Origin of the sequence: Proteus sp. G2669, from assembly GCF_009915245.1 — a bacterium.
In the GTDB taxonomy this organism is placed as follows: domain Bacteria; phylum Pseudomonadota; class Gammaproteobacteria; order Enterobacterales; family Enterobacteriaceae; genus Proteus.
This window is the reverse complement of sequence record NZ_JAABLX010000017.1, coordinates 1-57671: the sequence shown is the minus strand read 5'-3', so window position 1 is coordinate 57671 and position 57671 is coordinate 1. Positions and strand designations below refer to the sequence as shown.

Here is a 57671-nt window from a genome sequence, read left to right as displayed (position 1 = left end):
TGAAATACTGTTTTGTTCCTAAATCCAACACCACTACAGCAATTGCTAACCACAACCAGCGTAAACCTGTAGAGCAAAGTGTTTTCTTCATTAATTAAGCAAACTTACGTTCTTCACCGTTACCGGCTACGTTAGTAACACAGCGTCCGCATAATTCAGCGTGTTCCGCTACTTGACCGATATCTGTCGCATAATGCCAGCAACGAGGACATTTTTCGCCATCTGCTTTATTAAAGGCGATTTTTAAACCCGCCATATCAGAGGCTAATGCTGTTTCTGGTGCTTCATTAATATCTGCAACTGTCGCTTGAGATGTTAATAAAACAAAACGCAGTTCATTACCTAATGCATTTAATTTATTGGCTAAAGCGTTATCTGCATACAGTGTGACTGATGCTTCTAAAGAGCCACGTAATTGTTTATCTGTACGTGCTTGCTCTAACACCTTATTGACTTCACCACGAACAGCCAGTAATTCAGCCCAGTAATCATCATTTAAGGTTTCTGATGCATCTAAACCAAATAAATCGGTATACCACTCTTCAGTTAAGACATATTTTGCACGCTCACCTGGCAGTTCATTCCAGATCTCATCAGCAGTGAATGACATAACTGGCGCCATCCAACGAACTAATGCTTCACTGATGTGGAATAAGGCTGTTTGGCAACTACGGCGAGCAACACTATCACTTTTCGCGGTATATTGTCTGTCCTTGATGATATCTAGGTAGAAAGAACCCATTTCCACTGAACAGAACTGCATTAAGCGCTGAATAACATTATGGAAATCGTAGTTTTCATAGTGTTTTAGGATATCCGCTTGTGCTGCTTTCGCACGGCCTACTGCCCAGCGATCAAGTGTCACCATCTCTTCTGGCTTAACTTGATGTTTTGCAGGATCAAAACCGTTCAAGTTTGCTAAGAAGAAGCGCGCAGTATTACGAATACGACGATAAGTGTCCGCAGAACGTTTTAAGATCTCATCAGATACAGCGATTTCACCTGTATAATCGGTTGAAGCAACCCATAAACGTAAGATATCAGCACCCAGTTTATCCATCACATCTTGTGGACTCACTGTATTACCAATAGATTTAGACATTTTACGGCCTTGTCCATCTACGGTAAAACCATGTGTTAATACTTGACGGTAAGGTGCTTTACCTTTGATTGCCGTTGAGATCATCAACGAAGACATAAACCAACCACGATGTTGGTCAGAGCCTTCTAAATACATATCAGCTGAATTGCCATGGTATTCTGGGCGAGCATCAACGACTGTTGAGTGTGTTGATCCTGAATCAAACCATACGTCCAGTGTATCAGGCGTTTTCATGTAATCGTCAGCTTCATCACCCAATACTTCACGAATATCTAAATCCCACCATGCTTGGATGCCGCTAACTTCAACACGTTTTGCAACTTCTTCCATCAACTCTAAAGTGCGTGGATGTGGCTCTTGTGTCTCTTTATGAACAAACAGAGACATTGGAGTACCCCAAGTACGTTGACGAGAAATACACCAGTCAGGGCGGTTTTCAACCATTGACTCAATTCGTGCTTGACCCCAATCAGGGATCCATTTAACACCTTTGATCTCTTTTAATGATTGTTGACGCAACCCGTTTTTATCCATGCCAATAAACCATTGTGGTGTTGCGCGGAAAATAACAGGTGTTTTATGTCTCCAACAGCAAGGATAACTGTGCTGCAACGCTTCGTGATGTAACAGAGCGCCTTTTTCTTTTAGCAATTCAACGATGACATCGTTCGCTTTAAAAACAAAAACGCCATCTAATGTTGGATAAGTGCCAGGTAAATAACAGCCATTTGGCCCAACTGGGTTTGCAACTTCTAAACCGTATTTTTGGCCAACCACAAAGTCATCAGGACCATGGCCTGGTGCAGTATGTACCGCACCTGTACCCGCATCTAAAGTAACGTGATCACCTAAAATAGCAGGAACATCAAAACCCATAAATGGATGATTAAAGCGTAGCAACTCTAGATCTGTACCTTTACATTCACCTAAAACAGCCCAGCCAGTTACGCCAATACGTTGCATCACGTACTCAACAAGATCTGCCGCTAAAATCACACACTCATCATTAAATGAGACTAAGGCATAATTAAATTCTGCATTTAAGGCGATCGCACGGTTAGCAGGTAATGTCCAAGGCGTTGTTGTCCAGATAACCAAAGAAATTGGTTTATCTGTTGCTGAACCAAATTTAGCAGCAACAGCTTTTGAATCTACGGCAGTGAAACGCACATCGATAGAAGGAGATGTTTTATCGTAGTATTCAACTTCAGCTTCTGCCAGTGATGAACCACACGCAGTACACCAGTGAACAGGCTTAGCCCCTTTTAACAGGTGACCATTTGCGATAATACGCGCTAATGCACGGATAGTATTCGCTTCTGTTTTATAGTCCATTGTAAGATAAGGTTTTTCCCAATCTCCTAGAACACCTAAACGAATAAAATCTTTTTTCTGTGCTTCGATTTGCTCGTAAGCGTATTTACGACATTCCTCGCGGAATTGCGCTGCTGATATTTTCTCTCCTGGTTTACCTACGATTTGTTCAACTTTTAGTTCGATAGGTAATCCGTGACAATCCCATCCTGGAATGTACGGAGAGTCAAAGCCTGACAGCCCTTTGGATTTAATAATAATATCTTTGAGAATTTTGTTTACTGAGTGACCAATATGAATATTGCCGTTGGCGTATGGAGGGCCATCATGCAAAATAAATGTTTTTTTACCACTTTTAGCCTGACGAATAGCTTGATACAAACCTTCTTTGTACCAACGTGATAACATCTCTGGCTCGCGCTTTGCTAAATCCCCGCGCATAGGGAACCCTGTTTCTGGTAAGTTCAGGGTATTTTTATAGTCACTCATTCGATTCTCAGTTCCAATTTTCCGCTAGTTTATGACTCCGACCGCTGCGATAAAAAATCCCTAGCAGTAGCCACATCATCTGCGATTTGCTGCTTCAATGCATCCAATGATGCAAATCGCTGTTCATTACGTAATTTCTTTCGTAACACAACATCAATACGACGTCCATATAAATCCATATTAACGTCGATTAAATGAACTTCTAATTGTACGCCCTTTCCTTGTACGGTAGGACGACTTCCGATATTTGCCACACCGGGTAAAGGTGATTGATTATCTGACAAATAGACATCAACGGCATAAACGCCTTTAACGGGTGCAACTAAGCGCTTCATTGGAATATTGGCTGTCGGAAAACCAATAGTTCTACCCAATTCATTACCATGAACAACTCGTCCACAAACACTGTAAGGGTGTCCAAGGAGTGATTCAGCAAGAACTAAATCATCATTGAGTAACGCTTCTCGTACTGCGGTGCTACTGATACGTAATCCTTTATCGCAATAACTTTCTGTATTTGCGACATCAAATCCATATCGAACACCTGCTTGTTGTAAAAAGTGGAAATCACCTTCACGATTTTTGCCAAAGCGAAAATCATCACCAATAGCAAGAAATTTCACCCCTAATTTATCGACCAGTAAGGATGAAACAAACTCTTCAGGTGTTTGTGCTGCAAATTGTTTATCAAATTTGACACACAAAAGGTAGTCAATACCGCATTCAGCCAAATACTTTATCTTATCTCGTAAACGAGTCAGACGTGCTGGTGCTTTTTCTGGTAAAAAAAACTCAAGCGGCTGAGGCTCAAATGTCATCACAACCGTGGGTAACCCTCGCTGTGAGGCTTCTTGCTTCAAGTGTTTCAATAATGCCTGATGGCCTCGATGGACACCATCAAAATTCCCAATTGTCAGAACGCAACCATGATGTAGCGCTCTAATATTCTGTATACCGCGAATTAGCTCCATAACTGGCTCAATACCGTGGAAATTATTGGATTATACCTTGTCAAAGGCTTGAGAGTAACCCAATATATCAATGTTTATTGATGAGTAATATCTCGACAAGTCGATTCACTATTATTCTTAAATGTGACTACTCACATTAAACAAAAATGGACTATCACTCACTTCTTGGTTATAAAATCGCATAAAATCAACCGTAGATCCTATTAGAATCTATTATTTATTACTCATATACACGATTTTGATGATTTTTTCACTCAAAAGACTGTATTCTACCCGTCTTAACTGATAAAATCTTGCGCCATCACAACGAAACAAGTGTCGCGTACAACGACGCTAATTTTGTATAAATCCATTGACAAACTTAGGTTGAAAAGGCATATTCCTTCACCTTTGTATTTGTCCTCGCTAGAATATATTTGGGAGTTGGAACTTGGCTAATATCAAATCAGCTAAGAAACGTGCGGTTCAGTCTGAAAAGCGTCGTCAGCACAACGCAAGCCGTCGTTCTATGATGCGTACTTACATTAAAAAAGTATACGCAGCAGTTGCTTCAGGTGATAAAGAAGCAGCACAAAAAGCATTTAATGACATGCAACCAATTGTTGACCGTCAGGCAACTAAAGGCTTAATTCACAAGAATAAAGCTGCACGTCATAAAGCTAATCTGCAAGCACAAATCAAAGCAATGTAATATTGCTTTCTTGTGTTATAAAAAACCGGCTTATGCCGGTTTTTTTGTTTTCTACTTTTTAACCATAACTCACTTATGGATTTACAACACTCTTCTTATTCCCATTAAAAAGCTCTGAAAAATCAGTATTACAAACGCGCTGAACTGCTGGATGTTGGATCATTCGCTCTGCAAAAATCGCGTAATACTCTTCTTTTACAGTATCAAGCATCCCTATTTCTTCGATATTACTATGAGCAAAAGTTTCATCGGTATACAGTGAAGGTGCTACAAAAATGGCATTATAATTTAATCCAAATGCTTTCATTAATGCAGCATCATCAAACTCTCCCAAAATTTCCACTTGCAGATTTTTATTACGTATCCACGTTAACAAATGGCGACCTAACATATATCGACGACCAGGAATGAGTAATTTCCGTTCTTCTAAACATTCAGGGAACGGTTTTTCAGGAAGTGGATGGCTGCAAAAGAAACTCATATTACATTCACCGAGTTTTACAGAAAATAGGCCTTCTTGTTGTGAAGAATCCACAGGGCAATCCGATAAAATCATATCCAGCTTATGCTGACTTAATTGTTCTAATAATAATTCATGTGTTGATTCAAAACAGCGCAGATGAATTTGCTCATGATCAATCACCGCCGTTTCTAATACGCGACTGACTAATTGTTTAGATAATGCATCCGCAACACCGACATCAAACAACAAGTTCGATTCACGACTATAGTTGACGATATCCAGCATCTCTTGGCTTAGCATAAACATTTTATCGGCATAACGAAAAATAAGTTGCCCCAACTCTGAAGGAACTAACCCCCTTCCTTGGCGTTTAAACAACTTACCACCCAATCTTTCTTCTAATGCCTTAATTTGCCCTGTAATCGTCTGAGGTGTCAGATACAGAGCTTCTGCTGCACCTACAACAGAGCCTTCTTTACACACATGCCAAAAATAATAAAGATGGTTAAAATTGAGATGTGACACCCGCATAGTTATCTTCCTTTCAACTTCTGTGCCTTAAACACAGATTATGTAATAACGCATTAGTTTGCGATTGGCTTTCCTTGCATCCAATCCTCATAAAAACACCTACGGCACAATACACTGTATTGCACCGTAGATTTAAATATATAGCTCGGTATTTATTGTGTTGAGAAACTCAAATCCGTAATAAATTTCCTTATATTGACTTCGTTTTTGACTTCGGTAAAACAGAACGAAGCAACAAATATCCCACAACTGCAGCTACCGTTGAACCTACTAAAATACCCAGCTTAGAGTAGGTATCATAAGCTTCACTTGCACCATCAAATGCTAATCCTGCGATAAAGATAGACATAGTAAAACCGATACCACAGAGCACAGATACTGCAAATATTTGCTTAAGATTAATCGCATCTGGTAATTTTGCAATGCCTAGTTTTACCGAAACCCAACTAAAGAGGAAAATTCCAATCGGCTTACCCAAAAATAGTCCCAATGCGATACCTAATGGTAATGCGGATAACATGCCATCTAATGTCACGCCATTTAAGGAAACGCCCGCATTACTAAATGCAAATAGTGGCAAAATTAAATAGGCAACCCAAGGATGTAACACATGCTCTAATTCTTCAGAAGGCGAATCACCCTCTTTATTTCTTAATGGGATAATGAATCCGACAATAACACCCGCAATAGTGGCATGAATGCCCGATTTTAAAATACACACCCACAAAACGAACCCAAGAACTAAGTAAGCTGCAGTATTACCAACTTTACGCCAGTTCATTATGCCCAGAGCAATAACAATCAACCCAGCCAAAGCCAATGGCATCAGTGCAATACTCTTTGAATAAAAGAGTGCAATAATCACAATAACGCCTAAGTCATCGATAATTGCCAAGGCCAATAAGAAAACCTTTAATTCAACAGGGACACGTTTACCTAATAACGCCATCACCCCCAATGCAAATGCAATATCTGTTGCCGCAGGAATTGCCCAACCTTGTTGCCCTACAGCATCGATATGATTGAACATAAGATAAACCAATGCAGGCGCTAACATTCCGCCTACAGCGGCAATTGCAGGGAAAATGGCTCTATCACGTTGAGCTAAAGAACCTTCTTTTAATTCACGCTTAACTTCTAATCCGACCACCAAAAAGAAAATAGCCATTAAGGCATCATTTACCCAAAGCAGTAATGGCTTATCAAGTTCGAATGCACCAAACTTGAGCATAATAGGAATAGATAAAAACTCATTATACAAAGCACTTAGAGGTGTATTCGCCATAATTAATGCGATAATAGCAGCAATAATCAGAAGAATACCGCCTGATGCCTCTAATCTCAAAAATTGTCTAATAATTGCCGTCATAATATTAACCTCAAAATTACTAATCTTGTTAATAATATGCTAACCATGGATTCGTAAAAAACAGTTTATTCATGGACAATAGATCGTATTTTTCGAACTGATAGAGAAATATTAAGGAAAACAAGATAGATGTCCATAATTAATCAACATTATTTCTTAATGGAAAAATATAACAATAATTGGAAAAGAAGATCACAACATATTGATAAGAATATAATTTTTTTACTTATTGCTAAAAATAAGCATCTAGCTCAATAAATAATACCAATCGATAAAATAGATCAAATATATTAATTTTTAATTATCAAAAAATAATATTATTTTTGTCTTTTCCATTTATAGCATCCTTAGATTATGAGAGAAAAGAAAATGTTATATATTTCACTATTTATCCATTGTGTTATGGTTTTATAAAAATAATTTTCGCTTTAGTACAAAGGCCTCTATCAATATGTCGATTACCGTTTTTATTGCCGTGCTATTTGCCGCTGTCTTCCATGCATGTTGGAATGCATTAGTCAAAGTAGGCAGTGATCGATTTCTTGGGATCTCGTTACTTACTTTTTTTTCAGGTATTGTGACAATCCCTGCTCTATTTTGGGTTGGACTACCCGATATAGGAGCATGGAAATGGCTTATTCTTTCCGTCCTATTTCATATTGGCTACACTCTTTCTTTAAGCCGATGTTATACCTTGGCAGACTTTAATCAGGTCTATCCGATTTCTCGCGGTAGTGCGCCATTAATGACTGCTGTCCTTGGCTTTTTTCTTTTTCATGAAACACTTCCTGTTAATGGCTTGATCGGCATTTTATTGATTATTTTGGGTATTATCCTTATTTCACGTAGCCGAAAAATAGCGACGTTTAATTTACGTAAAGATGCACTCTTTTTTGCGCTTCTTACCGCATTATTTACCGCAAGTTATACCCTATCTGATGGTAATGGCTCCCGAGTAGGAGAAACACCTTTTGCTTATATTTTATGGCTCTTCTTTTTAAATGGTATCGTAATGTATTTGCTGGCATGGCTCCGTTATCGCCAGCACTTAAAAGCCAAAATAAAAGATTATTGGAAGCCCGCATTTTTAGGCGGTGTCATGCAATTAATCAGTTATGGCATAGTGATATGGGCGATGAGTCATGCTTCTATTGTGCTGGTAGCGGCATTAAGAGAAACCAGCGTACTATTTGCTATGGTCTTATCTGTTTATTTGCTAAAAGAACAATTTAACCGCAAACAATTATTAGCGTGTTTAGTCATTTTAGCGGGTATTGTCGCCATCAAGATGGGATAATCTTGCGCCATATTCAAATAAAAAGGCCCGATGATAAATACTATCATCAGGCCTTTTTGAAAGAGGGAGTAAAAATTATTTCGTTAAATCATCAAAGAATTTTTTCACACCATCAAGGAAGCTTTTAGAGCGCGGTGTATTTTTCTCACCACTTTTACCACCAAATGATTCACCAAGTTGTTCCATTAACTCTTTTTGTTTCTCATTGAGTTTAACTGGTGTTTCAACAACAACACGGCACATCAAATCACCGATAGTGCTACTACGTACAGACTTGACGCCTTTACCTTTCATACGGAACATTTTGCCCGTTTGAGTTTCTGCTGGGATTTTAAGTTTTACACGGCCATCCAGTGTAGGAACTTCAATTTCGCCCCCCAAAGCAGCAATCGCAAAGTTAATCGGAACTTCACAATAAAGGTTATTACCATCACGCTCAAATATATGATGTTGACGAACATGAACCTGCACATATAAATCACCTGCTGGTGCACCATTCTCGCCGGCTTCACCTTCACCACTTAAGCGGATCCGATCACCCGTATCAACGCCAGCTGGGATTTTAACAGACAGTGTTTTATAACGCTCAACACGACCATCACCATGACATTTAGAGCAAGGCTCTTTAATCACTTTACCGCGACCATGACACGTTGGACATGCTTGTTGTACAGTGAAGAAACCTTGACGTAAATGAACCTGACCCGCACCATGACAGGTAGAGCATGTTTCTGCCGAAGTACCTTCTTTAGCACCACTACCGTGGCATTTATCACAAGTTTCTAATGTCGGTATACGAATTTCTTTGGTCACACCACGAACCGCTTCTTCAAGCGTTAATTCCATGTTGTATTGTAAGTCAGAACCTCGTGATGCGCGTTGTTGACGGCGACCACCACCAAAAATATCACCAAAGACATCACCGAAAATATCACCAAAGTCAGCGCCACCACCGAAACCGCCACCGCCTTGGCCACCAAATCCGCCTTGCTCAAAAGCAGCATGACCATATTGATCGTAAGCTGCACGCTTTTGTGCATCACTTAAAATTTCGTAGGCTTCTTTAATTTCTTTAAATTTTGATTCTGACTCTTTATCACCCTGATTACGGTCTGGATGATATTTCATTGCTAAACGCTTATATGCACGCTTAATTTCTTTTTCATCGGCGTTTTTGCTTAAACCGAGAACTTCGTAAAAATCTCTTTTTGCCATTCTAGATTACCCTTGACATAAGCACACGGGCGTAGAGTTTCCTCGACGCCCGTGTTCGGTATCAGTAACTATTCACAGTGAGTTACCGTGGCCCGTTAAGGGCATTATTTCTTGTCTTTGCCGTCAACTTCTTCAAATTCTGCATCGACAACATCATCATCTTTCTTCGCACTTGCATCTGCGCCAGCAGCATTACCTGCAGCACCCGCTTGTGCTTGTTGTTGTGCGATTTCTAACAGTTTCTCAGAAGCTTCAACTAATGCTTTAATTTTTGCTTCAATAGTGTCTTTATCTTCGCCTTTAGAAGCAATTTCTAACTCACTTACCGCTTTTTCGATAGCTTCTTTATCGTTCGCCGGTAATTTATCACCAGCTTCTTCAATTTGTTTACGAGTACCGTGAACTAATTGGTCTGCTTGGTTACGAGTTTGCACTAATTCTTCAAATTTACGGTCTGATTCTGCGTTGGCTTCTGCATCACGTACCATTTTTTGGATTTCTTCTTCATTTAAACCAGAAGAAGCTTTAATTGTGATGTTTTGCTCACGACCACTGTTTTTATCTTTAGCTGATACATGCAAAATACCATCAGCATCGATATCAAAAGTAACTTCGATTTGTGGCATACCGCGTGGCGCAGCCTGAATACCATCTAAGTTAAATTGACCCAGTGATTTGTTATCACTAGCACGTTTACGTTCGCCTTGTAATACGTGAATAGTTACAGCAGATTGGTTATCTTCTGCGGTAGAGAACACTTGGCTATGTTTAGTTGGAATTGTGGTATTTTTTCCGATCAGGGAAGTCATTACACCACCCATTGTTTCGATACCTAAAGACAGTGGTGTTACGTCAAGTAACAGAACGTCTTTAACATCACCCGCTAATACACCGCCTTGAACAGCTGCACCCATTGCAACAGCTTCATCTGGGTTAACGTCTTTACGTGGTTCTTTACCAAAGAAATCAGCAACAGTTTTCTGAACCATTGGCATACGAGTTTGACCACCAACCAGAATAACGTCGTTAACTTCACTTACTTTCAGGCCAGCATCTTCTAATGCAACACGTACTGGTTCCATTGAACGCTTAACTAAATCTTCAACTAAAGATTCTAATTTTGCACGAGTTACTTTGATATTTAAGTGTTTAGGACCTGTTGCATCGGCAGTAACGTATGGCAAGTTAACATCTGTTTGTTGTGCTGAAGATAATTCAATTTTCGCTTTTTCAGCAGCTTCTTTCAGACGTTGCATTGCTAATGGATCGTTACGTAGATCAATGCCTTGTTCTTTTTTAAACTCATCAACTAAGTAGTTAATTAAACGGCTATCGAAGTCTTCACCACCTAAGTGAGTATCACCATTGGTTGACAGAACTTCATAGGTTTTTTCGCCATCTACTTCATCGATTTCGATGATAGAGATATCGAATGTACCACCACCTAAGTCATAAACTGCGATAGTACGGTTACCGACTTCACGATCTAAACCGTAAGCCAGAGCAGCCGCTGTTGGTTCGTTAATAATACGTTTAACTTCAAGACCTGCGATACGGCCCGCATCTTTAGTTGCTTGACGTTGCGCATCATTAAAGTAAGCAGGAACGGTAATCACAGCCTCAGTAACTGCTTCACCTAAATAGTCTTCTGCTGTTTTCTTCATTTTTTTCAGGACTTCAGCAGATACTTGTGGTGGAGCCATTTTATCGTTACGAGCTTCAATCCAAGCATCACCATTATCAGCCTTAACAATTTTGTAAGGCATGATAGCAACGTCACGTTGAACTTCTTCATCTTCAAAACGACGGCCAATTAAACGTTTGATGGCAAATAAAGTATTTTGTGGGTTAGTCACAGCCTGACGTTTTGCTGGCTGACCAACTAAGATTTCACCATCTTGTGCATATGCAACGATTGAAGGAGTAGTACGATCGCCCTCACTGTTTTCAATAACCCGGGCAGTTTTGCCATCCATTACAGCAACACAAGAGTTAGTTGTACCCAGGTCAATACCAATAATTTTACCCATTTAAACGCCTCCAAAGAGAATTCTTTATCAATTTGACTACCAATCTATATGAGGATGAATATTCATTTTTCAAGTCAAAAATTAATAGACTTAACAACATCATCTCAAAGCGGATATAAAATCAACGCAACTCAATAGTGGTAATTGCAGTTGAAAAGAAGATGGGGTCATAAATACATTCATCAAGGGGAATCATAAAAAAAAATGCAAAAAATGCGAAAAAATTGATCCAGCCAAGTCCAGATAAATTAAAAATCATTATTTATCAACATATTACACCAAGCGCCAATAACATCACGGTGAATTAACATACAAACTTTAAGACTTAACTTAAAATGCGAGTATAACAAGTTGAAAATAAAGGTTTTTTAATAAATCACAAAGAAAAAAAGAGATTAAATAGAATGAGGTTATTTTTGTACTACTTGAATACAGTATGAATTCCAAGCATTCATACAAACAAACAGTTTAAATAACCTCTTAAATTATTTATGCAGAGGTAGAACGACGGGCTGATTTTGGTCTAAATGCTTTCACAATATCTTCATTTGTTTCAACGTAAGGGCCATCTAACAACTGGATACAATAAGGTACACTCGCAAAAATACCACTAACAATCACTTTGCCTTCGCTATCTTTTAACCCTTCTAACGTTTCTGCAATCGCTTTGGGCTGTCCGGGTAAGTTTAAAATTAATGCTTGGTTACGAATAACACCAACTTGTCGGGATAAAATTGCAGTGGGTACAAATTTCAGGCTAATTTGGCGCATTTGTTCACCAAAACCAGGCATTTCTCTATCTGCAATGGCCAATGTTGCATCTGGAGTAACATCACGGCGTGCAGGCCCTGTTCCTCCCGTTGTTAGCACTAAATGGCAACCTGATTCATCAACAAGTTCACAAAGTGTTTGCTCAATCATCAATTGTTCATCTGGGATCAAACGAGATTCGATATGAAAAGGCGTTGTTAACGCAGTTTTTAGCCAAGCCTCTAAAGCGGGTAAGCCTTTATCTTCATAAACCCCACTTGATGCGCGATCAGAAACAGAAACTAACCCTATGCGTAATTCATTCATATCAACCTCAATTAATCAATGACCATCTAACTTGCGCGCAGATATTACCATGAGAACACAAGAGAATTAAAAATAATCTCATTATATTAATGATGTTTAATATTTGATTATTGAGAACGGATAATAAAAATTGATAACTCTCTATTTTTATTTATCGTTAACTAAAATAGAAAAAGGGAGCGTAAGCTCCCCCTCTTTAATCCTAAATAATATTAATTAATATTATTCATCAATATATTTAGCTATATAAGACGCTGCTAAACTTTTAGCTTCTGCTAATTGTGCTGCATTTAATGCACGAGCAGTACGTTTTAGCATTGCTTCATCACCATCACCATTTTCAACAGCAACAGTAAACCATGCATAGGCTTCTTTCAGATCACGTTTAACGCCTTTACCGTAGTAATAGTTTAACGCAAGATTGTTTTGTGCAAGACCATTACCTTGAATCGCTGATTTTCTGTACCATTCAACGGCTTTACGTGCATCTTTAGCCACACCATCACCTTCATCGTACATCACACCTAAGTTATTTTGTGCGTCACGATTACCTTGGTTTGCAGCCTTCGTATACCAGAAAACAGCTTTAGCACCGTTACGCTCTACACCTTCACCGTCATCATAAGAGACAGCAAGATTATATTGTGCATCAGAGTGGCCTTGTTCTGCTGCTTTTGTATACCAGACAACTGCTTTTTCATGATCTTGTGCTACACCAATACCTTCATCATAAGAGATACCGAGATTGTATTGCGCATCACTATCACCTTGCTCACCAGCTTTAGTATACCAATACACGGCTTTCTCATGATCTTGCTTTACACCATCACCATCGTCATAAGAAACAGCAAGGTTGTATTGTGCTAAAGAAACGCCTTGAACCGCAGCTTTGTTATACCAATAAACTGCTTTTTCTGCATCGCGATCAATATCATCGCTCATGTCATACATAAGTGCTAAGTTTAACTGCGCTTCAGCATGACCTTGCTCTGCAGCTTTGGTATACCATTCCAGCGCTTTTTGCGCATCTTGTTCGACACCTTCGCCATTCTCATATTTTACGCCCAATTGATATTGAGACGCTGAATTTCCACCTTCAGCACTTTTTTCAATTGCAGGTAAAGAGAAAGCGGTTTTGCTCTCTGCCATTGCAGCGCCACCGAAAAATAACGATGCAAGTACCGTTGCCAAGACAATCTTTTTCATAATTCACCAATAATAAATAGAGTATTCTAATAATATATTTTTATAATTATTACTGGATAAATAATATATTCCAATCAATTTAATCTTAAAATTTTCTTAAATGTTATTTTGAGAAGAAAAAAATGAAAATACCCACCTGTAAAAGATGGGTATTTAAGATTTTTATAAGAATTTAACGACGAATTATAATAAATCCGCAATCATTTTCTCTAATTTTTCCTGATCGACAGCAAATTTACGAATACCGTCAGATAATTTATCTACTGCCATTGGGTCTGCATTATGCTCCCAATAGAATTGTGCTTCAGTGATAGCTTCTGGACGTGCTTTCACTTCACCTTTATAAGATAACTTATGTTCAACTTCACCTTCAGCTTCTGATAATTCTTTTAACAGAGCTGGTGCGATAGTTAAGCGGTCACAACCGGCTAATTCTAAAATCTCACCCATATTACGGAAGCTTGCGCCCATAACAACAGTGTTATAACCATGTTGTTTGTAATAGTTGTAGATTTCAGTCACAGAAATAACACCTGGATCTTCAGCAGGTGCAAATTCTTTTTTATCTGTATTGGCTTTATACCAATCCATGATACGACCAACAAATGGAGAAATCAGGTAAACACCCGCTTCAGCACATGCACGAGCTTGAGCAAAAGAGAACAGTAAAGTCAGGTTACAGTTGATACCTTCTTTTTCTAATTGCTCTGCGGCACGAATACCCTGCCAAGTAGATGCCAATTTGATAAGAATACGGTCGTTACTAATACCTGCATCGTTATAAAGCTTCATTAAGTGGCGTGCTTTTTCGATACATGCTTGAGTATCATAAGACAGACGAGCATCCACTTCTGTTGAAATGCGGCCTGGGATCAGTTTTAAAATTTCTAAACCAATATTTACTGCCAGCTTGTCACAAGCATCAACGATTTGTTGTTCACGAGAATCGCTTTGTGAGCGTGCCCATTCAATCGCTTCATCAATTAATTTACGATATTCAGGAATTTGAGCTGCATTTAAAATTAAAGATGGGTTGGTAGTTGCGTCTTGAGGCTGATACAGTTTCATTGCTGCAATGTCGCCAGTGTCAGCAACAACTGTTGTCAGTTTACGCAAAGAAGTCAATTTGTTGGTCATTTTGTTTATCTCATCTACTAGGTAAATCTGTTTGCAGTCACCTGCGGATATCTATTGATAATAACATGGACTGCTCACACTACAAGACGCTTAGATTCATACAAAGCAATTATTTGAATGCCAAACGTTTTCGCGAAACAAAAGCGGAAAAAAACAGAAGAAGATCGCAGGCTGAATCGTTTTAATTGTCGATTTTTACCCCAAATAAGAGAAACCATTGTTTTTTCCTATTACTATAATTTAGCCTATTATCGAAAGAATTTGTTATATTTGATGAACATTAAAATAGCCAATTGAGGGAATTATGCTAATTACTATTTCACCAGCTAAAACACTGGACTTCGAATCGCCTTTAGCAACAACGCATTTCACCCAACCTGAATTGCTAAAATATTCCCAACAACTTATCGAAGAGTGTCGAAAGTTATCTTCAAGTGATATTGCAAGCTTAATGAAGATAAGCGATAAACTCGCAGGATTAAATGCTGCTCGTTTTGGTGAGTGGCAACCTAATTTCACACCAGAAAATGCGCGCCAAGCTATTTTGGCATTTAAAGGTGATGTTTATACAGGCATGCAAGCTGAACTCTTTTCTGAAGATGATTTTCAATTTGCTCAACAACATTTACGCATGCTTTCAGGTTTATATGGTGTATTACGCCCTCTGGATTTAATGCAACCTTATCGTCTTGAAATGGGAATAAAGCTAAAAAATAACAAGGGCAGTGATTTATACCAATTTTGGGGAAACACCATTACAGAAGCATTAAATAAAGCGATTGAAGCACAAGGTGATAACGTTTTAGTTAATTTAGCCTCTGATGAATATTTTAAATCCGTTAACCCGAAAAAACTCCAAGCTGAAATTATTAAACCTGTTTTTCTAGATGAGAAGAATGGGAAATACAAAGTCATTAGCTTTTACGCTAAAAAGGCGCGCGGATTAATGAGCCGTTTTATTATTCAAGAAAAACTCACTGACAAAACACAACTTAAAGAATTTGATTTAGAGGGTTATCAATTTAACGCTGCTGAATCTGAAGGTAATACCTTAGTATTTAAACGTGCTGAATCACTGGTCAAATAAAAATATTGATCACGCATTATCTTACAAATAAAAACAGCACTAACATAAGTGCTGTTTTTTTATATTGAAGATCACAAATGTTTTGTCACTAATGGTAAAGGTGACCATATAGGTGATGGAATAAATTCACTACCTTGCATTATTGCCAATTGTTGCTCGTTAAATTGAGCCATTTCTTGAATAATTAAAGCAAGAGATGGTATAGAAAGCGTGCTTTGCTTTTCAATAACAGTAACTGAAGAATTAATCTCATCTTCTTTTACCCTTAAGGTTAAAGTAAATTGGTTATCTTGTGTTTTATACTGCCTTTCATCACCAATTTGAGAATAAATTAACCTATCATGCTCAGATAACCCAGAAATAAAAATATGGCTGTTTTTACCTTCATCATAAACAATAACTTCACCACAGCGTTTTTTTACAATATAAACATTACTGCCAGTTCCCCCACTTAAATAATCAAGGCCTGATCCCGAGATCAAAAGGTCATTTCCACTCCCTGCATTTAGGCTATCATTACCCTCTCCAGCAATTAAAATATGATGCCCATGATTAACCACAATACTATCGTCTCCTGCACCAGCATCTATCACAGAGCTATTTTTATTGTGATTAACAACAATATCATCCCCATCCATAAGGTAGAGAACTGACAATAGATCGGTTGCTTGGTTTTGTTGCTCTTGCAAGGAGGTAGAGATCGATATTAATTCAGAGTGAAAAGGATAAAGGGAATATGCAAGCAATGCCTCTTTATTTAAGCTCAGTGAGCCAGGGATCATAAGTACATCATCTTCTGAGCTGAGAGCTAAATTTAAATCATCGGTAGGTATAAGCAATTGTTGCTTATTCTCTTGTGTGGGAAGAGTAAAGACGACATTGTCTTTATCAATTAGGCGAATTTTCATACCAGAGTCAACAATAGATTGAAGATGTGATAATTCAAATACAAGTTTCAGGTGAGCATTCGGATGATAGCGGTGAGATAAAACACCATTATGAAACTTTAAATCAAACCCACTGATATCAGATAAAATAAAATTACTAATACAATCAGGAGTTAATTTATTTGAATTGTTAGAAAGAGAGACAGTGATTGTTTCATGTTTATTTTGCGCTAAAAATGTTTTGACTTGATAGCTATCATGACCTGAACTGAGTTTAATTAACGAATTAGGAGTAATACCAAGATAATAATTATCACAATCATTGCCATCAATAGTAAATCGTATGTTCTCATCGACAGAAAATCCACTGTAATGTAATTGGGGTAATAAGTTAATTATTATCATTTCATTAGGATATGAAATACTTAAAGAGTGATTATTATTATCTATATGAAAATGCTGAACATTCTTATTGTTACTACTGTATTGTTGTAAATAACTAAACTGATAAAATATATTATCTTTACTACTTGTACATTCTTTAGCTGTTAGCATAAATCCGTCATTCATAACTAAAGTATATCGATGAGATAATGCTTGTCCTTCTTTATCTTTATAAACATTTTTTAATTTTATTGAATGATAAATTAAATCATTATTTTTATTTCCATCATTCACTTTCATATCAAATAAAATATCTTTTCCATAACGACGGATCGCAGAAATCTCATCAAAACGATAATTCAATTTTACAATACTGGCATTATCTTGAGAATCTTCATTAATAATTGTTTCAAACTGAATATTATAACTTTGTTCTAACGATGCTCTTAAAATAATATAACTATCATTCCCTTCACCACCTTCAGCATATCCTTCCTGTAATACTAAAGTATCATTTCCCCCTAATCCATATAATAAATCTGCCCCGCCACCACCATCTAAGTAATTATCCTCTTGATTGCCATAAATAATATCATTGCCTGTTTCACTCCCTATAACATTTTCAATACTGTCTAAATAAGCAATGACACTTTGATTTTGTAATACGATATTAGGCATAGAATCAATCAATTGCCTCGAGTAAAAGCCATCCTTATCTTGATAAAGAAAAAGTTTCGAGTGGAAATTTTGGCTATTTGTTTCTTCTTCTGACCCTTTGAACTTAACGTAATTATCTAATAAATTAACTTCATAACCCGTATATTTATTTTTTGTCTTAATAATACGGAGTGTGTCACATCCTCCACGCCCATAAAAACGACTAGCATAAAGAGGTGATTTCGAAGTAAATAAATTAAATGTATCATCTTTATTTCCTCCACTTATCCTTTTAGTTCCATTATAAATATCAAAGGTGTTTTTAGTATTTGAAGGAGCGACAATAATATCATCACCGTTATGAGTATTAAAATAAAAAACCTCATTTTCATTACAACCCAAATTATAATATCTTTCATATTTATTAGCTTTTATTAAATCATTAGTTACTTTTTTTTCACCAAATAGATGAATGCTATTTTCTCGTGTTGTTTTTATTCTTCTGAAAAAATCATCATCAACAACCTCAGAGAATATAGGTGAATTATCATCTGAAATAATATCTATAGAGTAACGTTTCAATTCATTAATATAAAAATCCATATCAAAAATAAGTATTTCATTTGTGGCTATAGCTTCTTTAGGTAGATAATACTTATATTCTGTTTTTTCCGAACGTAAATGATAAGAGAGTGCTGCTATTTTTTCTGCTTCTTTTTGACTCATATTTAACGATATTCGCTGAGCAACATACTCACCAAAAGGATTTAAAATTGAATCTAATTTCTTACCCATTAGGTTTGGCACTATCTTATAATAATAACATTCTTGATATATTTGTTTCTCATTAGTATAGAAATAACGAGCAAAATTAAATTGCTTTCTTATTTCTTCAAGATAATTAGCTGCATTTTTATCTATCAATGATTCTAATTGCATTTTGGTTTCCAAATAGATAATTTCATTTTTTTTATCTGGTATAAGATCCCCCATCAAAAATGCATAAAAGCCATTATTCAGCTCTTCTAGTGGTGTAAAATGTACTTTTGTTTTTGCTTCCTCAATAAGCCTTGCTGCTGTATAAATTGAAGTTGCTAAAGCAATAACGGCACCTGCAACAATACCTATAGGGCCAGCAATAGTTGAACCTGCAAGCATCGCAATAGAAACCCCCAAAGTTACCAATCCAGACACTACAGCCAAAGATCCATTAACAATATAATCAATACGTTGCTTTTCACTATTTTCATCTGAAATTCGACTAAAATTATCGTAAGCATTATAAATATCGAAGCCAATAGAAAGTATATTCAGCCCAACACCTATTTTTGTGCTTATTTTATTAATATATTCCAATGGATTATGCCGATATTTTAGCAATCCTTTAGCTAATGAAATTTCAATTACTTCAGACAAACCATTGTAGACCATTTCAGACCACATTATAGCAAGGTTATTAATGATCTCTTGGCGTTCTTTTGATGTCAACAATGGATTACTAAGTTGTTCAGCCAGCATAAACGTAGAATTAACTGACTGCCACATACTATAAGTAATATTAGCATAACCAATCTTACTTATTATTTTCATATGTCGTGGAATTATTGATGACAGTTTCCTTAATACATCCCAATCATTATTACTATATTCTTTATTTTCTAAATCAATAATTTTAGCTAATCTTTCATAAGCAACAATATAATCAATTCTATTAGTATCATTAGAAAGTAGATATTTAATTTTATCTTCTTTACTATTTAGTAAATAAGAAAATAGAGAAATTATCTGTTTGTCTTTTTCATTGCCAGAAATAGATAAAAAATAATCATTAAAATGATGAGGGTCGAAGGTGAGTTTTGACTCCCATTTATCTATTTTACTAAGATCAATTAAATCGATACTTTTTCCATTAATTATCGCTCCTACATTGACCAATAATTGCTTATCAAAAAAATATTCATTTATTTTTAATTTTTCTTTATTAATTAATGGTTGGTTATTCATCTCCAATATATTTAATTGATTAAAGTTACTTGCTTTTTCTAAAGCCTTAGAGGGCGATGATGAATTTAGTATCTCTTTATGATGGATCATTGTGATAATATTTTGAAGTGAACTTATTATCCTTTTATAGTTTCCAAAATTAGAGATGTTATCTAATAACACTCTGTATAAATTACCTTTTTTATTTCTATCAAAAAATGAATCAAGTAAATTTTTTGAAAACAAACTTAATTTATTTATCAATATTGGATTATCATAAATTGCATGAATCACCTCAATTGTTTTATTTGTTTTTTCAATTAATGTCAGCGATCCTTCTGATAAGGAAATCAATGATTGCCATTGTTGATATGTTATTCCCCCCATTAAATATTGATTAAATTTTTTATTAATCAGCGGATCATGTATCATTTGTGTTAACTTATTTTTTATTTTTATTTTACTTGAAACGTTAAAAAAAGCAGATAACTCATACTGATATTTTTCACATGCAGTATTTATGGAAATATCATTATTAATAAGCTTATCACTGAGCTCCTTTAATTTTTCCCTATGCTGTTTGATATTAACATTATCAATTTTATTGATGATAGAACCGAGTTGATAAAGATTAAGCCCATAATGATTAAGTTTAATGTAATTAAAGATATCTAATACTGTGATTTTATCTGAATAGTCATAAATAACAGTTTTAATATCTTTTTCATAGCCTAGTTTAAATTCTTTATTATCACGATAATTAGGATGTATTTTAGAAACAAATTGGTATAACCCTTCAGTTAATTTTTGATTTTCTTTTTTTATTTTTTCATTAAGTGAGATGGGTTCTATATTATTAGATTCTATCTCAGGAATGATGACATGAGATAGTAGAACATTTGCAAGTAAAGGTTTATCTATATGTTGTCGTTTGACTAAAGGTTTAACAATTACGTTATCCTTTGATAGAGATAACCTATTATCAATTATTTGATAAATAGGCATATTTAGTCGTTGAGCAATTCCTTCAATAAAAAAATCACCATATTGGTGACTTAACAATTTATCCTTTTTTGCAAAAACAATTGTTTTTTCATTAAAAAATTGATTTTCTAAAATAATATTATATAGTTTTTCGACTTCATCCTTTTGTCTAATTAATTCTTGATTAAAAAGACTTCTTTCACTATTTCCTGTTACTATTATTCTTATTCTATTTTTTAGACAATAATCCAAAAGATGACTTACTTCTGGCTTATCTTTTAGGTATGAGGTTAACTCTTCATTTTTAATACCATTATAGAAGTAATTTATAATATCTTCTTGATAATACATTTCTATATTATCAAGAATAATATTATCTATGATTTTATCAGTAAAGATAATATTTTCAGAAAATAAAAAATTTAAATTTTCTTTACTATCATCAAATAATAAATAACTACAATCTATTTTATTTTTATTTTGATTAAGTGATTTTTCTAAAAGAACACGAGGATCATCTTCATTAATAAAGAAATTATTTTGATAGTATCCATAATTTTTTTCACGGTAATTATTAAGAAAATAGTTTTCCAATTGAACCATTTCATGAATAATCATTTTATTGGTGAATTGCTGATTTATAAAAAAATCAAAATACAAATCTTGATAAGAGCTTAATTTATTACCTTTTTTTAAATCTATTTCATTTTCAATAAAGCCAATTAATTTACTTACATAATTATGATTTTTATATTCTAATAATTTTTTATAGTTATCTTTTAAATGTAATCTATTTTTTTCTTCTAATAGAAGAGTATTTTTTAATTCTGGAATATCAATTCCTTTAATTACTTCATCTATATATTGATAATTCTCTTTAAATTCAATAGTATAATCATATCCATAAACTCCCATACTTCTATTTTCATCTAGTGACAAATAAGGACTTTCAATAATATTATTGTAAATGAAATTACTAACACCTTTATTAACTTCATTAATTTCATTAACCATTAATTGATAAAATTTTGCAGCAACTAAACTATTTTTTTTAGATAAGGCGATTAACTTATCTTTCCCATAAATTAACTTATCATAAAATAACTTACTTTCTATTTTTTCCTTTACTTTATTTAATATATTAAAAAGAGATATACCTTTATTATTATAATTAAAATATTCTATTTTGTTAATAAGAGATAAACTTGCTGACAACTTATCAAAATATATATTTCCTTCTAAGATATCAATTAAAGAAACTATTTCATTTAATAAAGTAGATTTGCTTCCTTTTAATAAATAACTATTAATCTTAATCAGATCACGATAGTATACATCACTAAATTCAATATAATTTTTGTTTATTATTATTTTTTGAAAATTATCAAACTCAGTTTCTTGAATATTTATATCACCATTATCATTTTTATTTAAAGTAATTTTACTGGCTTTTTCATTCTTTACGATCTGAGAAAAATGATTTTTTATTAAATAAATCCCTTCATCAAAATTAGAATTCTTTACAACAACTTCTATTATTTTATTGTTTCTTTTTAGCTCAACTATAAGATCACGATGTTCATTATAATGAAGAACACGCCCTGTAATATTTTCGTCAAAGGGTAATGCAAAACCTATTTTCTTTATATTCTCAGCAAGACCTTTATTTATCTCTACATCATTATAATCCCATACATTTCGGTAATTTGATTCTTTATTATTTATATACTCATCAAAAATAATATATTTTTCATTATCAATATCATGTGAGCCATAAAAATCCATTTTACTCGCTAAAATTTTATTTATAGATCCAACACTAGAATATTCTAATAATTCACTATTAGAATCAAACAAGGAAAATTTATAATAATTTTCAGAGTATTTTTTATATGAAATAGCAATAGCATGATCTTTAAATCCAATAATAGCATAATAATTATCATTATTTTTTATGATGTACTCTAAGTATTCATTAATTTTGTTTTTATCATATGCTATTTTTCTTATATGTGATCTTTTTAATCCTCGTTGTTCTAAAATTTTACTATATTCACTTGATTTTATTGAATCAAATACAAAATATTGTGCTTTTTCACTTAACCTTTCCATTTGGAAATGCTGAGAAAATATGATACTTTTTATTTCTTTAATTAGATTTAATATTTCATATTCCCGTATACTACTAAATAAAATTGAATCAAATTTATCGGCTATAATTTCTTGTTCATTTTGATAAGATCGTACATTCTCCTTTAGCCAGAATAAATATTTATTCCCTCCTTCTAAACCACCATTTATAACTTCGACTAAATAGTTCAAACTCAGCCCATAACATAACCCATTAAGATTTTGAATATGACTAAAATCATAATTAGTTTCTGTTGAGGTAATTAAATTAACTCGGCTCATTATTTTTTCTAATGGTTTTAATAGATCCGTATATTGTGAAAACTTTTTCATAACATTATGTTTTATTTTAGTAATAAACCAACCTGTACCGATTTTATAAAGTAAATGTTCTCCACTATCAGTTATTTGCTCATATTTAGATTTTGCAATTGTAAATGCTTCTTCTATATCAGAGACATATATATGCAGTATTTTCTCTATTTTGTTCAAGTTATCTCTAACAATAAAAATATTTTTATACGAATAACTCTCATTCAGTTCAATACTAATATCTTTATTGATACTTATTTTTTCTTTAATTTTAATATTATTGATTATCATATCAAGAATGTTTTTATTATTGATACTCCAATTTTCCGTATTATTAAAATGATCAGAATATTCTTTTTTATTATAAAATCGATAATATAAAAAGCTATCATCATTTTTAATACTTATAAGAGAATTATTTTTATTTATTAGACTATTTTTATCATAAAAAAACTCAGCACATCCATTAAAATCAATAATTTTAAAACTATTATTTTCATTATCTATTTGTATAAATAGCTTTTTACTTTCAAATTCCAAATAGTAATCACCAGAAACATTATGCTGCATTAATAATTCCAATCGTTCTTTTTTTATTTTATTAGATCCTCTTCCTGCTAATTTTGCACTATTAACAAATAGTTCCTCTATGCTTTTATTGATTTTTTTTCTAATTAAATCAAGCTGTTTTGTAAATTCATTTTTATGATAAAGTGAAAAACTATTCTCTATTTTTTCTAAAAACTCATTCGCAGCATACTCATTTTTAGAAATGAAAATAGATATATAACTTTCTGTTAATATTCTTTTTACAGATTGTACTTTAAAAAAAAGTTCTGAATTATTTTCTTTTATATGATTTTCAATTTTTGATACAATTTCATTTATATTATCTTTGAATAGCACTTTTTTGAATCCATTCATATTTAATTTCCTTACATTTAATTAGACTGCTTTCTGGAAATAAAATATATATATTAATTTTTATTTTTTTTAAATACTTACTTTCCTATTTTAGATAAAAAAATAGCTCAATAAAATATTGAGCTATTTAATTAAATATAAATCTAATTTTTTAAAATAATGATTACTTAGGTGCTCTTTCAAGTAAGAATGCACGTAATTGAGCAAAATCAGCTGGTAAGAAATGTGATAACAGTTCTTTATCAGCCCGCTCTGCAAGCTCTTTAGGAAGCGGTAATTCACCGCCTAAAATGCGCTCTACACTTTCTTTAAACTTCGCTGGGTGTGCAGTACCTAAGAATAAACCGTATTCACCCTCTTGAAGCTCATCACGTAATAAACGATAAGCAACAGCTGCATGTGGCTCTGAAATATAACCTTTTTTTGCAAGCTCACGTACTGTTTCTTCAGTTGTTTCATCACTAACAGCACCATGAGATAAATCGGAGAGATCCCACTCTTTACGACGGTACAATTCTTCAATACGTGGCCAGTTATTAGGCTGGCTAACATCCATTGCATTAGAAAGTGTTGCAATAGTACGGTGAGGTTCCCATTTACCATTATCTAAATAGCGAGGGACCGTATCATTCACGTTTGTTGCTGCAATAAAGCGTTTAACAGGTAATCCTAAAGATTTAGCTAATAGACCCGCAGTTAAATCACCAAAGTTACCACTTGGTACAGAGATCACGAGTTGTTCATGTTTTTCAGCAGGAATTTGGGCAACAGCTTCAAAGTAATAACAAATTTGAGCCAATAGTCGGCTGATATTGATAGAGTTTGCTGAGTTCAAATACATTGTTTTCTTTAAGAACTCATCATCAAAAGCTTGTTTTACTAATGATTGGCAAGCATCGAAGTCATCTTTAATTGCAACAGTGTGAATATTTTCACCTAATGTACAGAACAATTTTTCCTGTAATGGGCTAATTTTGCCTTCAGGATAAAGAATAACAACTTGTACATTTTCTAATTTGTAGAATGCATGAGCAACGGCAGCACCAGTATCACCAGATGTTGCAGTTAAAATGGTTACAGGTTGATTGCCTGCAACTTCTGACAGCATCTGCGCCATAAAGCGGCCACCAAAGTCTTTAAATGCTAATGTTGGGCCGTGGAAAAGCTCTAAACAACTAATGTCGTCTTCAACCTGAGTCACAGGTGCAGGAAATGCAAATGCAGTGTTAATTCGTTTTGCTAATACATCAGCAGGAATTTCATCACCAATAAATGCCGTTAAAATACGGCTACTGCGTGTTGCAAAATCAAGCGCTAATAATTCATCAATTTCAGCTTTAGAAAACGACGGTAAGTCCTGTGGAAAAAAGAGACCTTGGTGTTTACCTAAACCTTGCTTTACCGCTTGAGCAAAGCTAACTTGCTCTTGATTATCTTTCAAATTGTATAATTTCATGACTTACCCTATCTGTCTTGCGCCACGCGTATCTAAACGGCAGATATGCACAAAACCTTCACTGTTTTGTACATAGTATTGTTTTAACCATTCGGCCATGTCTTGTGCGATTTCTAATGAATCAGTAATGGTAAAAAGAGTAGGGCCTGAACCTGAAATGCCACAAGCCAATGCCCCTTTCTTTTGTGAAGCTTCTCTGGCTTTTTCAAATCCTGGAAGCAACTGAGTGCGGTAAGGTTCAGCTATCACATCTTTCATTAAATTTGCCGCTAATTCAGGTTGTTGAGTATGACAAGCATGAATAAAACCAGATAAATAGCGTCCGTGATTAATGATATCTGCCTTAGCATATTCTTTTGGTAATATGGCTCTGGCTTGTGCAGTAGAGACTTTAATTCCTGGATAAGCCATTACCCAGTACCAGTCTTCAAATGTAGGTACAGATTGGCAAATGATACCATTTTGTTCAAGAATAAGTTGTAGGCCGCCTAAATAGCAAGGTGCAACATTATCATAGTGAACACTTCCTGAAATGCGCCCTTCCAATTCACCCATCATTAATAACAATTGTCTTTCGTTGAAAGGCTTTTTAGCGAATTCATTAAGTGCAACTAATGCAGCAACAACCGAACAAGCACTTGATCCTAAACCAGAACCAATTGGCATATTTTTTTCTAAAACCATTGCCACAGGAAGTTCTTTGCCTAGTTTCTCACAGAATAACTGCCAACATTGATACACAATATTTTGTTTAGGATCAGCGGGTAATTTGCTAACAAAGTGCCCTTTACTTTCCAGTGTAAATGATGAAGCGGCATCAACGGTGACACAATCGCCAAGCAATTGCCCATCAATAGGTGAAACCGCAGCGCCAAGAACATCAAACCCGACACTCACGTTACCTATTGATGCCGGTGCATAAACTTTAACCACGCTTAAACCCCCAATTTCCATGATAAGGTACGTAATACATCTGCAAACACTCCAGCAGCAGTAACATCATTACCCGCACCATATCCACGCAACACTAATGGAATTGGCTGATAGTAGCGAGTGTAAAAGGCTAAAGCATTTTCACCATTTTTTACTTTAAACAGAGGATCATTAGCATCAACAGCCATCATTTTAACTTGGCATTGACCTTCATTAATAACACCGACATAGCGTAATACTTTACCGGCTTTTTGTGCTTCTTCGACCTTAGCGTCAAATTCAACATCAACTTGAGGTAAACGACTTAAGAAACTTGCAACATCACCTGTGCTGTCAAATGAAGTCGGTAACACAGGCTCTACATCGATATCACTTAGCTCTAATTTATAACCTGCTTCACGGGCTAAAATCAGCAGTTTACGCGCAACATCCATACCCGAAAGATCATCACGAGGATCAGGTTCTGTGAAACCTTTTTCTTTCGCTGAAAACGTTGCTTCTGACAAACTCTTACCTTCGTCTAACTGGCCAAAAATGTAAGAGAGTGAGCCTGAAAGAATACCATTAAATTGAACCAACTCATCACCTGCATTAAGTAAGTTCTGTAGGTTTTCAATAACTGGTAAACCTGCACCCACATTAGTGTCATATAAAAATTTACGACGTGAAGCTTCAGCGGCTTGTCGGATTTGATAGTAATAATCCATCGACAGCGTATTCGCTTTTTTGTTTGGTGTAACCACATTAAAACCATTTTGTAAGAAATTTGCGTATTGTTGCGCAATTTCCTCGTTTGATGTGCAATCAACAATCACAGGATTTAAGAAGTGGTACTCTTTTTCTAAGCGAATAAGCTGACTAAAACTAAACGGCGTTTTAGCTTCTTTTAAAGCTTGTTGCCAATTATCTAAATCAATACCTTGCATATTCGTTAACATGGCGCGTGAATTAGCAATGCCACATACACGAAGATCGATATGCTTATTTTTCAACCATGCCTGTTGACGATGAATTTGTTCAATTAATGCATTACCGACACCACCCGCACCAATCACAAAAACTTCAACGATTTGATTTGTGTTGAATAGCATTTGGTGACATAAACGTACCGCATTAGTTGCTGAGTCGTTGGCAATAACTGCAGAAATAGAGCGTTCAGACGAACCTTGAGCAATGGCAACAATATTAATATTGCCTCGTGTTAACGCAGAGAAGAATCGCGCTGAAATCCCTTTCAGTGTACGCATACCATCACCCACGACAGAGATTATCGCTACGTTTTCCATGATATCTAATGGATCAAGTACACCATCTTTTAATTCTAAATAGAATTCATCTGATAATGCTTTTTGCGCTCTAATCAGTTCTTTTTGTGGTACGCAAAAACTGATGCTGTATTCAGAAGAAGACTGTGTAATAAGAACAACAGAAATACCAGCTCTCGACATCACAGAGAATACGCGAGCCGCCATCCCTACCATACCTTTCATACCTGGGCCTGATACGTTGATCATTGCCATGTTATTAAGGTTAGTGATCCCTTTAACTGGAGTACTCTCATCTTTTTGACCATCGCCAATCAGTGTACCCGGTGCATCAGGATTACCTGTATTTTTAATCAAACAAGGAATTTGGAACTGAGCGATTGGAGCAATAGTGCGAGGATGAAGAACTTTAGCACCGAAGTAAGACAGTTCCATTGCCTCTTGATATGACATGCCCTTCAATAAACGAGCATCAGGTACTAAACGAGGATCACAAGTATAAACACCGTCAACATCAGTCCAAATTTCACAGCATTCAGCACGCAGACAGGCTGCTAATACTGCGGCTGAGTAGTCTGAACCATTGCGACCTAATACAACCAGTTCATCTTTTTCATTACCTGCAGTAAAACCAGCCATTAAAATCATATCGTCTTTCGCGATATTAAGTTCCAAGATACGGCGAGTAGATTCAGGAATATCAACGGTAGATTCTAGATAGTGACCTTGTGCAAGTAAATTTTTTACAGGATCAATAACTGTGACATTATAGCCACGAGCTTGTAAAACAGACTCCATAATGGCGATAGAGAGCTTTTCACCACGACAAATCATTGCTGCATTAATGCTATCAGGGCATTGACCTAATAAAGAAATACCATGAAGGATGTGCCTAATTTCAGCAAATTCACGCTCAACTTTATCTTTTAAACGCTCATAATCGAAACCAGGCTGTTTTTCTCTTAAACCTTGTAATAAATTGGCAAAAATTTGTTCGGCTTCACGTACTTGAGTGAGAGGATCTTCGCCTTCTGCCGTTTTTTCAATCATTGCAACCAAATAATTCGTTATTTTGGCTGGTGCTGATAATACAAGAGCGACTTGTCCTTGCTCTCTTTTTTTCTCAGCGATATCAGCAACATTCAGCACACGCTCTGCATTGGCAACTGAAGTTCCCCCAAATTTTAACACTCGCATACAACTCTCCTGATTTTTCACCCAAAAAAAAACCCGCATTTCTCAATGCGGGCTTTTTCGATTTTCGTTTTTTATATGCGACAGCCCGTCCCGCAATATAAAATTCCGGTGGTGGTGGTAATAATTGTCATTTTAGCTGGGCTGTAAATACGCATAACTATCCTGTCTGTCTCAAATTTAGTTTGACTATATACTGGTTAAAGCAAAGCGAGAGAGATGTCAAATTTTTTCTTTTTTTTACACAAAAAATAAACCGTCACTTAAGTGAAATTTTTTCAAGCATTACCTCTATTGTAGTATAGATATTCCTATCACAAAGGGATAAACAAAGAAAATAAAGCTACTATTTTGGGGTTATTTGGATATTTGTACTTTTATAAGGAATAAGGTATTTTAGGCTCCTTTAATTTGTGTAACAAAACTGGTAAAAAAAATAATCCCCACTATATTTAACATATATTTTTCTTTTACATTACATAAATCAAATTATATAGTTAACTATTGAAATCAGGGTTAAGCTGTTATCTTGATTTTGATATGTGTCAACAAAAGTTAGCTTTTTAGATGGTATTTAATACAACTGGTGTTATATTGCTGTTAATAGACTATGGGCGTTTTGCATTCTGATTTTAGCGTTCATTGTCGATTAAAATCGTAATTTTTTTGTAATAACGTGATGGTTATTTATCGAATTTCAATCTGGGTCTAGTTTTTACGTGCTAATAACAAAAATGAATAACCACACAAGTGCACACACAGAAGTTAAACACAGATTTCCTTTTTCTATTTTTGGTAATTTTAGGTAGCAAATATGCAAACCCCGCACATTCTGATTGTTGAAGACGAAGTAGTTACTCGTAATACCCTGAAAAGCATATTCGAAGCTGAAGGGTATATCGTACACGAAGCCACTGATGGCAACGAAATGCACAATGTTCTATCTGATCATGATATTAATCTGGTTATTATGGACATTAACCTTCCTGGTAAAAATGGGCTATTACTGGCTCGTGAATTACGCGAACAGGCAAGTGTTGCATTAATGTTCCTAACAGGTCGTGATAATGAAGTAGATAAAATCTTAGGCCTTGAAATTGGTGCCGATGATTACATTACTAAACCATTTAACCCTCGTGAGTTAACGATTCGTGCTCGTAACTTATTGTCACGCACCATGAATTTAGTTAATGGCACAGAAGAACGCCGTTTAGTCGAAAGCTATAAATTCAATGGTTGGGAGCTTGATATTAACAGTCGCTCACTAATCAGCCCTGCTGGTGAACAATACAAATTACCACGCAGTGAATTTCGTGCGATGCTACATTTCTGCGAGAATCCAGGAAAAATCCAAACTCGTGCAGAATTACTGAAGAAAATGACAGGCCGTGAATTGAAACCTCATGATCGTACTGTTGACGTTACTATTCGTCGTATTCGTAAGCATTTCGAATCTACACCAGATACACCTGAAATCATTGCTACAATCCATGGTGAAGGTTATCGTTTCTGTGGTGATTTAGACGAGTGATTTGATTTTATCTCAAACACTTAACTAATAAAAACCCCCGAATATATTCGGGGGTTTTCTTTTATGTAGCATCGTATTAATAAAATAACAAAAGATGAAAATTGATCTCAACAACTATTTTGAAAAAAAATACAGCTATTTTTTAAAAAATATTTTAAACCTTATTCATATTAATTTTATTAATCATTAAGTTATCCAATTAATAAAAATCACTCTTTCCACGGCATAATAGGCACGGCACTGATCGCATTTTTTGGTGAGCCATCAATCACCTTATCGGAATAAGTTAAGTAAATCAGTGCATGACGTTCTTTATCGTAAAAACGGACAACTTGAAGCTTTTTAAAGACTAAAGATGTTCTTTTTTGGAAAACCACATCACCTCGGTTTTTTCCTTTAATCACCTTTTCACTTAATTCAATAGGCCCCACTTGCTGACAAGAAATTGCCGCATCCGCCGTATCTTCAGCAAGACCTAGACTTCCTGAGATCCCACCTGTTTTTGCACGACTTAAATAACAAGTCACATTCTTAACTTCAGGATCATCAAATGCTTCAATCACAATTTTATGGTTAGCACCAAAAAACTTAAATACGGTATCGACGTAACCAATTTCTTCCGCTTTTGCCATAAAAGAAAAAGGGAGTAAGATAGACACTGCTAGCATCTTTTTGAAATTTAACATATTTACTTTGTTCCATTGAAAAGATGAGAGAATAATTAGGCCTAGAATAAAACAATCTTTTGCTAACTGATAGAAGAATTTGTGTACATCAGTCGCCGAAAAAGACTATATTTTACGACTGTCTAACAATATAACTTGTTATAGATGTTCAGGCTATTTACCATCTACCGCAATAAATAAACGAATATGACTAAGGGAGATGTATGGATCAAACCAACATCATACGTGATTTGCTCGCTTGGCTTGATAGTAACCTCGATAAGCCATTATCCCTCGATAATGTCGCAACCAAAGCAGGTTACTCCAAGTGGCATTTACAACGCATGTTTAAAGAAGTTACAGGACAAGCGATTGGTTCTTATATTCGTTCAAGGCGTCTATCTCGCGCGGCTGTTGCATTACGTTTAACGAGCCGCCCCATTTTAGACATTGCTTTGCAATATCGTTTTGATTCCCAACAGACGTTTACCCGTGCTTTTAAAAAGCAATTTGATAGAACTCCAGCACTTTATCGTCGTACTGATGAATGGTGCGCGGTGGGAATTTGTCCTCCTATTACCTTAGATCCTCAAAATTTACCAAAATGGGAATTTGTACAATTACCTGAGAAAAAACTTATTGGTATTGAGCAAACATGTAGCCATACACTTGAGCAATGGGCTGAAGCTTGTTCCGATATGCGCCAAACATTCTGGCGTTACTATATGAGCAAAATAAATGCGGTTCCTCACCAAGTTTATGGCCTTCATCATGCGCAACATAGTGATGAACATGAAGATGAGCAACGTGTGCTTTATACCACTGCTGTTGAACCTGACTATGCGACATTTATTGAGGATGATGCAGCCCATGAAGTCTCATTAGCAGGAGGTGATTACATTCGCTTTGATTTCGAAGGTGAGGCAAAACGAGGGGCAATGCAGGAGTTTTTATTCCTGATTTATGGTGTTTGTTTACCTAAAATGGGACTAACTCGCCGTAAAGGTTATGACGTCGAAAAATACTATCTTAAAAATGTGCGTTACAGCAATGAGATGGTGACAGAGCCACAAGATCATATCGAACGCTTTGAATATTACATCCCCATTAAACGTGAAGATGTAACGGCATAAGAAAAAGCTCTCTTGATAGTCACGTCAAAGAGAGCTTTTATTTTTTAGCGTTGAACTTCATCTAATGCTGTATCAGTAAGATGACTCACATCTCCAGCCGTTTCAATCACCCAACCACTGGCAAGCCAAGGGCTGTTTTGATAATCAACACGAGAAATTGAACAATTACGCAGTCTTAAACGACGTTCTGCATATGCAGGTAATCCCAAAACGGTACTCAGCAAACATCCTAATGCAATACCATGGCTCACTAATAATGGGCGGCTATTTTCGGGCAACTCAAGGCATTGATTTAACGCAGCCTGCATTCGGCTCGCTAATTCTGCCATTGATTCTCCTTGGGGAATTCGTCCATCAGGTGTACCATCAATCAAACTCTTGCGCCAAGCCTCTTCTTGTGTCTTTAATGTTGCGATCTCTCGCTGTTCAAGAACGCCCATATTGAGTTCACGTAAACGTGAGTCAGTTATCACTTCACAACCACAAGCTTGTGCAATGATTTCTGCCGTTTGACGAGTACGGCCAAGATCGCTTGAGATAATGTGGGTAATACCTGCTGATTTTACTTTTTCAGCAACTTGCTGTGCTTGACGCACACCATTTGCTGTTAGTGGGCTATCAGATTGCCCTTGAATACGTCTCGCCACGTTCCATTCAGTTTCACCGTGGCGAACAAGATAGACCTGTAACATACATTTTTTCCGTTATACTGCTCTAATTTTTCAAAGGATGATTAATTCATTATGTATCATGTCATTGCAGCCACTACGAATCCAGCAAAAATCAACGCGATAAAACTCGCTTTTGAGCAAGTGTTCGGTAAAGATACCTTTGATATTGAAGATATTAATGTCGATAGCCGTGTTCCACAACAACCTATCGGAAACACAGAAACGAGAACTGGCGCACGTCAGCGTGTCATGGCAGCTCGTCAAGTTCGCCCTGAAGCAGATTTTTGGGTAGGTGTTGAAGCCGGTATTGAAGATGATATGACTTTTGCTTGGATTGTTGTCGAACATGGAAAAATTCGTGGCGAATCACGCTCTGCAAGTCTTATGCTACCAGAGCAGATCTTAAAAGGGATCCGTGAAGGCAGAGAGCTTGGTGATGAAATGGCTTTCTTAACTAAGATTGACAACATTAAACAACGTGGTGGTGCAATTGGTTATTTTACCGATGGCCTACTTAGTCGTACTTCTGTTTACCAGCAAGCATTAGTTTTGGCATTAGTGCCAGTAACTCATGATATCTATAAAGAACTCAATCAAAAAGAAGATTAATAATTAATCTGATATGTGTTTTTTAGGTAAATAAAGAAAGCAAAAAGCCATTTAATTATTTGATTAAATGGCTTTTTATCTTTCTAGCTCACATTATTATAATGCAACTATTTTTTCGTCATTAGCTCTTTTTCAAGCCATAACTTCACTTCATGTGGTGCCGTTTTTAAGCTATTAGAGCCTCTAGTAATAGTGGCGATACCAACGCCTAGCTCTTCTTTTAGCTCACGCTGACTTAAGTCTCCCCGCATTAGCTCTTGCACAATGCGTACTCGTGTCGCCAAAGCACTTCGTTCATCAGGTGTCATTAAAAGCTGTAAAATAGGAAAGTGCACATCTTGCTCAAATGCATGTTGTAATAACTCAACAAATCTTAGCCAGTGCTCATTCTCTTCAGGTGATAATGCAGGATCTTGCATCGTGAAAGCCTCTTTTTGCCACACTCATTAACTAGTACAAACTATATCATACTTTGCTAATGTACAAAGAGGCTCCCACGACAAATCGCCTTTTTATCCCTTAATAACGACTATTCCATTCATTCTCAGTTAATACTGGTTGTTGTTCACCCGCAAAATAACTATAAAAAACAGCAAAAGAGAGTACATTTTTGACATAACCACGGGTTTCTGCAAAAGGAATACTTTCTACAAACGCAATCGCATCCAGTTGGCCATTTGCATCAGATAACCAACGATCAACACGCGCAGGCCCCGCATTATATGCAGCACTTGCCAAAATACGGTTTTGGTTAAATCGCTGATAGACAGAATCAAGATAAGCAGTACCAATCTCAATATTTTTTACCGGATTTGTTAACTGCGCACTACTGACATAACCCGTAATACCCGCTTGTTTTACCGTAAATTCGGCCGTTTTTGGCATTACTTGCATTAAACCTGTTGCACCCGCTGAAGAGCGTGCTTGTGGGTTCCACGCGCTTTCTTGACGAGCGATTGCCATTGCATAATTGCGGTCTATCGATTTATCTTTCGTGTATTGCTCAAACTCATTTTTCCAAGCAAGAGGAAAACGTTCTTCTAAGTGATCCCACATTTTTCCTGTAATAGTGGCTTGCACTGCTAAATCAGCCCATTTTTGTTCAAATGCATAGCGTGCTAATTCAGACTGCATTTGTGCAGGTTGTGAAGCAACATAGTTTGCCCACTCTGAGCGCGCTAAGTTATCCATTTGCCAATACATTAATTCACGAACACGTTGTACTTCTGGCTGATTAGGGATACTTGATGAAACACTCGGTGCCTTATCTATCACCATCACATATGGCTTACCTAATTTGCTCGCGGCAACCATTGGATAAAAACCACGACTTTGCGTCAGCGCTTCTAAAATAGCTTGTGCTTCGCTATTTTTACCTTGAGATTGCAATACCATTGCACGCCAATAACGCCACTCTTCCTTATTTTTACTTTCAGGAGAGAGCCTTTCTAACCACAATGCCAATTCAGCAGGTTGATTTTGGCTTAATGCTAGGCGTACACGACGTTCACGCAGTGTATCTGATGCGGTATCTTGAATAACGCTGTCACGCCATTTCACCTGCTCAGGTGTAGCATAAGGCATATATTGCCACGCCACAGTATCACGCATTAATTGGCGTTCACTGGCCGTCATTTTTTGGGCATGTGCGATATTATCCAGTTGTGCTCTTGCCGCATCTGCATCTTTTCTTGCCCAACGTGAAAATGCCGATTGTATGATAGAACGAGTGAAATCGGTTGGTGAAAGCGCGGTTGCATAGCGCCCAACTAAGTTTGGATAGTCTTGTAATTCAACTAAAGCATCACTAATCGTTTGATAGTTTTCTGGAAGGCGTCTTGCTAAATAAGCTGCAAGTCCTGTGTTTCCATTTTTAATGGCTAAGTTAATTCGTTCTAATACTAACTCTGGTGTTAATTGATTAGCTTTTTGCCATTCACCAAAAAGAGGATCACAACTTGATGGCATTGATGTGCCATTTAGCCATGCTTCTTTAGCCCCTATCCATGCGGTTTGAATATCGCCGGTTGCCCACTTGGCATAATAATAGTTACATCTAGCTGCTTTGGGATTCGGTGGATTAGGGCTAAAAGTCAATAAGTTTTGCCATTCTTGACGCTTAGCCAATTCATTTACAAATAACGAAGGAAGTGCTTTTGCTGGTGGTAATGTCGGGTATTTCGTGACAAATTCAGTCACCGCAGCAGGTGCAATAACATCAAGATTATCGGTGATTTGGCGATATTCCAAATAAGGATAAAGTGGATAGTTTTCTAATGTCGGGAGTAGTTTTTCAACTTCATCTGTTTTTTTAAGATCCCATGCAGCTTTAATCTCTTGATAGCGAACACGTTGTTCACTTAATGAATCTGCTTGTGCCCATGTTGAAAAACACAAAGCCCCTATTGCGACTGCTAATGACCACTTTTGCTTAACCACGTAATGTCTCCCACCTCAAATAAAACCACCAAATACTGAATACATTAGCTAATATGATAATCATTAACAATGTAAGTTCCCCTCTTTAAGAGAAATTTTCATTACTTTCAGAAGAAGCACGAAAGGTAGATAAAAACCTCGCTTTTGACTAAGGTTTTCTTTTATAAATCGGGTATACTGGCGACTTTCATCATTTTCGGGTCTTTGGCAAATTACTGACATTGACTTTGCTATTGTTCATTTAGGTGCTCTAAAAACGCAGCTTAATTACAAAAAATTTGTTTTTATCGCGAAAAATGGCACCTCAGAGAAAATCTCTTTTATAATCAAAGGGTAATTATAGTGGCTCAATACGTTTATAGTATGTTGCGTGTCGGGAAAATTGTCCCACCCAAACGACATATCCTTAAAAACATTTCACTCAGCTTCTTCCCGGGCGCGAAAATTGGTGTGCTTGGTCTAAATGGTGCCGGTAAATCAACATTACTTCGCATTATGGCGGGCATCGATACTGATATTGAAGGTGAAGCACGTCCACAACCAGGTATTAAAATTGGTTATTTACCACAAGAACCAAAATTAAACCCTGAACATACCGTACGTGAAGCCGTTGAAGAAGCCGTTAGCGAACTAAAAAACGCACTAAACCGTCTTGATGAAGTTTACGCGGCTTATGCCGATCCTGATGCTGATTTTGATAAATTAGCTAAAGAACAGGGTCAATTAGAAGCAATTATTCAATCTCATGATGGTCATAACCTTGAAAACCAATTAGAGCGTGCAGCAGAAGCACTGCGCTTACCTGAATGGGACGCTAAAATTGAGAAACTTTCAGGGGGTGAACGCCGCCGTGTCGCTATCTGTCGTCTGCTGTTAGAAAAACCAGATATGCTGTTATTAGATGAACCCACTAACCACTTAGACGCAGAATCTGTGGCTTGGTTAGAACGTTTCTTACACGATTATGAAGGAACTGTTGTTGCAATCACGCACGACCGTTACTTCCTTGATAACGTAGCGGGTTGGATCTTAGAACTTGACCGTGGTGAAGGTATTCCATGGGAAGGTAACTACTCTTCATGGTTAGAGCAAAAAGACGCGCGCCTTGAGCAAGAAGCCGCAACTGAAGTTGCTCGCCATAAATCAATTCAAAAAGAACTTGAGTGGATCCGCCAAAATCCTAAAGGCCGTCAAGCAAAAGGTAAGGCTCGTCTGGCTCGCTTTGAAGAACTGAATAGCGTTGATTATCAAAAACGTAATGAAACCAGCGAACTCTTTATTCCACCTGGACCACGTTTAGGGGATAAAGTGTTAGAAATTAATAATCTAACAAAATCTTATGGTGATCGCGTTCTAATTGATGATTTAAGCTTCTCTATTCCTAAAGGCGCTATTGTTGGTATTATCGGCCCTAACGGTGCGGGTAAATCAACGCTATTTCGTATGATCTCAGGTCAAGAACAACCAGACTCAGGTACTTTAGTACTAGGTGATACTGTTAAGTTAGCATCTGTTGATCAGTTCCGCGACAGCATGGATGACAGTAAAACTGTTTGGGAAGAAGTCTCTGGTGGCCAAGACATTATGCGTATTGGTAACTTTGAAATTCCAAGTCGTGCTTATGTTGGTCGCTTTAACTTTAAAGGCGTTGACCAAGGTAAGCGTGTTGGCGAACTTTCTGGTGGTGAGCGTGGTCGTTTACACCTTGCTAAACTACTACAAGTTGGCGGTAACATGTTACTGCTCGATGAACCAACCAACGACCTCGACGTTGAAACTTTACGTGCATTAGAAAATGCGCTGTTAGAGTTCCCAGGTTGTGCCATGGTTATTTCCCATGACCGTTGGTTCCTTGACCGTATTGCCACACATATCATCGATTACCAAGATGAAGGTAAAGTGGAATTCTTCGAAGGTAACTTTACCGAATATGAAGAATACAAAAAACGTACATTAGGTAACGATGCTATTCAGCCTCGTCGCATGAAGTACAAACGTATGAGTAAATAATCGAGTTTATTTACGATACTTGATACTAAAAAAGCAGAGATTATTCTCTGCTTTTTTATATTTAATTAGCTTGAAATTTAATAAATATATTTAAAGTTTAAAATAGAAAAAATAAAGTCTCATTAATCTAAAATAATCCCGAAAACACAGATATACCTCACCATTACTTAACGGATTATATTATGATAAGAATTAATTATTTTGAATTTTATAATTATCAATCTGAAATATTATTAGGTCATGTTATTCTAAATGGTATAAACGAAATCATCACTCCACTATTTAGAGATAATATTGATAAAGAAAATTTCTATCCTATTTTTATCACAAAATCATTTATAGGTAGAAAAGAACACCGATGGGAAATAAAAAGTTCAAAAATTCAAACTCTATCTGAGAATAATATTCTTATAAATATTTGGCTATCTCCAAGAAATGTTTCAGATGACATTTACTTATCTCAAACTTTAAAAAATAAAAATTATAAAAGTGCTAAATCAATATTATATCTTGGTAAAATTATTATTGTTGAATTTGGGCATATCTTCTCATGTGTCACTTTGAATGCGGGTATAAAAACAAATAAACGCTATCCTGATAATATTCAACAGGGTGAAATGCATAAGAGAAGACCTGCGATTGTAGTAAAAGCTGATGACAGAGGGGTTAAAGTCATTCCACTCACATCAAAAAAGCCTCATGACTTAGCCGTTAATACCTCTATTTTTAAATTATCAGATGATTCAATAAAAAACATTGGTGATCTTGCTAAAAAAGAAACTTATGCTTTATGTGATATGATCCAAACTGTTTGTGTTACGCGAATACTTCCTCCTTTATTTAAATTAAAAGGATACAATCAATATTATAGAAATGAGGATTATCGAGCTTCACTTTGTCGTGGAGATAAAAAATTATTAGATAAAGGGCTACTATCATCAATATCAAAAAATAAATTATATATAGAAATCGAAGAATTAAGAAAAACAAATAAAAATTTAGAATCAGAGTTATATTCTTTAAAAAATGACTTATTGATATTAAAAGAAATGTATATGTATAGCCATGAAAGCAATGCATTATATATTGATGAGGTTGATGATGAGATTTTATCATACAAAAACTCTATTAGATAATTATATTGCTGTCATATTTTCACTATGATACTCTTATTTCGTTGGTGGGAATAAAAGAGGCGGCAATCTTCCCCGCGACGCTGAAAAATTGCGATGCCGACGAACACAAAGATTAAAACTAAAAAACCACCTTATGGTGGTTTTTTAGTTTCTGTTTCTTTAAATTATTTATTTTAATATGTAATAAATAATTATAAATAATAACTTAACTCTCTTGCCTATAATCAAAACTTAAAGGCGCAGTAAACGAAATATTACCATTTTCTAAACGATAGCTTTCAGGTGCGGGAAATGGCGAAGCGCGTTTAATCGTATTTAACGCTTCTCTATCAAGAATGCGATTACCTGATGATGTTTCCACTTTCACATCTAATAACTCACCTTTTGCATTTAGCACAATAGAAACTTGTGTCACGCCTGTCGCTTTAAAACGTATTGCTGTTCTTGGATAACGTTTATACATCTCAATATGACTATGTATCAAACTTTCCCATCCCATTTGCCCACTTACAGAAGAGGAAGAGAAACTATTAAATTGAGCACTACTGCTTGTATTAGAGCCAGAAATAGGTGCGCTTGTTACCTCCGATGGAGCTTCTGAGACAGGAAGATCATCAGGTACTTTCACCGCAACGGGTTTTGGCTTCACTACCGGTTTTACTTTCGGCTTTTCAGGAATACGCTCATAAGTGCCTTGTTCTACTACTGGCATTTTAGGTAAATCCAATACTTCTTTCACAGGTTCAGGTTCTGTTTCTGCGGGTTCAGGAACAGACATCACTTTTTCAGGCCCAACAGGAACATCTTTTGTTTCTGCCTGAGCTAATTGATAGATACCTAAATCCATTGTCATTGCGGGTGGTAAAACACCATGGCGTTCATCTTTAGAGGTTATCCAGCCAATGGCGACAACGACTAGCGTTGCATGAAATAAAATACTGGCAGTTAATCCACCAATAGAAAATGATCCACGGCGTGAAAAAGTCGCCGACATACTACTCATAATTCTTGCCTCTGATTTTCTTTCTGATGAATTATAGGCATAATACAAACACAAATGATATTGCTTATTATTAATAATACAATAAAAAATTAGCTTGATAATTATCATAACTTGTTCTCATGAGAAGCAGTAAGAGCTTATTATTTCACTCTTTTTTAGACACCAGAGATTATGGCTAGCGATAAATCATTGGCACAAAAAATTAGTTGTGCCTACCAATCAACCCATGGACAACTTGTGCGTTTTTTCCACAAACGTACGGGTAATTACCATGATGCAGATGATTTGTCTCAAGATGTGTTTACACTATGGCTAAACAGAAAAGAACAAACACCTGTGCAAGAACAGCGTGCTTTTTTGTTCAAAATAGCGAACCACGTTTTGATTGACCATTGGAGAAAAAAACAAAAGCAAAAAGATATCTATCAGGATGATTGTGAATTAGATGACGCTGCTCAAAGTTATGCCACGGAACTTGATCCGGGATATGTCCTTGAACATCAGCAGCGTTTAGATCTACTTAGTGAAGCAATTGAAACATTACCACCTCGCCGTCGAGAAGCATTTGTTCTTTATCGTTTTGATGGATTATCACAAAGCGAAATTGCAGAGCAAATGGAAATCTCAATCAGCATGGTGGAAAAACATATTGCGGCTGCCCTATTACATTGCAAAAGATATGTCGATGCAGGACAGGAGAAATGCACGAATGATGAGTAAGCCGGAAAAAAACATACCGGAAACTAAACCTCACACAGATGAGGGAGCAGATCATCTTTTTTTAGAAAATGATGATGAATTACTCAATGACTCTATTGATGAGCAAGCAGCTCTTTGGTTCACCCGACAACATAGCCAAAGAATGACTCCCAAGCAACGCCAAGAATTTAAAGAATGGATTGAAAATGATATAAATCGGCAAGCATATCAAGATATTGCGGGTATTTGGCGTCAATGTGATGCATTATCACGACCAACAATAACCACTGTTGAAAAGAAAAAGCGTTCTCTTTGGCGCCCCGCTATCCACACTACCGCAACTTTTTGCCTACTCACTGTCTTATATCTCCCTTATAGTCATTTACCCGCATTACTGATGGATAATATGACGCTTGCAACCAGTGACTTACCGAAAGAGATGACCTTAGCCGATGGCTCTAAAGTCTATTTAGACAGGAACACGCAAGTCAGAGTCGCTTATGTACAAGAAGAAAGACAGCTATGGTTAGATAAAGGGCAAGCCTATTTCAAGGTCAAATCAAATCCTTATCGCCCTTTTTATGTTCATGCAGATACCCGATTAATTAAAGTTGTCGGCACTGAATTTGAAGTCAGCCGCTATAATGACAACCAAATTAACGTTGCTGTTCATGAAGGTATCGTTGAGGTTAAAGCAACACCTAAATCCTCTCCTACATATTTGTATGCTGGCTCTCAAGCCACCAGCAAATTAACAAGTGACAGTTTTGTTATTTCTTCGGTCAATATTGATTCCGTGGGAAGTTGGCGTTTTGGTCAACTGCATTTCTTTGAACGCCCATTGAATGAAGTAATAACCAAACTCAAACCTTATCTTGATATCAATATTCAAATTTCCTCACCCGAAATTGCCAAAATGAAAGTCTCAGGGATCGCTAACATTAATGATGCCAAAGACTTTATTACCGCAATTCCACTTATATTGCCGGTTAATGTTGTTTTTACCGATAAAAATAATGCGTTAATTATCAATAAGTAAAAAGAAATATGAAAAATATTCTTTTTTACAGGTGAGGATAATTCTCATTTCACCCTCTTCCCTAGTAACAACAATTATTAAGTTAGTGAATGGGATTGGTGAAATGAAAATGAATAACAAAAAAGGGACCCTTAAGAGGTCTCTGCTAGCGTTGCTAATAAGTACCACTATTGCTGCACCTTGTGCTTATGCATCTACCGTTTCTGTGGCTTTACCAGAACAGTCTTTGGCTGATTCATTGAGTGCCATTGCAAAACAAGGGCAAGTACAAATTTTATTTGATGCAAATTCAGTTAAAAACCTGCGTGCTCCAGCACTTTCAGGTCAATTTGAAACACAAACTGCATTACAAAAAGTCTTAATTGGTAGTGGTTTAGAAATTATTCCACAAGGAAGTGGATTTGTTATTCGTCCTCTCGCCACGACTAACGCGATTGTCATTCCTGAAGTCAAAGTCACGGGTGTCGGTAGCAGTTATCACCCAGCTACCGATGTCATTTCCGCGCCACAATATATCACTGCAGAAGAGATAAAACAGCGTAATACTGGTGATGGAAACGTAACTGACTTACTGAAAAGTAACCCTGCTGTTCAATTTTCCAATAATGACAGCACATCAATGAATCAGGGTGAAATTAAACCTTCACGTATTTCTATTCATGGCTCTAGCAGTTATCAAAACTCTTATAAGCTTGATGGTGTCAGCTTTAATAATGACTTTGACCCAGCAAACTCAGGTAATGGAGAAACCAACACTCGTATTAGTAGTGATGAGCAAGGTATGTATCTTGATAGTCGCTTAATTGATAGCGTCGCGGTTTATGATAACAACATTCCTGTTGAGTTTGGTGGTTTTACTGGCGGGACTGTCGAAGTACAAAGCCGTCGCTGGTCAGGCGAAACTCATGCCAATGCCTATTACCGCACAACGCGCTCAAGCTGGAACAATATTTTTACTGATCCAAAGCTGAATTTTGATACAGCTAATAATGATTTTAGTAACCCTGCTCGTTTCCAGAAAAAATATGATAAACAAAACTTTGGTGGTTGGTTTGAAACGAGTCTAACTGACAATACGGGGCTAATTTTCTCTGCATCACGTCGTGAATCAACCATTCCGATGATGATTAGTGCAGAGGGTGGAATTATCCTTACGCCAGATGGCCAGTTAGAACAAGTTGAACAAACGCCACACTATCGTGACCAAACTCGTACTTCCGATAACTATTTTATTAAATATTCGTGGGATATTTCAGAAAAACAAACCTTTGATTTATCAACAAATATCGCACGATACAAAAGCTATTTATTCTCAGGTTCAGTCTATAACTCAGGCTATGATAATGAGCATAATGGTTTAAGTTTTACTGCACTCTATAAGCATCAACTTGATCTTGGTTCATTAGAATTAACTGCGGGTTATCAAAACCTTGAAGACAAGCGTTCTAATGATCAAGACTACTTCGTCACCATAAAAGACTATACCGATTGGCAAAACCCACAGCAGATAAGCAGTGGTGGTCAAGGCGATTTGAAAAGCAAACAAGAAACCTACAATGCCAAAAGTATCATGCGATTTAACCCAATTGAATGGGGCTCAGTTAGCCACCAGCCAACAACAGGGTTTGAAATTAGCCGTACTAAAGGCTCTTATGTTCGAGACAAAACCTATTACAACCACACCTATACTGGCTCTACATGGGGCGATGAGTGGATGGGTTCATTACAACAAACAACCCGTTTCTTAGCCGGTACACATGATGCTTCATATACCAACTACGCAATTTATGTTGATGATAATATTCAATATAAGCGCTTAACACTGCGCCCAGGTATTCGTTTGGATCGTGATGATTTTGTTCAAAAAAATAATATCTCTCCACGTTTAAGCGGAACTTATGATATTTGGGGCACTGGTAATACCTTAATTATTGGTGGCGTAAACCGTTACTATGGCCGTTCAATGCTGACTTATGCGCTTTATGGGGCACAGAACGCAGGCTTACAGCACTGCTACTTCTCTTGTGATAACGATAATCCAAGCGATTGGGAAAACCGTACCGACTTTGAAGGTGTTGATTCACTGAAAACACCTTATAACGATGAGCTAACACTAGGCTTGCAACAAGAAATTGCATCAACCACTTGGCGTTTACAATACGTTCATCGTGAAGGTCGTGATGAAGTTCGTAGTGATACAAAATATCCAAATGACAAAGATAAAATAAGAATTCGCCATTTTAATAATAATGGACGCAGTACTCACGACACCTTAACACTTTCTGTGAAAAACAGTCAGCCTTGGGAATTAGCGCAAGCTGATCATGTTTTTAATGCCTCTATTAGCTGGCAAAAAAGTAAAACAAATACGCCTAAAGACTCTGGTTATGCCAACTTTGATCCAAGTACACAAGGGATGAACTACGACAAAGTATGGTATGACGGAAAAATCATCAATGCCAAAGACTTACCTTCAGGCAACTTTAACTCACCATTAAAAGTTACCGCTGAACTCACCAGTGTTTGGGATGATTTGGATTTGACTTGGTATAACCGTCTTCAATGGAATGGCGCTCGTTCACAAGCGGAGAAAGCCAATAATGGATCCCCAAGACCAAGTGAATATGGCCCATTATTCGAATACAAAAAACGTAATTACAGCAGTCGTTTTTCTTGGGATACCAAATTGGGTTGGAAACCTGAATTTGCTTATGGCGTAGGTATCTCTGTTGAAGTGAATAACGTCCTTAACACTAAAAATGTAACTGACTACTTCACTTATCAAGATAAAGATTACAAATCGTATGAACCAGGTCGTCAGTTCTGGTTACAAGTCAGCTACGACTATTAATAAATTGACGAAGTTAATGTGAGCAACCAAGTCGATACACAATAAAAACATGACCAATAAGCAATGAAAACAATAAAACAATTTTTCTATTTAGTTTCACCTTTTTGGGGGCGGCGTGCCGCCCTTTACTGCTGGTTTCTATTGATTGTCTCTTTGACCTTAACCCTGTCATCCGTTTGGTTTAACGTCAAAATGAATGAATGGAATGGTAGTTTCTATAACGCATTACAACAACTTGATGGACAAGCTCTCTACAAGCTACTTCAACAATTTGTCATTATTATTGCAGGATTAATTACAGTCGTAGTAATGGGCGATTTCTTACGCCAAAAAATGGTTATTCGCTGGCGTGAAGGCATGACTGAACAAGTGCTCGATCGCTGGTTATCAAAAAACAGTAAACACTACATGTTAAGACTGACTTCTCAAGAGCCTGATAACCCGGATCAGCGTATTGCAGAAGATATTCGTTTACTGATCGAATCAACAATGCGTTTAACTGTGACATTTTTGCACTCGTTACTCACTCTTATCTCTTTTGCTACCATTCTTTGGTCACTGTCTGGCGCTATCTCTTTCACATTAGGGGGGAGCGAGTGGACAATTCCAGGGTATATGTTCTGGGCTTGTATTATCTATACCATTATCGGGATCACCATTACGCAGTTTATTGGCTCACCCTTGCGTAAGATTAATATGGATAAGCAACGCAAAGAAGCTGATTACCGTACTGCGCTCATCACCCGAAAACAACATGGCGATGCGATTGCAGGTCAACGTGGCGAAATCAGTGATCGCAATGAATTAATGGGTCGTTTTTTAGGGGTTATTCGTAACTGGAACAATCTTATCCGCTACGAAAGAAACCTTGCATTCTTCACTGTCGGCTATCAACAAGCCACTGCAATGGCACCGATTATTTTTGCCTTACCTAAATTCCTTGCTGGCGAATTAATGCTAGGGGGATTAATGCAATTAAGACAAGCCTTCTCTAGTGTTGCTGGTGCATTAAGCTGGTTTATTTTCTCTTATAAAGAGATTGCTGCATGGCAAGCAACAGTGACTCGTCTTTATAACTTCGTGGTACTCTTAGAGCATGATCATGAGCCAGAAGTTGCAGATTTAAATGATAAACAGACTAAATTGAAGGCCAATCTTTCTCTGTTTATGCAAGATGACAGCCTATTAATTCAAGATATTAACTTCTCTGTAAAAGCAGGTGAGTTAACCGTTATTGAAGGTTGCTCTGGCTTAGGCAAATCAACACTACTTAGAGCATTAAGTGGGCATTGGCCTTATTTCAAAGGGGAAATTCAACGTTCACCAAATGTGTGTTGGATCCCACAGCGTATGTATCTGCCTTTTGCACGTTTAGACAGTTTGCTCGCTTATCCTTGTCAGCCTAATCAATTCTCCGCTAAAGAGTATGAAGAAGCACTTCATTTAGTGGGATTAGGCAAAATAAAAAATCAACTTTTACTAGAAACTGATTGGACAACACGCCTATCAGGTGGTGAGCAACAACGCCTTATTTTTGCCCGTTTATTACTCAATAAACCTGAGCTTATTTTATTAGATGAAACCACCTCTGCACTTGATGAGCAAAATGCATTAAACATGTTGCAGCTACTAAAACAACATCTGCCAACCGCAGGTATTGCCTTGGTCAGCCACCAGCGCTTTACACATGTGATTGCAGATAATGTGATTTCACTCAAAGCCCCTACCGTGTCCTCCTCTCAACCTGCTGGAGTTACCGAATATGTATCGTAAATTACTGATTGTTTCAGTCAGTCTTTCACTTTTAGGGTGTGCGACAAGCACTCCTAATCAAAATGACAAAAGTACGCTATTACTGCGTCCTGATGTCCGCCATTTTACCCTAGATAATGGTTTAGACGTCTACTTACTGCAACGCCCACAAACAGGTGTTGAAATGCGTCTTTTGGTAAAAAGTGGTTCGGTTCAAGAAGATGAAAAACAGCTTGGTTTTTCACACTTTACTGAACATATGGCATTTAAAGGTACAACCCATTTTCCGGGTACAACAGGCTTTAAACAACTCGAAAGCCTTGGCATGAAATTAGGTAGTCATGTTAATGCCGCGACAAGTTTAAATGCGACGACTTATAAACTGTCATTGCCGAATGCAAACCCGATCCAAATTAAAACGGGATTAAAGATCTTATCTGACTGGGCATTTGAAATGACATTTGACCCTATCGAGTTTGATAAAGAGCGTCCTGTTATTGTTGAAGAGTGGCGTTTACGCCAAGGTATCGGTTTTCGTATTAACCGCCAATTAGAAGAATTACGTTATTACGGTAGCCGTTATCTTGATCGTGATCCTATTGGCGATTTAGAAATCGTTAAGCATGGTGACGTGAAAGATGCAAAACGCTATTACGATACTTGGTATCAACCAGAAAGAATGGCATTAGTACTGGTTGGTAACTTTAATCAAGGTGATGCCATTGCCGATATCAAACAACTGTTTAACGCTAAAAATAGCGAAAACAAAGGAATTGATGATCCTTCTTGGCACAATTTTATCGACCATAAAGATCTACTGGTTAAAACAATTTTCGATAAAGAACAAGGTTCACGTATTTTACAGTTCACCTTGCAACGTACTTTGCCAGCACCTTTAAACAGTCGACAAGGCCAATATGAAGATTTAATGGATTCATTATGGCTATCAATTTTAAATCAACGTTTCTCAACTATCGTTGATAATGGCTTAATGGCTTCTATTAGCGCTAATGCACAAGGCGCAATGCTAGACTCTCGTCGTTCACAACAATTGATGATTGCGCACCCTAAAGGAAATGATTATCAAGGTGCATTAGATATCTTATTTACAGAAGTTCAACGCCTAGCTTCTGTTCCAGTGACTCAAGAAGAGCTAGATAATGCCCGTAACGCAATGCTAAAACGCCTAAGCCAACAAGCTGCGGGTGAAGAGCGTTACGAGCACGATTATTTAGCCAACCAAATCACAACAGCCATTGAATTGGATATGCCAATTCAAACTAAAAAACAGGCACTAAATTTAAGCTATCAATTAATCAATAAAGTGACCCCTGAAACATTGTCAGCTTATTTTTCTCAATATCTAAAACAGTCATCACCACGCGTTGCTGTGATTGGTCCTGATAATGATGCTAATTTATTTAATGCAACTAAAGCAACGCAACGTTGGCAAGAAATTAGACAGTCAAATCCAGGCGCATTTACCCTAAAAACACAAGCCGTTGTATTAGATATTAAACCTGAACTCACTGGTTCAATTGTTTCAACGCAATCACTCCCTATTGAAAAAACGCAACAGTGGACTCTGAGCAATAACGTAAAAGTGATTGTGAAAAATGACAGTTATCTCAAAGATAATATTCAAGTTTCACTGCGTATTCCTGGTGGTTCATCACTTGAAACAAATCAAAGCTTAGGCATGGTTCAATGGGCGTTGAAATTACCAGAAGTAAGCGGATATGGTAATTATAATGCGCGTGAATTAGCGTTATTTACCAAACAACACCAAATTAGTTTGCGCCCTTATAGTGAACTGTTATTCCATGGTTTCCGTGGCGAAGCACCAATTGATGAACTAGAAACCTTACTAACCTTAATGCATCTAAAAATTACCTCTCCACAGTTTAACGGTGAGAAATTAGAGCAACAAAAACAAGCCATGGCATTAGGTATTTCAAAAACACCTGTTGAACGTACTTTCTTGGATAATATCAATAAAGAAAGCTATCAAAATGGCGAACGCTTAGTGGTTTCTCCGCAAGGTGCTTGGAAACAGTTTACTGCTCAACAATTACAGCAAACAAACCAAATGATCTTAGGACAACCGGCTGATATGACATTAGTTATCAGTGGTCCTGTCAATGTTAATCAGGTAAAACCTTTGATTGAACGCTGGGTTGCAAGTCTCCCGACACGCTCTGAACAGCGTCTATTCTGGGCAGATCCTGCCATTAATCCAAAACTGACTTCATTTAGCAAAACATACCCTATCGCAAGCAGTGATAAGAGTATGATTAGCATTCAATATGCAGCGCCAGCTCAATGGTCACAACAACAAGTACTTGCGCTAAATTTACTGGATACAGTGATCAGCCAACGTTTAAGACTCAACCTACGTGAAAGAGCAGGCGGAATTTATTCACTTGGGTTCTCTGAAATGTTAACGAAAGTGCCTACAAGCTACTATACCGGTCGTTTAAACTTTACGGCATCACCTGAGCGTGCAGATGAATTAATCGCCCTTGCTCGTAAAGTCGTGAATGAAGTTAAGCAGTCAGGTATTACAGAGAAAGAGTTACAAGAGGCTAAAAATATCTGGCTAACTGAAAATTCACAGGTAAATGACAGTGCAAGTTATTGGACAGAGGCGCTTGCTCAAGTTGCAACTGATGACCAACAGTATCAGCGCTTACTCACTGATCCTGCCATTATAAAAACATTAAGTGTTAACGATATAAACCAAGTAGCTCGCCAATGGTTAGGTGAAAATGAAAAGGTCTTTAAGTTAACGCCAGCAACTCAAAAATAAACATGACTTAGGTTTAAACCGATAAGCCATAAAGTTGCTTAAAGTAAAACGCCCAGATCGAGTGTGCATATAGCGTGAGATCTGGGCGTTTGTTCATCAATTTTAATCAAGTTACAGCAATTAAATTCAAATTTATTGACTATTAAATTTATTAATCTTTTTTAACTGCAAAACGACCACTACCTAAAAACATCACAGCAATCGCAGCGAATAGATAGAAACCTGCACTTTCTGGTGCCCATCCCCCTGTTTTAGGGTTTAATGCAAATAAATCACCAGAGTGAACCATTAAGACAGCAACAAACATTGTACCTGCTAAAACAAGTGCTGACGCACGAGTAAATAGACCGATAATCAATAAGATAGGCGCGACAACTTCCCCAATCACCGTACCATAGGCAATAAAAGCAGGTAGATTAAAATTAGCTAACATTCCTTGAATACCAGCTAATCCACCTGGTTCCATCTTATGAAGCCCATGTAATAACATTAAAACCCCAAGAGAAACACGTAATACAAGTTTACCTAAATCAGAACAGTCAACAAGTTGATTAAATTTATTAATCATAACGTCTCCAAATTCAAAATAGTGATGTGTGTTTTTAATACATATTAATAGGTACACTACATTATATGATGAAATATTATGAATGAGTGTGATTTTTATTATCACTATTTGTTCTCATTAAGTAATCACTTAGATTATTATTGCTTTATAACGTGCTATTCACCTTTTCCATGATTAAGATCACAACTTGTTAACATAATGAACTCTTAATCACTCACTTCTCGTTATGCTATAGATATCTCATCTGACCAGTCTAAAAAGGGTATCTGATGGCACATTATTCTCATCTATTTTCTCCCCTTGATTTAGGGTTTACTGTACTAAAAAACCGAATATTAATGGGCTCTATGCATACTGGTCTTGAAGAAGATCCTAAAGATGCCCCAAAGCTTGCACAATTTTATGCACAAAGAGCCGCTGCAGGCGTTGCACTTATTGTCACAGGCGGGATATCACCTAATAAGCAAGGTGTATTATTGCCGCACGCCGCAACATTAATGTCTGACTCCCAGCTTGCACCGCATCAATTGGTTACTGATGCCGTTCATCAGCAAGGTGGTAAAATTGCTTTACAGATCTTGCATACAGGTCGTTATAGTTACCAGCCTAACTTAGTTGCTCCTTCTGCTATTCAATCGCCAATAACCCCTTTTATGCCAACAGAAATGAGTCATGAACAAATCGAACAAACTATCAATGACTACATTCACTGTGCTCAATTAGCCCAAAAAGCGGGCTATGATGGCGTTGAGATAATGGGATCTGAAGGCTATTTAATTAATCAGTTTTTAGTCAGACATACGAATCAGCGAGACGATCAATGGGGTGGTAACATTGAAAATCGTTGTCGCTTCGCTTTACGTATTCTTAAAGGTATAAAAAAAGCCGTTGGTGAGCAATTTATTATTATTTATCGCCTTTCTATGCTGGATTTAATTAAAAATGGTTCAGATGCATCAGAGGTTGTTTATCTTGCCAAAGCAGTTGAAAAAGCGGGTGCCACAATGATCAATACAGGGATTGGCTGGCATGAAGCTCGAATTCCAACGATAGCGACGATGGTGCCAAGAGGCCAATTTGCAAATGTAACACGCGAATTAATGGGCAAAGTAAATATTCCTCTTATTACATCAAACCGCATTAACACACCACAAACTGCAGAAGCTATTTTAGCAGAAGGCTGTGCCGACATGGTTTCAATGGCACGCCCTTTTCTTGCAGATCCTGAGTTCGTTCTAAAAGCACAACTAGGACGTGAAGATGAAATCAATACCTGTATTGCTTGCAATCAAGCGTGTCTTGATGAAATATTTTCAGGGCAAACAGCATCTTGCTTAGTCAATCCTTTGGCTTGTCGAGAAACCGAACTTCTGGTTATTCCAACCCAACAACCTAAAAAACTCGCAGTTGTTGGCGCGGGGCCTGCGGGATTATCTTTTGCTATAACAGCGGCTAAACGTGGTCACCATGTAACACTCTTTGAAAAAGAAGATGTTATTGGTGGGCAGTTGAATATTGCTAGCCAAATTCCCGGAAAAGAGGAATTTAAGGAAACCTTGCGTTACTTTAAACGGCAGTTAGAACTCACTGGTGTGATTGTTAAAAATAATACTGAAGCCACTCCTCATCATCTTAAACACTTTGATGAGATTGTTTTGGCCAGTGGTGTAACACCGCACCTTCCTGATATAGAAGGCCGAGATAATACGATTGTTAAAACTTATTTGGATGTTTTAAAGCACCATCAACCTGTAGGTAAAAACGTAGTGATTATTGGTAGCGGAGGTATTGGCTTTGATACCGGTCTTTATCTTACGCAAAAAGGGCAATGCAGTAGCCTAAGCCCCTGTGCTTTTAACAAAGAATGGGGCATTGATCCAACGCTTTCATATCGTGGCGGTATAAAACCTGAAAATCACTTAAAAGATGATAATAAACAAATTGTTATGACTCAACGTAAAGCCGGAAAGATAGGATTGAATTTAGGTAAAACAACTGGTTGGATACATCGACTAACATTAGAGAAAAAAGGCGTTAAATTCTTAACACATTGCCATTATCAAAAAATTACGCCAGAAGGTCTTGTTATTGAACAAGATGGAAAACAACAACTTCTTGTGGCTGATAACATTATATTATGTACAGGGCAACGCGCTTATCATCCTTTGCTTACTTCTTTAGAAAATAGCCATACAAAAGTCCATCTTATCGGCGGTGCTAAAGATGCCAGCGCATTAGATGCAAAACGTGCTATTAGACAAGGAACAGAATTAGCTCTCAATATTTAATTCTTTTTCGGTGCTTGAGCAAAAAGAAACCCCACATAAAAATGTGGGGTTCTATTTTTTATTATTGATTATTATTTTTACAACTCTTCCTGTCTTACTACTTACCCTTTTTACCCATTATTTTTTTCAGTTAATGGATTATCTGAAATACGATTATCTTCTGCGATACAGACTGTTGCGGTAAAGAGAACATCTGTTGATGAATTCAGTGCGGTTTCAGCTGAATCTTGTAACACACCAATCATCACACCCACGGCAACCACTTGCATAGCGATATCATTACTAATACCAAACATGCTACAAGCTAGTGGAATTAACAGTAGAGATCCCCCAGCAACACCAGATGCACCACATGCACAAACTGCAGCAACAAGGCTTAGTAATAGTGCGGTTGGCACATCAACAGGCATACCCAGTGTATTTACTGCCGCTAATGTCAAAATCGTGATAGTAATTGCTGCACCACCCATATTGATGGTTGCACCTAATGGAATTGAAACAGAATAAGTGTCTTCATCTAAATTCATACGACGACACATTGCCATATTCACAGGGATGTTTGCTGCTGAGCTACGTGTAAAGAAGGCTGTTACACCACTTTCACGCAAACATGCCCATACTAATGGATATGGGTTACTGCGGATTTTCCAAAATACAATCAGTGGATTCACGACTAAAGCAACAAACAGCATACAGCCAATCAGTACAATCAGAACCTGTAAATAACCCGCTAAAACTTCAAAGCCAGTTGTTGCGATAGTTGACGACACTAAACCAAAAATACCGATAGGGGCTAAACGAATAACAACACGTACCAAGTTTGTTACTGCGTCAGCTAAATCTTGCGTTAAGGCTTTAGTGGTATCTTTTGCGTGGCGTAATGCCAAGCCCAGCCCGATAGACCACGCTAGAATACCCATATAGTTACCATTGATAAGTGCATCAACAGGGTTTGCTACCACATTAATTAATACGCCTTTAAGCACTTCAGCAATATTTTCAGGTGGTGACAGTTGTGATTCATTAACAACCAGCGTTAAAACGGATGGGAACATAAAGCTTGCAACAACTGCGGTTAACGCAGCAAAGAACGTTGCTAACAGATATAAAATTAATACTGGGCGAATATTCGATTTTTGCCCTTGACGGTGATTAGCAATCGAAGCCATAACCAGTACCCATACTAAGATAGGTGCTACAGCTTTCAGTGCACTAATAAACAGGGTACCGAGTAAGCTCATCATCTTGGCAGCTTCTGGTGCTAACCAAGCAAGTAAGATCCCTGCGACTAAACCAACGAGTATTTGTTTGACGAGGCTTCCCTTAAAGAACAGGCTGAAGACTCTGGATTGTTGTTTATCCATAGTTATTCCATTACTTAAAATAATATTTAAAAAAGGCATTATTGAGTGTTTGCAATGCCAGTATAAGGAATTGAATCGCGCTGAAAAGCTGATTATGCAAAATATACAGCATTAACCGTTTTTGTTAACAATAAAATAACATAACTGTGATCATAATAGGATTTTGTTCTTTTTAGTATACCAACGTGAAATGAAAGAAATTATTATTATCAGTAGGTTATACTTAGTTATCTTACTTACTTTTTATTTTATTTCTCTTCTTTTTGTTTTTTTTAATCAACTGATAGTCTTTTTTATTAACATTATCACTAACAATTATCCGCTCTGATCACCTTTATTTTGAATAAATAACAAACAGAAAAAAGACGAACAATATAAACAAGATAAGGTTTTATTTTCTCTCAATTAATATTAAAAATTTATCTTTTATCATCTAAATAAAATACGAAACGCCGCTTTTTATTATCCATTATCTTAAGGTTTTCTTTTAAAAAATCCCCTACTCTGAACTCAAAAAGAGATTAGATGTCTATTTTTCAAGATCACATATCTATGGGTAAGTTATGTCGTAATAGAGTTGAAAAATTTTCTGTCTAGTTTTTCCTGATTTTGTTAGAGTGTTGCTGTTTTAAACGATGAAAAATAGACCCTATGAAGTGGAAAACGGGTAAATGGATTACAACACTTATTGAATTTATATTTACCCCCAAATGACTCAGTTTTAGGAAGCCTTTTATATGGAAATCGTAAGAGAGCTCTTCTTGGCGCTATGGCATCAAGATTACGAAACCTTAGCTAATCCTTCATTAATATGGATTATCTACATTTTATTATTCACCATACTATTCCTAGAAAACGGAGTATTACCCGCGGCTTTCTTACCAGGAGATAGCTTATTAATTTTAGTGGGTGTGTTAATTGCTAAAGATACAATGGACTTTCCATTGACCTTACTTATTTTAACCGCAGGTGCGAGTCTAGGCTGTTGGCTAGGCTATCTTCAAGGACGATGGCTTGGTAATACCAAATTAGTGCGTAGTTGGCTGTCGCATCTACCAGAACACTATCACCAGCGCGCACATGGGCTTTTTCATCGCCATGGCTTAGCCGCATTACTTATTGGTCGCTTTTTAGCGTTCGTTAGAACATTGTTACCAACAATTGCCGGCCTTGCTGGGTTAAATAATACTCGCTTTCAAATTTTTAATTGGCTAAGCGGTCTTTTATGGGTTGGTATACTGACCACATTGGGTTATTTATTAGGTAATAGTCCACTTTTTCGTCAGTATGAACACCATTTAATGAATATTCTTATGCTATTACCTGTTTGCCTATTAGTAATCGGTTTAATTGGTAGCATCTGGGTGGTTATTAAAAAGAAAAGAAAAGCTTAATACGAATTAAATATTATCAAGATATTCCGACAGTAATTACACAGCAAAAAATAATAGAGGCCTGTTTCATCTTATTGAGCAGGTCTTTTTTTTAGGATACACGCTTCTAAGCTCCTTTAATCCCGCCATTCAATTAAGATTTATCTCTTTTTTTTACCAATAGGTCGTTATTTAATTTCATTAAGCGGTAAAATTAGTCTATTGTTATAGGTACTACATTCTATCTCTATTAAAGGAGTTAATTATGTCTCAACAACGTTCAAATGAAGATCTGCGTAGTGAATTGAAATCTCTTGCTGATACTCTAGAAGAAGTGCTGAACTCCTCTGCAGATAAATCCAAAGAAGAAATCCAAAGCCTGCGTGCAAAAGCAGAATCGGCAATAAAAGGTTCTCGTGCAAAACTCAGTGATGCAGGTCGAGAAATTGTCGATAACACCAAAGAAATGGCAGGAAAAGCAGATAACTATGTTCGTGAAAATCCATGGACAGGTGTTGGTATCGGTGCTGCTGTTGGTGTTGTTCTTGGCGTTCTACTTGCAAAACGCTAATTTATAATGAGTGATACTCAAAGACCACAGGGCCCCGCATCTGGGGTTCTGAATTCTCTCAGTAGAATTGGTGCTATCGTTATAGGCATGGTTGAAACTCGCCTACAATTAATTGCCATTGAACTGGAAGAAGAAAAAACCACCCTGATCCAGCTTATTTTAATGGCTGGTGTCACACTGTTACTCACCGCTTTTGGCCTAATGAGCCTGCTTATATTGTTATTTTGGGTTATCCCCCCAGAATACCGAATTTATGCTTTAGCGGTTACAACCGCGATTTTGCTTTTCTGCGCCCTTATTGGCGCCATCATGACATTAAAAAAAGCACGAAATTCCACCTTATTAGGTGATACTCGCCAACAGCTGGAACTAGATAAACGTCTTTTGGAGCAATATCATGATGAACAAACAAAATAAGCAGAGTGTTCTTTCAAGACGTAAAAAGCTGTTGTTGAATAAAATTCAGCAACAGCGCTCTGATTTGGGGCAAAGTACACAAACTTGGCTTGATGTGACAGAACCTTATGATAAAGCGTGGCGAATTTTAGTCTCTTTAAAACCTGCATTTTTAGTCGGTGCGAGTTTTATCTCTCTTTACAGTATTAAACACCCTAAAAAAATCATACGGTTAGGACAACGTGCTATCGGTGCATTTGGCTTAATTCGGGCAATACAGAAGTCCTTCAAAAAAACCTCAGATTAAACATCAATTTTTTTGTCCAAGAATGTTAATTCTTCTTAATATCCTCTTTTTCAATTTCCCATTATTGTATATCTCACACCGTAGCCGTGGTTATTAATTCTAAAAATAGAAAATTAACCAGCGAAAATACAAATATAAACAGATATACATTGCAGATAATAGAGTTTAATTAGGAATAAATATCATGAAAAAATTTGAAGACATTGCGTTATTAATTGCCCGTATTTTAATGCCGATTTTATTTATCAGCGCAGGCTACGGAAAAATTGGTGGTTACGAAGGTACACAGCAATATATGCAAGCAATGGGCGTTCCTGGTTTCTTATTACCACTAACTATTTTATTAGAATTAGGCGGTGGATTAGCCATCTTATTTGGTTTCTTAACTCGCACCACAGCAATCTTTACCGCGGTCTTTACTCTTTTAACCGCATTACTGTTCCACAGTAATTTTGCTGAAGGCATGAACCAATTAATGTTTATGAAAAACATGACCATTGCAGGCGGATATTTATTACTGGTTGTGACTGGCCCAGGTAAATGGAGCTTAGATCGTATTTTCAATAAAAACTGGTAATAACGAATTTAGAAATAAAAAAGATCCTCTTGGGGATCTTTTTTTGCTATGAATGACCCGTCCTAAATAAGGTTAACACTTTTCCAATCTGAAATTGGAGAATGTAATGAAACCAATCACTAAACGAACTCAACGCGATTATTCTCTCGCTTTTAAATTACAGCTTGTTGACCAAGTTGAAAAAGGCGAATTAACCTATAAACAAGCTCAAGATCACTATGGTATACAAGGATGCTCTACTGTTTTAGTTTGGCTTCGTAAGCATGGTAGGTTAGATTGGTCAAACGGTACCCCTGATACTTTTTATAGAGGTTCAGCTATGACCCAATCTTCTAAACAACAAACGCCGGAACAACGCATTAAGATCCTTGAAAAGGAACTTGAAGAAGCTCGGCTTAAATCCGATTTTTTCGAAGCTGTGGTTAAAGTCATGGATAGAGACTTTGGAGTTCGTTTGTCAAAAAAGCGCAAAGCCGAGTTATTAAAGAAAAAACGGTTAAAAACCTCACCGTAACAATTGCTTGCCGTTTTATGCAGATCAGCCGACAGGCTTATTACAAGAGGCTGGATAGAACTGAGGAACGAAAGAAAGCAGATTCGGCCATTATTGATGTTGTTAAATCTGAACGAGTCTTACAACCTCGACTGGGTGGGCGTAAATTACATTTTATTTTAAAGCAAAAACAGATGGTTATTGGTCGTGATCGGCTATTTTCTTTATTGAAAGAACATCAGTTACTGGTGCCTAATAAACGGGCTTATCATCGAACAACCTTAAGCCATCATCGTTTT

Annotated in this window: 40 protein-coding genes and 1 pseudogene (1 of these 41 running past the window's edge); 20 read left to right on the top strand and 21 right to left on the bottom strand. The window is 36.6% G+C overall.

Annotated features, from left to right (window positions below; genetic code table 11):
- The 3 genes in view from lspA to ribF are tightly spaced (at most 29 nt apart) and all read right to left on the bottom strand, a layout consistent with a single transcriptional unit that may run on beyond the window.
- On the bottom strand, positions 1-91 hold the 5' portion of the coding sequence (gene lspA / locus GWI68_RS03890; protein WP_072069464.1) for a signal peptidase II. Its footprint begins 425 nt before the window's first position; only the first 91 of its 516 coding nucleotides appear in the window; the start codon lies at positions 89-91; its stop codon lies off the left edge, out of view.
- Positions 92-94: 3 nt separating this feature from the next.
- The gene (ileS, locus tag GWI68_RS03885) at positions 95-2905 is read right to left on the bottom strand and encodes an isoleucine--tRNA ligase (protein WP_166539444.1); all 2811 of its coding nucleotides are present in this window, start codon (positions 2903-2905) and stop codon (positions 95-97) included.
- A 29-nt stretch (positions 2906-2934) separates the two neighbouring features.
- Positions 2935-3876 carry a bifunctional riboflavin kinase/FAD synthetase gene (gene ribF / locus GWI68_RS03880; RefSeq protein ID WP_109408058.1) on the bottom strand — a complete coding sequence of 314 codons (942 nt, stop codon included), beginning with the start codon at positions 3874-3876 and terminating at the stop codon, positions 2935-2937.
- 430 nt (positions 3877-4306) lie between these two features.
- Between ribF and rpsT the strand changes: the two genes are divergently transcribed.
- The gene (rpsT, locus tag GWI68_RS03870) at positions 4307-4567 is read left to right on the top strand and encodes a 30S ribosomal protein S20 (protein WP_004248964.1); all 261 of its coding nucleotides are present in this window, start codon (positions 4307-4309) and stop codon (positions 4565-4567) included.
- A gap of 73 nt (positions 4568-4640) precedes the next feature.
- Here rpsT and nhaR read toward each other — a convergent pair whose 3' ends face one another.
- Together nhaR and nhaA are read right to left on the bottom strand one after the other, a co-directional pair.
- Entirely contained in the window at positions 4641-5561 is a 921-nt protein-coding gene (gene nhaR / locus GWI68_RS03865) for a transcriptional activator NhaR (RefSeq protein ID WP_166539443.1), read from the bottom strand.
- A 190-nt stretch (positions 5562-5751) separates the two neighbouring features.
- Positions 5752-6930 (bottom strand): Na+/H+ antiporter NhaA, encoded by a 1179-nt coding sequence (gene nhaA, locus GWI68_RS03860; RefSeq protein WP_166539442.1) that lies wholly within the window; start codon positions 6928-6930, stop codon positions 5752-5754.
- Positions 6931-7381: 451 nt separating this feature from the next.
- Here nhaA and GWI68_RS03855 point away from each other — a divergent pair, with 451 nt between their 5' ends.
- On the top strand, positions 7382-8227 hold the full coding sequence (locus GWI68_RS03855; protein WP_166539441.1) for a DMT family transporter: 846 nt from the start codon (positions 7382-7384) through the stop codon (positions 8225-8227).
- A gap of 75 nt (positions 8228-8302) precedes the next feature.
- Here GWI68_RS03855 and dnaJ read toward each other — a convergent pair whose 3' ends face one another.
- The 5 genes from dnaJ to tal form a co-directional block, all read right to left on the bottom strand.
- The gene (gene dnaJ, locus GWI68_RS03850; protein ID WP_109408062.1) at positions 8303-9442 is read right to left on the bottom strand and encodes a molecular chaperone DnaJ; all 1140 of its coding nucleotides are present in this window, start codon (positions 9440-9442) and stop codon (positions 8303-8305) included.
- 104 nt (positions 9443-9546) lie between these two features.
- Complete coding sequence (gene dnaK, locus GWI68_RS03845) at positions 9547-11472, bottom strand: molecular chaperone DnaK (RefSeq protein WP_166539440.1); 1926 nt, start codon at positions 11470-11472, stop codon at positions 9547-9549.
- A 489-nt stretch (positions 11473-11961) separates the two neighbouring features.
- Positions 11962-12549 carry a molybdopterin adenylyltransferase gene (mog, locus tag GWI68_RS03840; protein ID WP_109408064.1) on the bottom strand — a complete coding sequence of 196 codons (588 nt, stop codon included), beginning with the start codon at positions 12547-12549 and terminating at the stop codon, positions 11962-11964.
- 222 nt (positions 12550-12771) lie between these two features.
- Positions 12772-13755 carry an SEL1-like repeat protein gene (locus GWI68_RS03835; protein WP_166539439.1) on the bottom strand — a complete coding sequence of 328 codons (984 nt, stop codon included), beginning with the start codon at positions 13753-13755 and terminating at the stop codon, positions 12772-12774.
- A gap of 183 nt (positions 13756-13938) precedes the next feature.
- On the bottom strand, positions 13939-14892 hold the full coding sequence (tal, locus tag GWI68_RS03830; RefSeq protein ID WP_109371855.1) for a transaldolase: 954 nt from the start codon (positions 14890-14892) through the stop codon (positions 13939-13941).
- Positions 14893-15196: 304 nt separating this feature from the next.
- Between tal and yaaA the strand changes: the two genes are divergently transcribed.
- Positions 15197-15979: a peroxide stress protein YaaA gene (gene yaaA / locus GWI68_RS03825; protein ID WP_166539438.1), complete on the top strand. Its 783-nt coding sequence runs from the start codon at positions 15197-15199 to the stop codon at positions 15977-15979.
- Positions 15980-16050: 71 nt separating this feature from the next.
- Here the strand turns inward: yaaA and GWI68_RS03820 are convergent, their stop codons facing one another.
- The 4 genes from GWI68_RS03820 to thrA form a co-directional block, all read right to left on the bottom strand.
- Positions 16051-24240, bottom strand: a complete 8190-nt coding sequence (locus GWI68_RS03820) for an RTX toxin (RefSeq protein ID WP_166539437.1) — start codon at positions 24238-24240, stop codon at positions 16051-16053.
- Between the two features lie 163 nt (positions 24241-24403).
- Complete coding sequence (gene thrC, locus GWI68_RS03815) at positions 24404-25696, bottom strand: threonine synthase (protein ID WP_109408068.1); 1293 nt, start codon at positions 25694-25696, stop codon at positions 24404-24406.
- A gap of 3 nt (positions 25697-25699) precedes the next feature.
- On the bottom strand, positions 25700-26650 hold the full coding sequence (gene thrB / locus GWI68_RS03810; RefSeq protein WP_166539436.1) for a homoserine kinase: 951 nt from the start codon (positions 26648-26650) through the stop codon (positions 25700-25702).
- Positions 26632-29091 carry a bifunctional aspartate kinase/homoserine dehydrogenase I gene (gene thrA / locus GWI68_RS03805; RefSeq protein WP_166539435.1) on the bottom strand — a complete coding sequence of 820 codons (2460 nt, stop codon included), beginning with the start codon at positions 29089-29091 and terminating at the stop codon, positions 26632-26634. The genes thrB and thrA overlap by 19 nt, the downstream gene beginning before the upstream one ends.
- An 811-nt stretch (positions 29092-29902) precedes the next feature.
- Between thrA and arcA the strand changes: the two genes are divergently transcribed.
- Positions 29903-30619, top strand: coding sequence for a two-component system response regulator ArcA (gene arcA / locus GWI68_RS03800; protein ID WP_006535263.1), 717 nt, complete (start codon positions 29903-29905; stop codon positions 30617-30619).
- A gap of 209 nt (positions 30620-30828) precedes the next feature.
- Here arcA and creA read toward each other — a convergent pair whose 3' ends face one another.
- A complete protein-coding gene (creA, locus tag GWI68_RS03795; protein WP_072071034.1) occupies positions 30829-31305 on the bottom strand; it encodes a protein CreA in 477 nt (158 codons plus the stop codon).
- Between the two features lie 203 nt (positions 31306-31508).
- Here creA and robA point away from each other — a divergent pair, with 203 nt between their 5' ends.
- Positions 31509-32417, top strand: a complete 909-nt coding sequence (robA, locus tag GWI68_RS03790) for an MDR efflux pump AcrAB transcriptional activator RobA (RefSeq protein ID WP_166539434.1) — start codon at positions 31509-31511, stop codon at positions 32415-32417.
- Positions 32418-32461: 44 nt separating this feature from the next.
- On the opposite strand, the gene gpmB is transcribed toward robA, so the two are convergent.
- Entirely contained in the window at positions 32462-33109 is a 648-nt protein-coding gene (gene gpmB / locus GWI68_RS03785; protein ID WP_166539433.1) for a 2,3-diphosphoglycerate-dependent phosphoglycerate mutase GpmB, read from the bottom strand.
- Positions 33110-33160: 51 nt separating this feature from the next.
- Here gpmB and yjjX point away from each other — a divergent pair, with 51 nt between their 5' ends.
- Entirely contained in the window at positions 33161-33697 is a 537-nt protein-coding gene (gene yjjX / locus GWI68_RS03780; RefSeq protein ID WP_109408072.1) for an inosine/xanthosine triphosphatase, read from the top strand.
- A 107-nt stretch (positions 33698-33804) separates the two neighbouring features.
- Here the strand turns inward: yjjX and trpR are convergent, their stop codons facing one another.
- Entirely contained in the window at positions 33805-34116 is a 312-nt protein-coding gene (trpR, locus tag GWI68_RS03775) for a trp operon repressor (protein WP_072063739.1), read from the bottom strand.
- A gap of 100 nt (positions 34117-34216) precedes the next feature.
- Positions 34217-36136, bottom strand: coding sequence for a murein transglycosylase (gene sltY, locus GWI68_RS03770; protein ID WP_166539432.1), 1920 nt, complete (start codon positions 36134-36136; stop codon positions 34217-34219).
- Positions 36137-36478: 342 nt separating this feature from the next.
- Between sltY and ettA the strand changes: the two genes are divergently transcribed.
- Positions 36479-38146, top strand: a complete 1668-nt coding sequence (gene ettA, locus GWI68_RS03765; RefSeq protein ID WP_166539431.1) for an energy-dependent translational throttle protein EttA — start codon at positions 36479-36481, stop codon at positions 38144-38146.
- A gap of 182 nt (positions 38147-38328) precedes the next feature.
- Positions 38329-39282, top strand: a complete 954-nt coding sequence (locus GWI68_RS03760; RefSeq protein ID WP_166539430.1) for a type II toxin-antitoxin system PemK/MazF family toxin — start codon at positions 38329-38331, stop codon at positions 39280-39282.
- 205 nt (positions 39283-39487) lie between these two features.
- Here GWI68_RS03760 and GWI68_RS03755 read toward each other — a convergent pair whose 3' ends face one another.
- Positions 39488-40285: an energy transducer TonB gene (locus GWI68_RS03755; protein WP_166539429.1), complete on the bottom strand. Its 798-nt coding sequence runs from the start codon at positions 40283-40285 to the stop codon at positions 39488-39490.
- Positions 40286-40456: 171 nt separating this feature from the next.
- Between GWI68_RS03755 and GWI68_RS03750 the strand changes: the two genes are divergently transcribed.
- The 5 genes from GWI68_RS03750 to GWI68_RS03730 all read left to right on the top strand — a co-directional run bounded on the left by GWI68_RS03750 (position 40457) and on the right by GWI68_RS03730 (position 49435).
- Positions 40457-41005 (top strand): RNA polymerase sigma factor, encoded by a 549-nt coding sequence (locus GWI68_RS03750; protein WP_166539428.1) that lies wholly within the window; start codon positions 40457-40459, stop codon positions 41003-41005.
- Entirely contained in the window at positions 40995-42023 is a 1029-nt protein-coding gene (locus GWI68_RS03745) for a FecR domain-containing protein (RefSeq protein ID WP_227336409.1), read from the top strand. Before GWI68_RS03750 ends, GWI68_RS03745 begins: the two co-directional genes overlap by 11 nt.
- Positions 42024-42126: 103 nt before the next feature.
- Positions 42127-44874, top strand: coding sequence for a TonB-dependent receptor (locus GWI68_RS03740; protein ID WP_166539427.1), 2748 nt, complete (start codon positions 42127-42129; stop codon positions 44872-44874).
- 63 nt (positions 44875-44937) lie between these two features.
- Positions 44938-46647 carry an ABC transporter ATP-binding protein/permease gene (locus tag GWI68_RS03735; protein ID WP_166539426.1) on the top strand — a complete coding sequence of 570 codons (1710 nt, stop codon included), beginning with the start codon at positions 44938-44940 and terminating at the stop codon, positions 46645-46647.
- A complete protein-coding gene (locus GWI68_RS03730; RefSeq protein WP_166539425.1) occupies positions 46637-49435 on the top strand; it encodes an insulinase family protein in 2799 nt (932 codons plus the stop codon). Before GWI68_RS03735 ends, GWI68_RS03730 begins: the two co-directional genes overlap by 11 nt.
- A gap of 151 nt (positions 49436-49586) precedes the next feature.
- Here GWI68_RS03730 and GWI68_RS03725 read toward each other — a convergent pair whose 3' ends face one another.
- On the bottom strand, positions 49587-50003 hold the full coding sequence (locus tag GWI68_RS03725; RefSeq protein ID WP_075671373.1) for a DoxX family protein: 417 nt from the start codon (positions 50001-50003) through the stop codon (positions 49587-49589).
- A 269-nt stretch (positions 50004-50272) separates the two neighbouring features.
- Here GWI68_RS03725 and GWI68_RS03720 point away from each other — a divergent pair, with 269 nt between their 5' ends.
- Positions 50273-52291 (top strand): NADPH-dependent 2,4-dienoyl-CoA reductase, encoded by a 2019-nt coding sequence (locus GWI68_RS03720; RefSeq protein ID WP_166539424.1) that lies wholly within the window; start codon positions 50273-50275, stop codon positions 52289-52291.
- A 110-nt stretch (positions 52292-52401) separates the two neighbouring features.
- Here GWI68_RS03720 and sstT read toward each other — a convergent pair whose 3' ends face one another.
- Complete coding sequence (gene sstT / locus GWI68_RS03715; RefSeq protein ID WP_166539423.1) at positions 52402-53655, bottom strand: serine/threonine transporter SstT; 1254 nt, start codon at positions 53653-53655, stop codon at positions 52402-52404.
- Between the two features lie 737 nt (positions 53656-54392).
- Here sstT and GWI68_RS03710 point away from each other — a divergent pair.
- From GWI68_RS03710 to GWI68_RS20220, 6 genes and pseudogenes are all read left to right on the top strand, one after another.
- Positions 54393-55049 (top strand): DedA family protein, encoded by a 657-nt coding sequence (locus tag GWI68_RS03710; protein ID WP_166539422.1) that lies wholly within the window; start codon positions 54393-54395, stop codon positions 55047-55049.
- Between the two features lie 244 nt (positions 55050-55293).
- Complete coding sequence (locus tag GWI68_RS03705; protein WP_072071048.1) at positions 55294-55599, top strand: YqjD family protein; 306 nt, start codon at positions 55294-55296, stop codon at positions 55597-55599.
- Between the two features lie 6 nt (positions 55600-55605).
- Positions 55606-56016, top strand: coding sequence for a phage holin family protein (locus GWI68_RS03700; protein ID WP_109410240.1), 411 nt, complete (start codon positions 55606-55608; stop codon positions 56014-56016).
- Positions 55997-56302 (top strand): YqjK-like family protein, encoded by a 306-nt coding sequence (locus GWI68_RS03695; protein WP_243733291.1) that lies wholly within the window; start codon positions 55997-55999, stop codon positions 56300-56302. The genes GWI68_RS03700 and GWI68_RS03695 overlap by 20 nt, the downstream gene beginning before the upstream one ends.
- Before the next feature lie 184 nt (positions 56303-56486).
- Complete coding sequence (locus GWI68_RS03690; RefSeq protein WP_075671385.1) at positions 56487-56879, top strand: DoxX family protein; 393 nt, start codon at positions 56487-56489, stop codon at positions 56877-56879.
- A gap of 106 nt (positions 56880-56985) precedes the next feature.
- Positions 56986-57671, top strand: a pseudogene (locus GWI68_RS20220) (IS3 family transposase); the annotation flags it as partial.

Excerpts from the sequence above, each read along its gene's own strand:
- GWI68_RS03730 (WP_166539425.1), top strand. The coding sequence starts at position 46,637 with ATGTATCGTAAATTACTGATTGTTTCAGTCAGTCTTTCACTTTTAGGG.
- GWI68_RS03695 (WP_243733291.1), top strand. The coding sequence starts at position 55,997 with ATGATGAACAAACAAAATAAGCAGAGTGTTCTTTCAAGACGTAAAAAG.
- GWI68_RS03760 (WP_166539430.1), top strand. The coding sequence starts at position 38,329 with ATGATAAGAATTAATTATTTTGAATTTTATAATTATCAATCTGAAATA.
- GWI68_RS03710 (WP_166539422.1), top strand. The coding sequence starts at position 54,393 with ATGGAAATCGTAAGAGAGCTCTTCTTGGCGCTATGGCATCAAGATTAC.
- thrC (WP_109408068.1), bottom strand. The coding sequence starts at position 25,696 with ATGAAATTATACAATTTGAAAGATAATCAAGAGCAAGTTAGCTTTGCT.
- GWI68_RS03820 (WP_166539437.1), bottom strand. The coding sequence starts at position 24,240 with ATGAATGGATTCAAAAAAGTGCTATTCAAAGATAATATAAATGAAATT.
- GWI68_RS03740 (WP_166539427.1), top strand. The coding sequence starts at position 42,127 with ATGAAAATGAATAACAAAAAAGGGACCCTTAAGAGGTCTCTGCTAGCG.
- robA (WP_166539434.1), top strand. The coding sequence starts at position 31,509 with ATGGATCAAACCAACATCATACGTGATTTGCTCGCTTGGCTTGATAGT.
- GWI68_RS03855 (WP_166539441.1), top strand. The coding sequence starts at position 7,382 with ATGTCGATTACCGTTTTTATTGCCGTGCTATTTGCCGCTGTCTTCCAT.
- gpmB (WP_166539433.1), bottom strand. The coding sequence starts at position 33,109 with ATGTTACAGGTCTATCTTGTTCGCCACGGTGAAACTGAATGGAACGTG.
- ribF (WP_109408058.1), bottom strand. The coding sequence starts at position 3,876 with ATGGAGCTAATTCGCGGTATACAGAATATTAGAGCGCTACATCATGGT.
- GWI68_RS03735 (WP_166539426.1), top strand. The coding sequence starts at position 44,938 with ATGAAAACAATAAAACAATTTTTCTATTTAGTTTCACCTTTTTGGGGG.
- dnaJ (WP_109408062.1), bottom strand. The coding sequence starts at position 9,442 with ATGGCAAAAAGAGATTTTTACGAAGTTCTCGGTTTAAGCAAAAACGCC.
- GWI68_RS03705 (WP_072071048.1), top strand. The coding sequence starts at position 55,294 with ATGTCTCAACAACGTTCAAATGAAGATCTGCGTAGTGAATTGAAATCT.
- GWI68_RS03835 (WP_166539439.1), bottom strand. The coding sequence starts at position 13,755 with ATGAAAAAGATTGTCTTGGCAACGGTACTTGCATCGTTATTTTTCGGT.
- nhaR (WP_166539443.1), bottom strand. The coding sequence starts at position 5,561 with ATGCGGGTGTCACATCTCAATTTTAACCATCTTTATTATTTTTGGCAT.
- sstT (WP_166539423.1), bottom strand. The coding sequence starts at position 53,655 with ATGGATAAACAACAATCCAGAGTCTTCAGCCTGTTCTTTAAGGGAAGC.
- arcA (WP_006535263.1), top strand. The coding sequence starts at position 29,903 with ATGCAAACCCCGCACATTCTGATTGTTGAAGACGAAGTAGTTACTCGT.
- nhaA (WP_166539442.1), bottom strand. The coding sequence starts at position 6,930 with ATGACGGCAATTATTAGACAATTTTTGAGATTAGAGGCATCAGGCGGT.
- yjjX (WP_109408072.1), top strand. The coding sequence starts at position 33,161 with ATGTATCATGTCATTGCAGCCACTACGAATCCAGCAAAAATCAACGCG.
- trpR (WP_072063739.1), bottom strand. The coding sequence starts at position 34,116 with ATGCAAGATCCTGCATTATCACCTGAAGAGAATGAGCACTGGCTAAGA.
- ileS (WP_166539444.1), bottom strand. The coding sequence starts at position 2,905 with ATGAGTGACTATAAAAATACCCTGAACTTACCAGAAACAGGGTTCCCT.
- creA (WP_072071034.1), bottom strand. The coding sequence starts at position 31,305 with ATGTTAAATTTCAAAAAGATGCTAGCAGTGTCTATCTTACTCCCTTTT.
- GWI68_RS03690 (WP_075671385.1), top strand. The coding sequence starts at position 56,487 with ATGAAAAAATTTGAAGACATTGCGTTATTAATTGCCCGTATTTTAATG.
- GWI68_RS03725 (WP_075671373.1), bottom strand. The coding sequence starts at position 50,003 with ATGATTAATAAATTTAATCAACTTGTTGACTGTTCTGATTTAGGTAAA.
- thrA (WP_166539435.1), bottom strand. The coding sequence starts at position 29,091 with ATGCGAGTGTTAAAATTTGGGGGAACTTCAGTTGCCAATGCAGAGCGT.
- GWI68_RS03700 (WP_109410240.1), top strand. The coding sequence starts at position 55,606 with ATGAGTGATACTCAAAGACCACAGGGCCCCGCATCTGGGGTTCTGAAT.
- GWI68_RS03720 (WP_166539424.1), top strand. The coding sequence starts at position 50,273 with ATGGCACATTATTCTCATCTATTTTCTCCCCTTGATTTAGGGTTTACT.
- dnaK (WP_166539440.1), bottom strand. The coding sequence starts at position 11,472 with ATGGGTAAAATTATTGGTATTGACCTGGGTACAACTAACTCTTGTGTT.
- tal (WP_109371855.1), bottom strand. The coding sequence starts at position 14,892 with ATGACCAACAAATTGACTTCTTTGCGTAAACTGACAACAGTTGTTGCT.
- yaaA (WP_166539438.1), top strand. The coding sequence starts at position 15,197 with ATGCTAATTACTATTTCACCAGCTAAAACACTGGACTTCGAATCGCCT.
- thrB (WP_166539436.1), bottom strand. The coding sequence starts at position 26,650 with ATGGAAATTGGGGGTTTAAGCGTGGTTAAAGTTTATGCACCGGCATCA.
- GWI68_RS03750 (WP_166539428.1), top strand. The coding sequence starts at position 40,457 with ATGGCTAGCGATAAATCATTGGCACAAAAAATTAGTTGTGCCTACCAA.
- GWI68_RS03755 (WP_166539429.1), bottom strand. The coding sequence starts at position 40,285 with ATGAGTAGTATGTCGGCGACTTTTTCACGCCGTGGATCATTTTCTATT.
- GWI68_RS03745 (WP_227336409.1), top strand. The coding sequence starts at position 40,995 with ATGATGAGTAAGCCGGAAAAAAACATACCGGAAACTAAACCTCACACA.
- mog (WP_109408064.1), bottom strand. The coding sequence starts at position 12,549 with ATGAATGAATTACGCATAGGGTTAGTTTCTGTTTCTGATCGCGCATCA.